53 protein-coding genes and 2 pseudogenes (2 of these 55 cut by a window edge) are annotated in these 57671 nt (G+C 46.8%); 16 read left to right on the forward strand and 39 right to left on the reverse strand.

The features are described from left to right. From C162_RS07540 to C162_RS07580, 9 genes are all read right to left on the reverse strand, one after another. Positions 1-833, reverse strand: the 5' portion of a protein-coding gene (locus tag C162_RS07540) for an RtcB family protein (RefSeq protein ID WP_036693102.1). Its footprint begins 394 nt before the window's first position; the window shows 833 of its 1227 coding nt (coding positions 1-833); its start codon is at positions 831-833; the stop codon falls past the left edge of the window. 222 nt (positions 834-1055) lie between these two features. Then, complete coding sequence (locus C162_RS35270) at positions 1056-1772, reverse strand: M24 family metallopeptidase (RefSeq protein WP_156949562.1); 717 nt, start codon at positions 1770-1772, stop codon at positions 1056-1058. 79 nt (positions 1773-1851) lie between these two features. Then, positions 1852-2571 (reverse strand): SDR family NAD(P)-dependent oxidoreductase, encoded by a 720-nt coding sequence (locus C162_RS07555; RefSeq protein ID WP_036693105.1) that lies wholly within the window; start codon positions 2569-2571, stop codon positions 1852-1854. 10 nt (positions 2572-2581) lie between these two features. Then, positions 2582-3571, reverse strand: a complete 990-nt coding sequence (locus C162_RS07560) for a tRNA dihydrouridine synthase (protein WP_036693107.1) — start codon at positions 3569-3571, stop codon at positions 2582-2584. A gap of 63 nt (positions 3572-3634) precedes the next feature. After that, positions 3635-3955: a hypothetical protein gene (locus C162_RS34185; RefSeq protein WP_051493296.1), complete on the reverse strand. Its 321-nt coding sequence runs from the start codon at positions 3953-3955 to the stop codon at positions 3635-3637. A 12-nt stretch (positions 3956-3967) separates the two neighbouring features. After that, positions 3968-4174, reverse strand: a complete 207-nt coding sequence (locus tag C162_RS34190) for a hypothetical protein (RefSeq protein WP_051493297.1) — start codon at positions 4172-4174, stop codon at positions 3968-3970. Between the two features lie 18 nt (positions 4175-4192). After that, a complete protein-coding gene (locus C162_RS34195) occupies positions 4193-6157 on the reverse strand; it encodes an ABC1 kinase family protein (RefSeq protein ID WP_051493298.1) in 1965 nt (654 codons plus the stop codon). 68 nt (positions 6158-6225) lie between these two features. Continuing rightward, the gene (locus C162_RS07575) at positions 6226-8550 is read right to left on the reverse strand and encodes an ABC transporter permease (RefSeq protein ID WP_036693110.1); all 2325 of its coding nucleotides are present in this window, start codon (positions 8548-8550) and stop codon (positions 6226-6228) included. Position 8551: 1 nt separating this feature from the next. Then, a complete protein-coding gene (locus tag C162_RS07580) occupies positions 8552-9256 on the reverse strand; it encodes an ABC transporter ATP-binding protein (RefSeq protein ID WP_036693342.1) in 705 nt (234 codons plus the stop codon). A gap of 245 nt (positions 9257-9501) precedes the next feature. On the opposite strand from C162_RS07580, the gene C162_RS07585 reads away from it, so the two are divergent. The 5 genes from C162_RS07585 to C162_RS07605 all read left to right on the forward strand — a co-directional run bounded on the left by C162_RS07585 (position 9502) and on the right by C162_RS07605 (position 13669). After that, positions 9502-9870 (forward strand): GntR family transcriptional regulator, encoded by a 369-nt coding sequence (locus C162_RS07585; RefSeq protein ID WP_036693112.1) that lies wholly within the window; start codon positions 9502-9504, stop codon positions 9868-9870. A gap of 5 nt (positions 9871-9875) precedes the next feature. Next, entirely contained in the window at positions 9876-10745 is an 870-nt protein-coding gene (locus tag C162_RS07590) for an ATP-binding cassette domain-containing protein (protein ID WP_036693114.1), read from the forward strand. Between the two features lies 1 nt (position 10746). Then, on the forward strand, positions 10747-11430 hold the full coding sequence (locus C162_RS07595) for a hypothetical protein (protein ID WP_036693116.1): 684 nt from the start codon (positions 10747-10749) through the stop codon (positions 11428-11430). A gap of 298 nt (positions 11431-11728) precedes the next feature. After that, positions 11729-12949 carry an MFS transporter gene (locus tag C162_RS07600; RefSeq protein ID WP_036693119.1) on the forward strand — a complete coding sequence of 407 codons (1221 nt, stop codon included), beginning with the start codon at positions 11729-11731 and terminating at the stop codon, positions 12947-12949. 132 nt (positions 12950-13081) lie between these two features. Further along, positions 13082-13669, forward strand: coding sequence for an RBBP9/YdeN family alpha/beta hydrolase (locus C162_RS07605; RefSeq protein ID WP_036693122.1), 588 nt, complete (start codon positions 13082-13084; stop codon positions 13667-13669). A gap of 28 nt (positions 13670-13697) precedes the next feature. Here C162_RS07605 and C162_RS07610 read toward each other — a convergent pair whose 3' ends face one another. Together C162_RS07610 and C162_RS07615 are read right to left on the reverse strand one after the other, a co-directional pair. Continuing rightward, positions 13698-14516 carry a CPBP family glutamic-type intramembrane protease gene (locus C162_RS07610; RefSeq protein WP_036693125.1) on the reverse strand — a complete coding sequence of 273 codons (819 nt, stop codon included), beginning with the start codon at positions 14514-14516 and terminating at the stop codon, positions 13698-13700. A gap of 25 nt (positions 14517-14541) precedes the next feature. After that, entirely contained in the window at positions 14542-15108 is a 567-nt protein-coding gene (locus C162_RS07615) for a TetR/AcrR family transcriptional regulator (RefSeq protein WP_036693129.1), read from the reverse strand. A 258-nt stretch (positions 15109-15366) separates the two neighbouring features. Between C162_RS07615 and C162_RS07620 the strand changes: the two genes are divergently transcribed. The 5 genes and pseudogenes from C162_RS07620 to C162_RS37570 form a co-directional block, all read left to right on the forward strand. Further along, complete coding sequence (locus C162_RS07620) at positions 15367-17244, forward strand: leucine-rich repeat domain-containing protein (RefSeq protein WP_036693131.1); 1878 nt, start codon at positions 15367-15369, stop codon at positions 17242-17244. Between the two features lie 173 nt (positions 17245-17417). Continuing rightward, entirely contained in the window at positions 17418-18194 is a 777-nt protein-coding gene (locus C162_RS07625; protein WP_036693134.1) for a class I SAM-dependent methyltransferase, read from the forward strand. Between the two features lie 213 nt (positions 18195-18407). Next, the gene (locus C162_RS07630) at positions 18408-20246 is read left to right on the forward strand and encodes an HSP90 family protein (RefSeq protein WP_036693136.1); all 1839 of its coding nucleotides are present in this window, start codon (positions 18408-18410) and stop codon (positions 20244-20246) included. Beyond that, positions 20247-21305 (forward strand): hypothetical protein, encoded by a 1059-nt coding sequence (locus tag C162_RS07635; RefSeq protein WP_036693139.1) that lies wholly within the window; start codon positions 20247-20249, stop codon positions 21303-21305. Between the two features lie 92 nt (positions 21306-21397). Then, positions 21398-21475: pseudogene (locus C162_RS37570) on the forward strand (putative holin-like toxin); the annotation flags it as partial. A gap of 137 nt (positions 21476-21612) precedes the next feature. On the opposite strand, the gene C162_RS07640 reads toward C162_RS37570, so the two are convergent. Beyond that, on the reverse strand, positions 21613-23235 hold the full coding sequence (locus C162_RS07640) for an amidohydrolase family protein (RefSeq protein ID WP_036693141.1): 1623 nt from the start codon (positions 23233-23235) through the stop codon (positions 21613-21615). A gap of 111 nt (positions 23236-23346) precedes the next feature. On the opposite strand from C162_RS07640, the gene C162_RS07645 reads away from it, so the two are divergent. Then, complete coding sequence (locus C162_RS07645) at positions 23347-23928, forward strand: TetR/AcrR family transcriptional regulator (RefSeq protein WP_036693143.1); 582 nt, start codon at positions 23347-23349, stop codon at positions 23926-23928. 35 nt (positions 23929-23963) lie between these two features. On the opposite strand, the gene C162_RS07650 is transcribed toward C162_RS07645, so the two are convergent. Continuing rightward, positions 23964-24851: an AraC family transcriptional regulator gene (locus tag C162_RS07650; RefSeq protein ID WP_036693145.1), complete on the reverse strand. Its 888-nt coding sequence runs from the start codon at positions 24849-24851 to the stop codon at positions 23964-23966. Between the two features lie 121 nt (positions 24852-24972). Between C162_RS07650 and C162_RS07655 the strand changes: the two genes are divergently transcribed. After that, positions 24973-25728: an SDR family NAD(P)-dependent oxidoreductase gene (locus C162_RS07655; protein ID WP_036693147.1), complete on the forward strand. Its 756-nt coding sequence runs from the start codon at positions 24973-24975 to the stop codon at positions 25726-25728. 75 nt (positions 25729-25803) lie between these two features. On the opposite strand, the gene C162_RS34200 is transcribed toward C162_RS07655, so the two are convergent. The 16 genes from C162_RS34200 to C162_RS07735 form a co-directional block, all read right to left on the reverse strand. Next, a complete protein-coding gene (locus tag C162_RS34200; protein WP_051493299.1) occupies positions 25804-29844 on the reverse strand; it encodes an S-layer homology domain-containing protein in 4041 nt (1346 codons plus the stop codon). 373 nt (positions 29845-30217) lie between these two features. After that, on the reverse strand, positions 30218-31255 hold the full coding sequence (locus C162_RS07665) for a hypothetical protein (RefSeq protein WP_036693150.1): 1038 nt from the start codon (positions 31253-31255) through the stop codon (positions 30218-30220). A gap of 46 nt (positions 31256-31301) precedes the next feature. Further along, the gene (locus C162_RS34205; RefSeq protein ID WP_051493300.1) at positions 31302-32255 is read right to left on the reverse strand and encodes a class I SAM-dependent methyltransferase; all 954 of its coding nucleotides are present in this window, start codon (positions 32253-32255) and stop codon (positions 31302-31304) included. Positions 32256-32260: 5 nt separating this feature from the next. Beyond that, positions 32261-33109, reverse strand: a complete 849-nt coding sequence (locus tag C162_RS07675) for an FkbM family methyltransferase (RefSeq protein ID WP_036693153.1) — start codon at positions 33107-33109, stop codon at positions 32261-32263. 42 nt (positions 33110-33151) lie between these two features. Further along, positions 33152-33964: an ABC transporter permease gene (locus C162_RS07680; RefSeq protein WP_036693155.1), complete on the reverse strand. Its 813-nt coding sequence runs from the start codon at positions 33962-33964 to the stop codon at positions 33152-33154. A 4-nt stretch (positions 33965-33968) separates the two neighbouring features. Further along, a complete protein-coding gene (locus tag C162_RS07685) occupies positions 33969-34778 on the reverse strand; it encodes an ABC transporter permease (RefSeq protein ID WP_051493301.1) in 810 nt (269 codons plus the stop codon). Further along, positions 34756-35760: an ABC transporter ATP-binding protein gene (locus C162_RS07690; protein ID WP_036693160.1), complete on the reverse strand. Its 1005-nt coding sequence runs from the start codon at positions 35758-35760 to the stop codon at positions 34756-34758. Before C162_RS07690 ends, C162_RS07685 begins: the two co-directional genes overlap by 23 nt. 30 nt (positions 35761-35790) lie before the next feature. Further along, complete coding sequence (locus C162_RS07695; protein WP_036693162.1) at positions 35791-36969, reverse strand: radical SAM/SPASM domain-containing protein; 1179 nt, start codon at positions 36967-36969, stop codon at positions 35791-35793. Between the two features lie 36 nt (positions 36970-37005). Next, positions 37006-38094 (reverse strand): radical SAM protein, encoded by a 1089-nt coding sequence (locus tag C162_RS07700; RefSeq protein ID WP_036693165.1) that lies wholly within the window; start codon positions 38092-38094, stop codon positions 37006-37008. Between the two features lie 27 nt (positions 38095-38121). Continuing rightward, positions 38122-39237: a hypothetical protein gene (locus tag C162_RS07705; protein ID WP_036693168.1), complete on the reverse strand. Its 1116-nt coding sequence runs from the start codon at positions 39235-39237 to the stop codon at positions 38122-38124. 43 nt (positions 39238-39280) lie between these two features. Continuing rightward, the gene (locus C162_RS07710; RefSeq protein WP_036693170.1) at positions 39281-40639 is read right to left on the reverse strand and encodes a hypothetical protein; all 1359 of its coding nucleotides are present in this window, start codon (positions 40637-40639) and stop codon (positions 39281-39283) included. Then, entirely contained in the window at positions 40636-40887 is a 252-nt protein-coding gene (locus C162_RS07715) for an acyl carrier protein (protein WP_036693173.1), read from the reverse strand. The genes C162_RS07710 and C162_RS07715 overlap by 4 nt, the downstream gene beginning before the upstream one ends. 13 nt (positions 40888-40900) lie before the next feature. Next, positions 40901-41851, reverse strand: a complete 951-nt coding sequence (locus C162_RS07720; RefSeq protein ID WP_200869191.1) for an NAD-dependent epimerase/dehydratase family protein — start codon at positions 41849-41851, stop codon at positions 40901-40903. Positions 41852-41947: 96 nt separating this feature from the next. Next, complete coding sequence (locus tag C162_RS07725) at positions 41948-43003, reverse strand: hypothetical protein (RefSeq protein ID WP_036693175.1); 1056 nt, start codon at positions 43001-43003, stop codon at positions 41948-41950. Positions 43004-43016: 13 nt separating this feature from the next. Beyond that, positions 43017-44507 (reverse strand): class I adenylate-forming enzyme family protein, encoded by a 1491-nt coding sequence (locus tag C162_RS07730; RefSeq protein WP_084648849.1) that lies wholly within the window; start codon positions 44505-44507, stop codon positions 43017-43019. Further along, positions 44504-44743 carry an acyl carrier protein gene (locus C162_RS07735; RefSeq protein WP_036693181.1) on the reverse strand — a complete coding sequence of 80 codons (240 nt, stop codon included), beginning with the start codon at positions 44741-44743 and terminating at the stop codon, positions 44504-44506. The genes C162_RS07730 and C162_RS07735 overlap by 4 nt, the downstream gene beginning before the upstream one ends. A gap of 227 nt (positions 44744-44970) precedes the next feature. Here C162_RS07735 and C162_RS37575 point away from each other — a divergent pair. After that, positions 44971-45115 (forward strand): annotated as a pseudogene (locus C162_RS37575) (IS256 family transposase); the annotation flags it as partial. A 426-nt stretch (positions 45116-45541) separates the two neighbouring features. On the opposite strand, the gene C162_RS07750 reads toward C162_RS37575, so the two are convergent. Next, positions 45542-46537 (reverse strand): phosphotransferase enzyme family protein, encoded by a 996-nt coding sequence (locus C162_RS07750; RefSeq protein WP_036693187.1) that lies wholly within the window; start codon positions 46535-46537, stop codon positions 45542-45544. 177 nt (positions 46538-46714) lie between these two features. On the opposite strand from C162_RS07750, the gene C162_RS07755 reads away from it, so the two are divergent. After that, positions 46715-47092 carry a hypothetical protein gene (locus C162_RS07755; RefSeq protein WP_036693190.1) on the forward strand — a complete coding sequence of 126 codons (378 nt, stop codon included), beginning with the start codon at positions 46715-46717 and terminating at the stop codon, positions 47090-47092. Positions 47093-47221: 129 nt separating this feature from the next. On the opposite strand, the gene C162_RS07760 is transcribed toward C162_RS07755, so the two are convergent. Then, a complete protein-coding gene (locus C162_RS07760; RefSeq protein ID WP_036693193.1) occupies positions 47222-48247 on the reverse strand; it encodes a serine hydrolase domain-containing protein in 1026 nt (341 codons plus the stop codon). Positions 48248-48323: 76 nt separating this feature from the next. Beyond that, positions 48324-49211: an AraC family transcriptional regulator gene (locus C162_RS07765; protein ID WP_036693195.1), complete on the reverse strand. Its 888-nt coding sequence runs from the start codon at positions 49209-49211 to the stop codon at positions 48324-48326. A 140-nt stretch (positions 49212-49351) separates the two neighbouring features. On the opposite strand from C162_RS07765, the gene C162_RS07770 reads away from it, so the two are divergent. After that, positions 49352-50113, forward strand: a complete 762-nt coding sequence (locus C162_RS07770; RefSeq protein WP_084648850.1) for a GNAT family N-acetyltransferase — start codon at positions 49352-49354, stop codon at positions 50111-50113. Between the two features lie 117 nt (positions 50114-50230). Here the strand turns inward: C162_RS07770 and C162_RS07775 are convergent, their stop codons facing one another. Beyond that, positions 50231-50779 (reverse strand): histidine phosphatase family protein, encoded by a 549-nt coding sequence (locus tag C162_RS07775; RefSeq protein ID WP_036693199.1) that lies wholly within the window; start codon positions 50777-50779, stop codon positions 50231-50233. Positions 50780-50932: 153 nt separating this feature from the next. Here C162_RS07775 and C162_RS07780 point away from each other — a divergent pair, with 153 nt between their 5' ends. Continuing rightward, the gene (locus C162_RS07780) at positions 50933-51220 is read left to right on the forward strand and encodes a hypothetical protein (RefSeq protein WP_162174446.1); all 288 of its coding nucleotides are present in this window, start codon (positions 50933-50935) and stop codon (positions 51218-51220) included. 299 nt (positions 51221-51519) lie between these two features. Here the strand turns inward: C162_RS07780 and C162_RS07785 are convergent, their stop codons facing one another. From C162_RS07785 to C162_RS07805, 6 genes are all read right to left on the reverse strand, one after another. After that, complete coding sequence (locus C162_RS07785) at positions 51520-53403, reverse strand: ATP-dependent helicase (RefSeq protein WP_051493302.1); 1884 nt, start codon at positions 53401-53403, stop codon at positions 51520-51522. Next, positions 53403-54656, reverse strand: coding sequence for an ATP-dependent nuclease (locus C162_RS07790; RefSeq protein WP_162174447.1), 1254 nt, complete (start codon positions 54654-54656; stop codon positions 53403-53405). The genes C162_RS07785 and C162_RS07790 overlap by 1 nt, the downstream gene beginning before the upstream one ends. After that, complete coding sequence (locus C162_RS35275) at positions 54628-54855, reverse strand: AAA family ATPase (protein ID WP_084648851.1); 228 nt, start codon at positions 54853-54855, stop codon at positions 54628-54630. Before C162_RS35275 ends, C162_RS07790 begins: the two co-directional genes overlap by 29 nt. 183 nt (positions 54856-55038) lie before the next feature. Beyond that, the gene (locus C162_RS07795) at positions 55039-56763 is read right to left on the reverse strand and encodes a DUF2326 domain-containing protein (RefSeq protein WP_036693207.1); all 1725 of its coding nucleotides are present in this window, start codon (positions 56761-56763) and stop codon (positions 55039-55041) included. After that, positions 56754-56981 carry an ABC-three component system middle component 6 gene (locus tag C162_RS07800; protein ID WP_036693209.1) on the reverse strand — a complete coding sequence of 76 codons (228 nt, stop codon included), beginning with the start codon at positions 56979-56981 and terminating at the stop codon, positions 56754-56756. The genes C162_RS07795 and C162_RS07800 overlap by 10 nt, the downstream gene beginning before the upstream one ends. After that, on the reverse strand, positions 56968-57671 hold the 3' portion of the coding sequence (locus C162_RS07805; protein ID WP_036693211.1) for an ABC-three component system protein. The gene runs 280 nt beyond the window's last position; only the last 704 of its 984 coding nucleotides appear in the window; its start codon lies off the right edge, out of view; the stop codon is at positions 56968-56970. Before C162_RS07805 ends, C162_RS07800 begins: the two co-directional genes overlap by 14 nt.

Raw genomic sequence — 57671 nt, forward strand, 5'->3', positions numbered from 1 at the left:
GGAGTGGCCCCTTTGCGGACAACGATGACTTCCTTGCCGTCATGCGTCTCTTTCCAGGCATAGTTATGATGGTTATGCACCACCATGTCCGCTTCTGTTCCCAGAATGGCCAAGACCTGCTGGATGACATAGTCTCTGCCCGCATAAGCATAGCGACCAGCCAGCTTCATCGCTCTGTAATACATATCGCCCAGCTCACTGTTCAGGTCGAGCAGTACGGGCGGCTGATCCATCTTTTCCCCGGGGGCATTCGCCAGGAAGTCTCTGCCTGCTGCCAGGTTAAGGAACCCGCTCGCTGTCTTATGCCCGAACCCTCTGCTGCCGAAATGATTGGCAATCCATACCCGGCCGGTTGCGTCTTCTTCTAGTACGTCTACGAAGTGGTTGCCGCTGCCGACGGTACCGAGCTGATTCTGCGCCAGGTCCTTCAGCTTATCATGTACTCCGCTGCCCAACGTCTTGAACACCGCCCAATCCGGGTCGTCGAACAGTTCGTGTTCCACCCGCTCGTTATTAACCCGGCCTATGCCGAAGGAGATTCTGCGGGCAATCTCGTCCATGATCCCTGAGAGTCGCGGCCGCAGCTCCTCTATCTTCAAGCCGGTCCGCACCGCCTTATTCCCGCACCCGATATCGTAACCCACGCCAGACGGAGAGATCTGTCCATCGTACACCACCACGCCGCCAATCGGCTGGCTGTAGCCTTTATGATGATCTGCCATAAGCAGGGTCTGCACCACATTCCCGTTCTCCGCACACATCCGGGCCTGCACCAGGGCTCCTTCATCCGGCTTCCCCCACACCCGCACTCCGTCTATATTCTGATAAGCCATTTCGTTCTACCTCCTATGATCGGGATCACCGCGATGGTGCCGCAGCGTCCTCATGCCCTCTTAAGCTTCTGTGTCTATATTCGCTTATCCGGGCACCCAAGTACATGGCGGAAGTATTACGAACTGGGGATATCTAACAATGTAGCATACGTTGCCGGAATTCGAGAACATAAATAGGCCGCCCCGGTAACGGAAGCGGCCTATCTACTATTAAACAAGAAATCATAAGATAAGTAATTCTCCATCACGGAAATAATAAATATTCTCCCGTTTAAAACCGTACAATCCATTTGTGTGCTTAATATGCGGCTCAAATGTAAATAGTGATCCTTCACTAAGCTTCATCTTATTCCCGGACTCAAAGTATTTTCTGTGATCTTTATCGAATTCAATGGTATGTCCCAAATTTCCGGAAAAATCAAGATTAATGTAACCAAGTTGTTGGATAACCTCATTCATATATAAGTAGACTTCTTCAAAAGTCATACCCGGTCTTACAAAATCAATAAATTTGTTATGGAGCTCCTTTTCGGCGTTAATTCCATGTGAAAATTCTAGTGCAGATTCATTATTGGTATGTGCAAGTGCGTCTTCGGCAATTACTTTTCCATCAATCACTATTAGTGTTCGTGCATAGTCTCCCCAATAGGCGTTAATCTCTGGACTAAGATCTATGGTCACGATATCATTTCTGCGGACAAATGTATCCGAAGGCTTATACTCCTTACCCGATTCGGACCTAATTGTTCTCTTCCCAACGTGAACAAATGCCCCTACACCGTGATACCAAAAACTATGAATCCCCTTATCTCTCATAATCTCTTCGGCTCTATAGACGATTTCCTTTTCTGTGATACCTTCTTTAATTATCCCCTGTAATTGACTTATAGTATCTTTTGCGATCGATTGAACATAAGTATACTGTGACAGATGCTCCACTCTAAAACCGCTCTCCCCTTGACCGCGTGGATCGCGGCTACTGGCATTCTATTAAGTCTGATTCTCCACTGCTTCATCCCTACGCATTCGAATCCAGCATCGCCGGAATATTGATCTCCTTCACACAGGAAGCCTTGGACAGATTCATGACGCATTGTACCAGGGACACGATATCCTGAAGCGGAATCTGTGTGCCGTTGTAGGCAGACAAGACGGGCTCCACACCGGCCTCCAATGGAATCTGCGTAGCTATCTCGCCAGGATTTATGACCGTCACACCAATGCCATACGGCTTCACATGCTCCCTGACCGCATTGGCGATCCCGCGCAGACCGAACTTGGACGCGGTGAACGAGACCTGGGTGTAATCATTATGATCGAGGCCTGCCGTAGAACCGATGAAGAAGATGTTCGCATGCGCAGACTGCTTGAGATTCGGCAAAAGCTTCTGAATGCACGTAATCGCCGCAGTCACATTAATGTTAATGATGCTGGCAATCTCAGCCGGATCGTCCTGCTCAAAATCATAGTCATCGCTGAACCCCTTGCTCTCCCATACGCCAACATTATAGATGAATACGTCCAGGGTAACGCCGTTCAATGATTCTGCAATCCGGCCCGCAGCATCCGGCTTCGCCAAGTCAGCCTCCATCCAGGTCCGCTGAACCCCATCCTCCAGCTTCAGGCTGTCCGGATACGTTCTTGAGACCACCCAGACCTGATCGCCCGGCACCGGCAGCGCTTTGACGAAGGCCTCTCCCAAGCCCTTGCTTGCTCCGAAAATAATAAAGTTTCGCATATGCCCTCCCTTAACCCCCAAGCTCCTCCGCACCGTCCTGCTCTTTGCTGGCGAATTCATCCAGCAGCGCACGCACCTCGCGGGTGGACTTGGTGTTCATTAGATGATTTCTGAGTTCACTGGCGCCGCGGAAGCCGCGGACGTAGATTTTGAAGAAGCGGGGCAGCGGCTTGTAGGAACGTGATTCCAGCGCCGAATAGTGGTCATGGAGATCCAGGTGCAGCCGTAGCAGATCCATGAGCTCCTTGCTGCTATGCTCCCTCGGTTCCTGCTCGAACGCAAACGGATTATGAAAAATCCCGCGCCCGATCATAATCCCGTCCACTCCGTACTCTGCGGCAAGCCTCAGGCCCGTCTCCCGGTCCGGTATGTCCCCGTTGATCGTCAGCAGGGTGTGCGGCGCGATCTCATCCCGCAGCTTTTTGATCTCAGGAATCAGCTCCCAGTGGGCATCCACCTTGCTCATTTCCTCCCGCGTACGCAGATGGATGGACAGATTCACAATGTCCTGCTGCAGAATATGAGTCAACCAGCCCCGCCATTCATCCACGCTGCTGAACCCGAGCCGGGTCTTGACGCTGACAGGCAGCCCTCCAGCCTTGGCGGCTTGGATGATCTCCGCAGCGGTGTCCGGGCGGCAGATCAGTCCGCTGCCCTTGCCATTCTCGGCTACATTCGCTACCGGACACCCCATGTTCAGATCGATGCCCTTGAAGCCTTCTTCGGCCATACTAATGCTCATCTTCCGGAAGTACTCCGGCTTGTCCCCCCAGATATGGGCGACCATCGGCTGTTCATCCTCCGTGAAGGTTAACCGCCCCCGCACCGCCTGCTTCCCCTCCGGGTGAGCATAGCTCTCTGTATTCACGAACTCCGTAAAAAACACATCCGGCCGGCCCGCCGCGCTCACCACATGACGAAACACCACATCCGTCACATCCTCCATCGGGGCCAGTATAAAGAAAGGGCGTGGCAATTCACGCCAGAAATTATTTATCATATGAAGTACCTCTCTATGCATGCCGGGATCATCCTTATCCGGCCGTAATAAAGCTAAATTATATCATAACTCCGGGGGAATGGTAGCGGCCCTGCCTAACCATACCTGTGCGGCTTGAGACCTCGGCTGTCCGGGCAGACAGTAAGGCTCAGATTCAGCGGCAGGCTCCCAGATGAAGTCCTCAAAACCGGGCACTGTCCCGTACAGATGTGAGGGGAACGCCTGGCGCTCGCCTCTAGCCTCGAAGGTATTGTCGTAGAAATGCAGCGCATCACGGAAGGCGACCACAATCTGGGATTGGATGAAGTTCGGATGATAGAACCAGATTCTCAGATAAAAAGGTTCATTGAAACCTGCCATCTGCCGGGACCAGGAATGATACACCTCGATCATCGCCTACAGCAGCAGACGGGAGTACCACACCGGCGGATTGCGCCTGTTCAACCTGTAGAAGGGGTCGATCCATAGCTTCACATAATCCCGCCGGGTGGTTTGCAGCTCCTCCAGATCGAGGTGCATACACCATTTTTTCCACTGGTCAATCTGCTTCACCCTGCGCTTCCAGCCGCGTATTCTCTTCTTGTTCGAGAGTGGATTCGCCATAATCTTGTATGTCCTCCGTTAACTCTTAGGTTTCAATTGCTTAATCACGGACATCATCAGGATGATCATCCCTGTGCCGAAGCCTGACATCGATAGGGGCGCCAGCACAAACCGCATGATCTCCCCCTGCACCCAGAAGCTTGCCAGCATAATCACCATACAGATCACCGTGAATATCCCTACCGTCAGCGTCCCTACGAAATCCGTCAGATTATGATTGTCCTCACGCGCCAGCGTAATCCGGTTCTCCTTCAGCAGCGGCAGCTCCAGCAGCTTCGGGATATAGTCCTCCAGCCGCCCCTTCACCTTGTTGAACTGTTCCTTGACGATCTCTCCCGTATCCATCTGTTCTGCGAAGGACTGGCTCGCTGCGGATAAAGAGTACGACTCATCTACTGAGGACAAGGTTCCGTCCAAGGTAATAATTGCCCGTAAGGCCCCGGCCACCGTCGGCTTCAAGGACATACCCAGGTCAGTAATCATCGACATCAGCCGCCTCATCATGACACTGGTAGGATCAGGGGAGAAGGAGGCTTCGGATAAAAGTCTGCCGAGGCGCCGCTCGATCATTTTCACATCTAATTGCTCCCCTTCTTCACAGACCCCAGCCAGGCCCTGGGCCATCTGCTTCGTCTCCTTCCGGCTGTAGCCCATCAGGAAGTTGAGCATCCCTGCCCGCTCTTCCTCTGTCAAATAACCCACGGAGCCGAAGTCAATCAGTGCGACTTCCCCGTCCCGGGTCAGCATCAGGTTACCGGGATGCGGGTCGGCGTGGAAGATGCCGATCATCAGAATCTGCTGCAGGAATGCGTGCATGATCATTTCCGATACATCATTGGTCACCTTCCGGGTGAACCGCTGTCCTTCAATATATTCCATGGTCAGAATCTGCTTGGTCGAGTACTCGGCGTAGATCTTCGGCACTTGTATCGGAATATCGTGTTCCTGGAACGCTTGGCGCAGCAGGTTGGTATTCAGCGCTTCAATATCAAAATCTGTCTCTTCGATCAGATTCGTTTTAAAGCCTTGGGCGAGCTGAATTAAGCCAAGTCTTTTAATTTTGGAGGAGCGCTCGGAGAGCCGGGTCACGAATTGGATTAACAGGTCCAGATCTACGCTCATCTTCTGCTTCACATCCGGACGCAGGATTTTGACAACCACCTTCTCGCCTGTGGACTTCAGCCGCGCCAGATGCACCTGACCGATCGAAGCCGCAGCAATGGGTTCCATCCCGAAGTCTTCATACGTCTCCTCCAGATCACCAATTCTGCTGTCGATGATCTCCTTCAGCTCCTTCCGGCTGAGTGGCTTAACCTGGTCATGCAGGCTGGAGAACGCCTCGATGTATTGTGCCGGGAGCATGTCCTTTTTGGTCGATAAGACTTGTCCGAACTTCACGAAGACCCCGCCCATGTTATCCAGAACGGCAGCAATCACGTGCGGCAGCTTCGCATGATCCTGCTGGAGCAGATGGTTCAGCCCTTTGCGAGAAGCGATCCACAGCAGACGGACCATACGCCTGAAGCCGCGCACCTTGCCCATCATATACCCGAGCGGGTTCCCGGACTGCAGCAGTTTGAAATTGAACACGCTAAGCAGCATGTAGACATAGCAGGAGATAAATAGAATCAGCAGCGGGTAATAGATGAACATCACCCTGACCATCTCCGCTTCGGAGGGAGCCACAGGCTGCTTGAAGTAGGTTGAGGTTATGATGAGAGTGACGACGGATGTGCTGAAAAGAATCGCCACCATTAACTGGAACTGTTCATGCTTGAAGGTCCTGATGCTGCTTATGATGAAATACAGAATGAACGCCACAATAATAATGCTGCTCATGTAGAATTGCTCCAGCACCTGCACCAGCATACTGACCGCCAACGCGCTGACAAGCGGCATTATGATCTTATGCTTCGCGTTGAATATATAGGCAAGCGCTGTGAACACACCGAAACCTACAAGCATTACAATGAAAAAGAACATCCTCCAGCCCCCTGTATCCGCTTCATTATCCTCACTATAGCATATCCGGTTTGGGGTTCGGAACTCCGCTATTCCAGGCCCTTCAGCGATTCGATCATATTGATCCGGGTCACCTTGCGTCTGAGCAGAAGGTTGGCCATAAGGGTAAGCGCGAACGCAACTGCAACCGACATCAGGAGGCTGGCAAGTCCTAATTGATCCGGAATTTGCTGGTGAGTACTGGACAACGCTTTTACGACCAGTTCATACACATAGCCGGAAATGGAGAGGGCGACTATGACTGCCACCGTAGTGATGAATATATTTTCCATGAAAATAAGCCGGTTGATCTGATTTCTGAAATAGCCTAATACCTTGAGCGTCGCCAGCTCGCGGTTCCGCTCATACATATTGATCGACGAGATCGTGTAGATCGCGCCAAAGGATAGGATCACCGCGCAAACAATAAACATAATAAAGACAAAGCTGTTCTGCTGCAAAATATAACGGCCTTCCTTCTCCAGCTCATCCTTGCCTGATATTGCTTCCACCCTGGGATCTTTCCCGAACCCGCTCCGAATACCGGTTAGAGCTCCCGGAGAATCCGCTTCCACCAGCAGGGCGTACGGTTTGTACACGATCCCGAAGCTTGCCAAATAGTCTGGCGTGATATAAAAGGCCGGGCTTGAGTATTGTGTAGAAATACCGAGCACCTTCATCTCTACCGTCTTGTTATCCAGCTCAGGCGCAGTAAATGCAATATTTATGGTATCCCCTTTCGCAATACTATAATGGTCAGCATACGATTGGGGCACCAGTACACCGTGGTCCTCCAGTTGCAGGCGATGGTCTTTGTCATCATAGAAATGAATGAGTCTGTTATCCGGTTCCGTGACCCTCAGCTCCGCTTTTTCGGACTGCTGGTTCTTGCTCAGCTCAATGGGGAAGGCGGACAACGCATAATGGCTTTTGATGCCTGAAGGAAGAGACTGTCCCGCCATGGCCTCCCCCGCTTTATAATCGACACGAAGGTCATAGCTGTACACTTGCCTGAACTGGCCGGCTACCTTTTGCAGGGAAGCTTGGGTGCCAAAGGCCGTTATTAACAGCACTGTACTGACCATCACCCCGACCGAGCTTGCCAGAACCTTAACCTTGTTCAGAAAAATATTCCGCAAAATCAGCTTGTACCTGTACGGCAACCATCCCCAGAGCCCCGGAATTCTCTCGATGAGTATAGGTTGTATGGATCTGGGCGGCTTGGGGCGCATGGCCCGTGACGCACTTTCCTTCAACAGGCTTCTTCCGCTGAAATAACAAGCGAACATGCCGAACAGGCTGGAGACGAGCATGGGCGGAAAGATCAATCCAACCGACAGGTCAAATTGAATACCCGGCAGTGTGAAGGACCTGGCATTCGATGCCGCGATAAGGGGCACAAATACAGCCGCAGACAGGATATATCCCAGAATCGAACCAGCTACTCCAACCAGCACGGGATAGCCCATATAATGAAGCATGATGCTGCTTCGGCTCACACCGAGTGCCTTCATGATGCCGACCTGATTCCGCTGGGAATCAATTATTCTGGACATGGCCAGGAATAGGATAATCGCTTCGATCAGGAAGAGCACCAGAGGAATGACCTTGCTCATTAACCCGTTATTATGGAGCGTAGCCTTCAGGCGCGAGTAGCTGAACGAGCGTTCCTTGCTCTCTTGGCCCAGATACTGCAGCCCTTTGGATTTCTCCTCTATGGACTTGCCGATTTGATCCACATCGTAGCCTTCCTTGGCATCCACCAGCAGTTCATTATAGAAGAAGGCGCCTGCGACCTCAGGGATAGCCGCCTCGCTGACGTAAGCAACGCCGTCATGCTTATGATCCTGTGTCTCATTCTTTTTGGCGTGCTCCACATTCTCCCCTAAGCCGCTGATCCTGAAGGTCAGCTCTTGGTCTTGAACGCGGATCGTCACTTGATCTCCAACTCCGTAGCCATGCTCTGCGGCATAACGGGAATCCAGCACAATCTCGTTTGCCCCCGATGGAGGTCCCCCCTCCAGCATCTCCAGCGTGTTAATTTCATTACTCTCCGGGATGGAGTGAATTCGAAGTGTCGAACGGTAACCGTCAAATGACTCTGTGGCATTGAAGGTATAACGCCCCTCCAGCTTATGGATGCCCTCTACTTGACTCAAGGTCGTAATACTCTCCGGCGGGAGTTGACTGTAATAGAGGTTAAGATCGCTTAATGCGTGTTCAGCAAAATAAGCCTTCGTATAATCATTCAAATGATTGCTTAAGGACGCCAGCCCTGTATAGAAAAAAGCACCTACTGCGACAATCAGCACAAAGGAGAAAAACTGCCCGGGCGACTGTCTGATATCCCGCAACAGCTTGAACAGAAGCTTCATCTCACCACTCAATCCCTTCAGCACTTTGTCTGTTTTCATTCATCGTTATACTTTCAATTCTGCCGCTTTTGACCTTAATGACCTTGTCCGCCATCTGGGCAATCGCCGAATTATGCGTGACCAGCACAACGCATTTGTGAGTCCCCCTGTTCAAGTCCTCCAGAAGCTTCAATACCGCCTTGCCCGTCACATAATCGAGTGCCCCGGTGGGTTCATCACAGAGCAGAAGCAGCGGATTCTTGGCAACGGCTCTGGCAATCGCCACCCGCTGCTGCTCGCCCCCGGATAGCTGGGACGGGAAGTTCCGGTTCCGGCTGCTTAACCCCACCTTGTGCAGCACCTCCTTGGCATCTAAATGATCCTTGCACACCTCAGCAGCAAATTCGACATTCTCCAGTGCATTCAGGTTGGGAATGAGGTTGTAGAACTGGAACACAAAGCCAACCTTCTCCCCCCGGTAGCGGGTCAACTTCTTCTCGCTGTATTTCGTGATGTCCTGCCCGCCGACAAGAACCCGGCCTGACGTAGCCGTATCCATACCTCCCAGAATGTTAAGAATCGTGCTTTTGCCGGCTCCGCTTGCTCCTAGTACAACGACGAACTCCCCTTCCGATATGGAGAAGTCTACGCCGTCAAGCGCCCGGATGGTCACCTCCCCTACTTGATACTCCTTGGCTACATTCTTGAACTCAATCAGCTTGTTCACTACTGCTTTCATCTCCTCTGCTTCTCTGAAAGGTCAAACAACCGCATCACTGGACTGTTATTTCCGCCTTTAGTATGTTAGTATGTTACTAATGTAGCATACTGTAATACATGAAAGTTCAAGCTGTCAATATGAGCCTTCCCGGTTCATCTGGAGCTATCATTCTGTGGATTGACAATTGGATGTCCATCCTTTATGGTGGTATGTTATATGAGTAACATACTAAGAGGACGAATGGTGAAGCCATGACCATCACTTTTGACGATAATCTACCGATATTCCAGCAGGTCGCCCATATCATTGAGGATGATATTCTGAACGGCACGTTTCAGGTGGACGAGCAGATTCTTTCGGTTGCCCAGTTCTCCCAGCTGTTTCAGATCAATCCGGCCACTGTGGTTAAGGGGATTGGCTTGCTGGTCAACGAAGAGATCCTGTACAAAAAAAGAGGGCTGGGCATGTTTGTCGCGGCCGATGCCAAAGAGAAAATTCACTTGAAACGAAGAGAGCGGTTCACCAAAGAACTCTTGTCCAATCTGCTGAACGAAGCCGACAAGCTTGGGCTGACCACCGGCGATATCATTGACATGATCACACAACTGAGAAAGGACTGAAATCCGTGAGTATAGCATTAGCTTGCGGCCGTCTGACCAAATCCTTCGGCTCTGCTCCGGCTCTGCGGGCGCTCGATTTACAGCTGGAAGAAGGCGTCATTTACGCGTTACTTGGACGCAACGGGGCCGGCAAAACCACATTACTGAATACGATTGCGGGTGGAATTGCGGCAGATTCCGGCACGATTGAGGTTGGCGGACAGCGGCTGCACAGGGGAGAATTACCGAAGGACTTGTGCTATGTACGCGATCACTACCAGCATTTCGGGGGAGCGAAAGTCATCGAAGCTTTGGAGACCGCAGCAGCCTTTTATCCCAGGTGGGATGGTTCTTATGCCCGCGAACTGCTTGACCTCTTCCTAATCGATAAGGACCAGAAGATCAGGCAGCTCTCCAGCGGGAACCGGTCGCTGCTCCAGAATGTAATCGGACTGGCCAGCCGGGCGCAGTTAACCTTATACGATGAGCCTGTGCTAAGCCTGGATGTGTTGATGAGGGAACGGTTCTACAAGGCACTTATGGAGGATTACGCCAATTATCCGCGCACGATTCTGCTGTCCACGCACTTGATCGATGAGATCGCACCGGTCGCAGAGAGGATCATTATCCTTGAGTCAGGCTCCCTTCTGCTGCAGGAGGATATGGAGCAATGCCTCCAGTCGGCTTATCTGATCCGGGGACATTCGGAGGCTGTAGCTTCTTATACATCCGGCAAACGGGTGATCTACCGCGAGGATTATGGAAGAGGAACACTTGCCGCACTTTACGAGAAGCTGAGTGACAAGGACAAACGGTTGGCCCGTGAGCGGGACATATCGCTCGAAGCGCTGAGTCTGCAAAAGCTATTCCTGTATTTGATCGAGGGAGGTCTATAGATTGAGTGCTTTGACCGTTCATCTTAAAGCAACCTACAGACTGCTTAAACTATATATCTGGCTGGTTCCGATGATTATTGTGCTTGGCCGGACGACAGAGCTTATGATTACTTTCCTGACAAACACAATGAGTGCCTCACGTTTATCCGAGAGCAACATGCTTATTCTTCTATTGCCATTGTTCGCCGTCACGCTGCCGCTGAGCTATTACCAACGGATTGTTCATTTGGGCGCCAGCAGGATGCAATATTACAAGGGAATACATACCGTTTTTGCCGTCTGGGCGGCAGGCGTTGCCTTCATGAACTCCCTATGGCTCGCCTTGCAGGTCCATGTCTTTCACAATTATGATAATGCCACGGATCTGGTCGCCGCCTTTCATTGGAATGATTACGGCTTTGCCGGTTCATTTCTGTATCAAACCGCCTTTTACCTGATGGCCATGGCTTTGCTGAGTATGCTGGTCTCGGGATTCTTTACCCCCGCAGGCTGGCTGTTGACTGTGCTGATTGCTGCAGCTATTCCGGTCGGAACAGCCATCCCGGAGCTCAGGGTTCACGTGGCCTCCTTCTTCCGTACCCTGCTGCTGAACGATTCTCTCTTGCTGGGCACCGGCTTCAACCTGCTGCTGTATCTTGTTTTCGCGGCTGGCGGGTGGCTGTTTACGAGAAGACGGGTACATTGATGCAGGGTTCAATACTATTGACAGCTTCAAGAGTTCAATGTTAAGCTCCAGCTATAAAATTCGAGGAGGATGGCAGCCGATGATTCCACGTATATGGTAAGCACGCCCAACAAAAGCTGATTTCTCACCAAGTGTGGGCTTTTTTGAGTTGCTGCTATTTACGTTAAGGACATCGGCTGCGATCCGCTACGGCTTATTTCACTATGCCCGGTTTCGCACTGTCCCGTTATGTAATTGTTGCAGACCCAAGCCCCTATGCGGACTTGGGTCTGCTTTTATTTAGGGAGGGTACAAACTTATGAATATTCAATGGAAAAAGACGTTCGCCTTCATCTTCAGCGGACAAATCTTCTCGATATTAACCTCTGCGATGGTTCAGTTCTCCATCATCTGGCATCTGACTGAGACGACAGGATCAGCTGTCGTGCTGATGCTGGCCGGTCTGGCCGGGTTCCTGCCGCAAGCGGTCTTAGGTCCGTTCATCGGCGTCTGGCTCGACCGGTGGAACCGTAAGCTCACCATGATCGCCGCGGACAGCGCCATTGCACTAACCAGTCTGATTCTGGGTGCTTATTATCTATGGGGGGAGCCGAGCTTATGGGTTGTGTATGCCATCCTGCTCATTCGTTCGGCAGCATCTTCCTTCCATGCACCATCGTTTCAGGCTGCGATTCCGCTGATAGCACCGGAAGACCAGCTCACCCGGGTGGCAGGCTGGAACCAGCTCATCTTCTCTGCTTCCAGCGTACTTGGACCGGCGCTTGGAATTGCGGTATACTCGGCTACTTCACTAGGAACCGTATTGCTCTTAGATGTGGCTGGCGCTTTAATCGCTAATCTTATGCTTTTGTTCGTCCAGATTCGTCAACCGAAGCCGGAAATCGTAGAGACCCCCTCGTTCCGTAGGGAGTTTATGCTCGGCTGGCGGGCCTTTCTGTCGCAAAAGTCCATTGTCACAGTAACGGTTGCCATGGCGGTCTTCAGCGTGGTATTCATGCCGCTGGCGATGCTGTTCCCCTTGATGACGCTGTCGCATTTCGGACGCGGCGGCTACAGCGCCAGCCTGATTGAGGCCGTATTCGGAATTGGGATGATCCTTGGAGGTGCCCTGCTGTCCGTGCTTGCTTCCAGATGGAAGGACACCACCTACATGAGTCTGAGTCTGGTTGTGATCGGGCTCACCTGTGTCCTGAGCGGGGTGACCGGGCGCGAGGCCTTCCTTGCTTTTACCGTCCTCTCGTTCCTGATGGGTGCCGCAGCCCCCTTGTTCAACGGCCCGTACATGGCGATGATCCAGAAGTCTTACGAGCCTGAGCTTCTGGGACGTGTCCTCTCCTTCGTGACGAGTATCGGACTCTTGTCGTCTCCGCTCGGGCTTGCGCTGGCGGGACCTGTGGCTGACCGGTTCGGCGTTCCGTTCTGGTTCTTCTGGTCGGGGATAGTCGTGATTCTGATTGGAGTATTCCTATTTGTCAGGTTTGCAGGAACAGATACAGACAAGGAACCTGCTAGTGAATAAGTGAAGGTAAATAGACCGTCCTCCCTTTAATGGGATGGCGGTCTTTTTTAGGGGTTGTGCATGCAGAATGGAAGAATCTATAATATACGCGACTGGGAATATTCACTTTTACTTAATGGGAGGAGTTACGATATGGCTGATCCTACAAACAGCAAGCATGTTTATATTATTCATGGTTACGGAGCCACCCCGGCCAATCATTGGTTTGGATGGTTACAGAAGCGGCTCGCGGCAGACGGGATTACGGCAGATATTTTGGAAATGCCAACGCCCTTATCGCCTAATCTCCAGCAATGGCTGGAGCATCTGTCCAGTAAGGCCAAGCTGCTGAACCAGGACACCTATTTCGTTGCTCACAGCTTAGGCTGCGTCTCTCTGCTCAAGTATCTGCTCAGCGCGAGGCCGCAGGAACCGCTCGGCGGTCTGGTTCTCGTGTCCGGCTTCATCAAGCCGTTACCCGGCCTGCCAATGCTTGATGAGTTCACGCAGGATCAGATCAACTACAGCGAGGCTGCAGCACTGGCCCCCAAACGTGCAGTGATTGCCTCCAAGGATGATGCCATTGTGCCAGTCGCGCTCAGCAAGGAGTTAGCACAAGTCATTCATGCCGATTTTCACGAGGTAGAGCACGGCGGACATTTTCTGGACAGCGACGGCTTTACCACTTTACCTATTGCCTATGATGTCCTGCGCGATATGATGGGGCATGAAGCAAAATAACCGTGTATCTCTCGCCCAGGTTCTATCCTCATACGCGCTTCAATCGTCTCGACCTGAGCCATAATCCGAATCCAATGAACAGAATCGTCGTTACCACGCCGGTGGTCGGGCTGAACCATAGTTCGCCTGCCGGCGTGAATGTAATGATCCCGGCAACCGATACCAGCAAGGTAGGTACTCCATCCTCCACTGCGTGCATGAGTACACACGGCCACACCGATTGCGTAAGACGATAGATTTCAACGTACATGATGGACCAAGCAACCATGAGCACACAGCCGATGAAGACATAGCCCCATCTCGTCGTAGTCCCGAAATAAGTATCTGGCAGGAAGACCAGATAATATGCCGTATGCCACAGCGCCCAGACCAGACCGGACACAAGATAGATTATCCAGTCATTCAGCTTCAGCTCGATCAGCTTCGGGGTCAGATAGCCGCGCCAAGCGAATTCCTCGAAGATGTTCTTGATCAAGTTGCCGGCGAGCGATACTCCAACCAGCGACAGAATCGTAAGTAGTTCGGCCTCTGAAGTGCTGGCGCTATTGAACAGCAGAGCAAGCCCTACCGCAATTACCATGATTACCGGATAGACAGCAATGGCTGCGCCGTACCACTTCCTATTTCCTCTTAAATTAAACCTTACGCCAATATCCTTCCAATCGCGGTTCAATAGCCGCAGTACAAGCATGGCAATCACCGGCAAAATCAGCCATAAGCCCATGCCCGGCGAATTCCCTTCCGGCTGATCCGGCAGCTTCGTATCCACCCATACCCCAATCCAGCCGCTGGTCAGCACAATTACGATGAACAATATAAGACTAAGCTTTGTTCTGCCTGCTGTCATATGATCATCCCCTCCAGGTTCAGGATTACTCCATGCCACGCTTCGCTGTGCTGATGACATCCTCCGCCGCGCTGTTCAATAGCTGAATCATCTGCTCCTCCGTATAATGGTCCGGCAGCAGCTCATTGGCAACCATCACACTCATCCCAACCTGGAACATCTTCATTTTGAGCAAAATCATCCCCAGTTCATCATCCGATAATCCATTCAGATCTGGGTCCGTTCTCATCATCTGTATGAACCCTTGTGTCTCTGCCTCATCATGCTTCGCCTGATCGTTCTTCTTCATCACCAGATCCCGGAACAATATCGGATACTCCCGGGCAAAGCGGATGCTGGCCGCCCCGATATCGTAGAACGGATGCCCGGAGTTCTGCTCCAGCAGAATCTGTCTGCTCACCGTAAGGGTTCTCTGGTGCACCTCCTCCACCAGCTCGCCAGCCTCTTTGAAATTGACATAGATGGGGGCGATGGAGCCCCCCAGCTTCTCGGCCACCTTACGGATGGTCACGGCATCCACTCCTTCGGTCCTCGCAATTTCGAACGCCGCATCGATGATTTGTTCTTTGGTGAACTTTTTTTTGGGTGCCATAGGTTTCCTCCTGAAATAAAACAATCGATACAAATCATATGATATATATCAAATGATATACAAAATTCATCCCAGGTGTCAACCTAATCTTAACGGCTTGATTCTCCTTTTTAAGAACTGTTGTGTTCTGAGCATCTGTTCATATAGAATCAAATTATCAGCTTCACTCCAAAGAATAATGGAACAAATCAGCGGAGCCCACGTAAATTCCGATAAGATCACTGGAATATCATTACATCATGAAGGAGGCGGCTGCCCATGGCATTTATTCCGTTGAACTGTCCCAATTGCAGCGGACGAATTGAATACAAGGAAGGCACGATTCTCAAGTGCCCTTATTGCCAGACCGAGCTTCTGCTCAAGCAAAATAATGTCTACTATGTAGATCAGACCATTAACCATTATCACGGGACACCCCCTCCCAAGGCCGCACCGAAGCCAACCGTCTCCGTCTCCATCCCCATCAGGCTGGTGCTGGTCCTGCTGCTGATGCTGGGCGGCGCTATCGGTACATATTTCTATTACAGCCTAAGCTCTCCGCAGCAGGCAACCAAGGCTAATCTGTCTGTGCGGACGATGCCTGAAAGCGAGGTCCTGCTCACCTTCCTGCGGGAGACCCTGGGTAAAGGCTCTGCCATGCCGACCGAGGAGGAAATTGCCCGCCTGCGGTATTTATCTGTGAAGCATTCGGATGGGGACCAGTGGCAGTTCACCTACAGCTTCTCCGATCCCTTCAGCGATGCACAGGCCGAGAAGCTCACTTATGTGATCCAGGATAAGCGGCTCAATACCCAGCGGATCGACCAGCGGGACTTCGAAGCCTTCACGGGGCTGACGGCACTGGACTTGAACGGGACCTACGAAATTGACCAGACGGATCAAATCAGTTTTGCCCATATTCCCGGATTAAAAAGCTACGGCGGCGCCTTCAACGAATCCTTCAGCAGATTCTCCGGCTATTTCGGCGACAAGTCCAAAATTACGGAGCTGTCCACTCAGCTGCGCAGTAATCAGGAAGTGGCGCTGCTGCTGGAATTCCCCAATCTAAGCTCACTGTCTATTACCTATGTGGATGAGTCTATAACGGATTTGCATCTGCTGAGTAAGCTGGCGCTGAAGTCCCTGTCCCTTACCTTCGTCAATGACCTGGGGTGGTTATCATCCATGACGGGGTTGTCTTCTCTGGCTATCTATCACAGTGAAACCACAGATCTGCAGCCTTTGTATGCCTTAACCGGACTCCAGGAGCTTAAGCTTTCCTATTTGTCCAATGTGAAGTCGATTGACTTCGTGCAGAACATGCCTGCTCTGCAGACGCTGGATATCGAGAATCTGAATTTCTCCAGCCTGGAGCGTCTGGCCGGGAAAACCTCCATTACCAGCCTCCGGCTGGCGTCCTTAAGCAAGCTTGGCTCGGTAAAGGCTGTGAACAGCCTGCCCTCGCTGCGGGAATTCACCTTGTACGGTTATTACGACGAGCCAGACGCACTTACCTTACCAGGAGTCAAACGGATGGAGATTCCAGCCTCCTTCCTCTCCGGGCTGAAGGCGCCAGCGGTAACAAGCCTGACGCTCCGGGGAGGCAGCGGGGAGCTGAGCATGGCTGAGCTAAAGAAATTCCCGGAACTTGCGGAGCTGTCCCTCTGGGGGAGCGACGACATCATCCAGCTTCGTGCGCTGGACAGCTTGTCCCGTCTGAAGACACTACGCATCTATGATTCGTCACTGTATTCAGAGAGCGATGCCTTATTCGGCCTGAAGCAGGTGAACACGCTAGTGTGCTCGGAATGCCGCCTGAATTTCAAGCAGGCAGCAGCAACGAATAGTGTGCTTGAACATTTGACCTTGGACCGGCCATACTTCTCCTTGAACAACAACTCCGTTAGTGAGGTTGACCAGGTGATGCCTTACTTCGCGGGCCTGACTGCCCTGCGTTCCTTCACCCTGCAGGACAACAACCTGGCTTCTCTTGCGTTCATGAGCAAATGGCAGGCCATCGAGGAGCTTCATCTGGAGAACAATGCAATTTCCAATATAGAGCTTCTGAGCAAGCTGCCCAAGCTGCAACAGGTATTCCTGGCCGGCAATTCCGTGGCGAACAAGTCCGTGCTGGATGCAGGCGTACGGGTATATTAATTTCCGCTACTATGATATGAGAGAATAGACCGCCCTCCTTAAAGAGCAGAGGCTTGCGGTCTATTTTTGTTGAGAGCGCAGTTATAGGCAATGCTTATTAAACGTATAGAAACTATATATTTCATTTATAAGCTATGCAGCACTATACTGAACTTCATAAGGAGGGGAAGTACATGAATCAACCGGCTTCCAATAACCAATGGCAGGCAGATACGTATGATCATAAACTGGATTTCGTCTCCAAGCTGGGCAGCGATGTCCTCTCGCTGCTGCAGCCTCAGCCCGGTGAGCGCGTGCTTGATATCGGCTGCGGAACAGCCGATCTTACAGCTAAGATCGCGGCCGCTGGAGCGGATACAGTGGGCATCGATCTGTCACCCGAGATGATTGCCCGTGGCCGCAGCAAGTATCCGCACCTGAATCTGAGCGCCCAGAATGCATACACTTACCGGACCGCTCAGCCTTTCGATGCAGTGTTCTCCAACGCTGCGCTGCACTGGATGAAGGACGCGCACGCCGTCGCGGTAACGGTAGCAGGTGCACTTCGGACCGGCGGGCGGTTCGTCGCCGAATTCGGCGGCTACCGCAACGTTGCCGCGCTGGTGAATGCAACCGAGGCTGCACTGGAAGCGCATGGCTATGACCCGCAGGGACGCAATCCTTGGTATTTCCCCACCATCGGAGAATATGCGGCAGTGCTGGAGGCACATGGCTTCCTCGTCACGCTGGCCCAGCATTTCGAACGGCCGACTCCCTTGCAGGGGGAGAGCGGAATCCGGGATTGGCTCGACATGATGGCCGATGACTTCTTCTACGATGTCAGTGCAGAAGACAAGACTGTAATCTATCGCGAAGTGGAAGAGCAGCTGCGTCCGGAGCATTACCTGCAGGGACAATGGATTGCCGACTACCGGCGGCTGCGGGTCTGTGCAGTGAAGATGGCGGAGTGAGTATTAGATAAGCGGAGAGCCTTCAGATTGTCTGGAAACCCGGGTCCTTTCAAGACCTTGGGTTTCTTTTATAATGCAATGATAGAGACGCTTGGGAATATATGTTTCTCATCATGCAGATTCTGGGTAATACATAGAGTTGTATCTGTCTACATAGAAACTGATTGTCGGCATGAAGCACAAGCAAAATGATTACAGAACAGGAGAATCAAGATGGAGAACCAAAACCGGGATACGTACCGCTTTCAGGTGAACTTAAGCGGGATGATCAACATTTTGTCTAACCATTTGTATAGCAGCCCGAAGGTATTCTTAAGAGAGCTGCTGCAGAACGGCATAGACGCGATTACTGCACGTCAGGCATATTCCCCAGTAGGCTACGAAGGTAAGATCCATGTCGAGGTAAGCGGAACCTCCACGGGGGCAACCTTATTAGTAGAGGATAACGGGATCGGGTTAGATGAGGCAGAAATTCATGAGTTTCTGGCCATGATTGGACAATCCTCCAAGCGGGGCGAAGATTTCCTGTCGACCAATACCTCCTTTATCGGTCGGTTTGGCATCGGACTGTTGTCCTGCTTCATGGTGAGTAACGATATCGTAATGGTTACCCAATCGGCCAAGGGCGGACCTGCCCTGGAATGGCGCGGGAAGCCGGACGGCACTTATACGATCCGTAAGCTCGATGGGGCACATGCCCCCGGCACCAAGGTTTTTTTGCGTTGCAAGGAAGGGTCGGAAGCTTACTTCGAAGAAGAGAACCTGCGGGAAGGTCTATTCCATTACGGCGCTCTGCTGCCTTACCCGATCCAACTGGTGTCAGACCGCAACACCCGCCTGATTAATCCGCTGACCCCGCCGTGGATCAAAGATCCGCAGCTGGCCCGGAAGCATCGTGACGAGGTACTGGCCTTCGGCAAGCAGGTGCTGGGAGAGACATTCCGTGATTTCATTCCCCTGCACACCGCTTCGGGCCGGACAGGAGGCATCGCCTTCATTCTGCCACATGCGGTGAATCTGAACGCCAAGCGCAATCACCGGGTATACCTGAAGCACATGCTGGTCTCCGAAGCTGCCAGCAATATCCTGCCGGACTGGGCGTTCTTCGTGAAATGTCTGATCTGGACCGATGAGCTGCAGCCCACCGCTTCCAGGGAGCATTTCTATGAGAATGCTCAGCTGGAGCAAGTGCGGGAAGAGCTGGGAAATGCCATTCGTCAGGAATTGATGCGGATGGCCGAGTATGACCCGGACCGCCTGCAATCGATCATTTCACTGCACGCCTTATCGATGAAGGCGCTCGCGGTGGAAGATTCGTCATTCTATTCTATCATTCATGAGTGGCTGCCGTTTGAGAGCACGTATGGCAGAAAGACGCTTGGCGAGCTGAAGCAGCAGCCTCCCCTGTACTTCACGGCGACGCTGGACGAATACCGCCAGATTACCCACGTGGCTTCGGCCCAATCCATGCTGGTGGTGAATGGCGGGTATATCTATGATGCCGAGCTGCTGTCCCGGCTTCCGCTTATTGACCCGGAGGTGCAGACGGAACGGCTGCTGCCGGAAGAGGTGTCCTTATCCTTCACCGATATTACGCCTCAAGAGCGGCTGGATTACTATGAATCTGTAAGACTCGCAGACAGTGTCCTGCAGAAGTTCCGCTGCCAGGTGCAGCTGCGCCGCTTCAAGCCAGAAGAGATTCCGGTGCTCTATACTCTATCCGAGGAATCCGCCCAGTGGCGTGTACTTGAGGCAACGAAGGAAGTCAGCACCGACGCTCTTTCCTCCGTGCTAGGCAGCCTGGGCGCTTCGCTTAAGGATACGGCATACGCTACACTTTACTTTAACCTGAACAATCCCGTCATTGAGAAGGTATTCCATCAGGGGAATCAGGCTACGCTGCCTTCTATTGTCGAGATGCTGTACTGCAATGCGCTATTGATGGGACATTATCCAATGAACCGCCAGGAGATCGCGCTCCTGAACCAAGGCATTATTCAATTTATTGATTGGGGATTGACGGCCAGTCGATCCGCAGAAGGAGAGAAATAAATGAACGTTACCGAGATGGATTTCGACGATTTAATGGAAGAAGCCTACGGCCTGCCCGGAGGCAAGGCTAAGCTGGAGCTGCTGGAGCAGGCCGTACGGGTGGCCGATGCCGCAGGAGATATCGATCAGGGCTATGAGGCCCGCAGCGAAATCGTAGAGCTGGGCAGCTTCCATGGGTATCCGATGAAGGCGCTGGTCGCCTTTTCCTGGCAGCTGGGGCAGTATGACAAGAACCCTGGCCGGTTCGATGATTACAGTCTGATGTGGTCGTACAAGTGGGTGCTGGACCGCATTACCGCTTTTGCAGATATTAGCCGCACTCAGATTGAGAACCTGCTGGAGGATATGAAGACCCGCTACGAAGCCGAAGGCTATAGCAGCCGGACCTATCACTATTACCGGGCGAATATTCTCGAAGATTTCGGGGAGCTGGAAGCTTCACAGGCCGAATGGGCGATTGTCCAGACCATGGACCGGGACGAGATGAGCGATTGTGAGGCTTGTGAGCAGCATGGCCTGGTTGAGTTCCTGGCGAAGCAGGGAGACGATGAAGCAACCGTTAAGGCGGCTGAACCGATTCTCAAAGGTAGAATGACCTGCGGTGAGGTCCCTCATGTGACCATCACCAAGGTACTGTTCCCTCTCCTACGGCTGGACCGCCAGAAGGAAGCCGATAAGCTTCAGAAGAAGGGCTACAAGCTGGTAAAAGGAAACCGCGACTTCCTGTATCACCAGGCAGAGCATATTGGTTACCTGACCCTGACCGACCCGGTCAAGGCGCTGGAGGTCTTCGAAGAGTATATCGCCTCCTCTCTGGATCACGAGAACCCGGCCGATCAGATGATTTTCAACGCTTATTCGGCCAAGCTGTTCCGCCGTCTGTCTGAGGAATCCATCCGCTTCCAGGTCAAGCTTCCGGCTGGGCACCCGTGTGAACGCCAATCCGAAGACGTAGCTTCGCTTGCGAAATACTTCCAGAAGTTAGCTCTCGCTACAGCGGAGAAGCTGGATAAGCGGAATGGCAACGGCTATTATACTGAGCTGATAGAGAAGCTGTAGGATGCGTTCCTACGGCATTGAGTAAGAACAAGCGCAAATAAGAGCAGCTCCCGTAATGGGGGCTGCTCTTTACATATTGTAACTAAGCATTTACAGTGTTTGAAGCAATCATGCTGATGCTAACCTTTGGTTTGCTTATCGTAGCGCTGCAGTCCAATACACGCAAATAGACCGCCCCCCAGCAAGGTGTGCGGTCTATTTGTCGTATCCTGTTTGCCTGAGGCCTACCGCCCGGATGTTAACAGTAGTTAACAAACTTGTGAGCACAAGTCCGAAGACGCAGCTGCACTTGCGAGGCATTTGCTGCTCATTTCGTTCCCAGCCTTTGCTTAATCGAACTAAGCATTTGATTATCGTGATAAGCACCGGCCCGTATCACAGCATTGATTTTATGAAGATTTTGTACACTTTCAATGGGATTGGCATCCAAAAGGACCATGTCGGCGATTTTTCCAATTTCTACGGTGCCCAGATCGTCCATCCGGTCCAGAAATTCAGCCCCGTTCAGCGTGGCCATCTGAAGAACATGCAGCGGCGGGATGCCGGCTCTCTCCAACTCGTCGAATTCCTCATGAAGGGAATAGCCCGCAACCTGCCAGCTGTCTCCGCTGCCCCCGTCTGTACCCGCCAGCAGCTTGACGCCCTCCGTATCATAAGTCTTGACGAGCTTCAGGTACAGATCGTAAAGACCCTGGGCGGTTGCTTCACTACTATTGGAGAACAGGCCAGACCGCATACGTATCATAGTCGGACTCTGCCAGGTATTGTATTGTACATACACATCGGCTAGCTCCTTAGCCTTTTCCCCGCTATACGTATTGATGATATGCATCAGCTCCGCCTCATCCTCTTTGCCGCCTGAGGTTTTGATGGCCGTCTCCAGAACCTTAGCATTCACGAAATCCCGCAGTCCCTTGATCTTCATAAGCTGTACAAAAACCGGATTTCCCGTGATTGCCGGTACGCTCTTTTCCTGCGCCCGCAGCCTCTCTTCATCCGTGGAGCTTGAGATCAGGCTCCCGTTGTTGATGCCGAAATGCTCCACACTCTTGAACCCCTGCCTGGCGGCCTCCTTTAAATCCATATCGGACAACACATGTCCCGCAACCGGCAGATTCAATCTGTCTGCTTCCGCCTGAATGGCCTGGAGCACCTCAGGTGTAACGCCGCCCACTTTGATGAAATCAGCCCCTGCCTGCTTTTGCAGCCGGACAAACTCAGCGGCAACCGCAGGCGTCGGCGCATTGATCGGTGTCAGCACATCGCCAGGCATGGTGAGGAGTGCAGCCCGGTCTACGGAACGGGTAAAAGCGCCGGAATGCCATTCCTTCAATAGCTCGTACGAGCCGCTCATCTGCCTGAACCCTGTGATCCCGTTAGCCAAAAGACTCTCCATCGTCTCGTCTGTATGCTTGTCCCCGATGACATGCATATGCATATTCAGATAGCCGGGAACGGCGTATTTCCCCGCAGCATCTACAACCTTGGTATTCTCACCCGCCTCAAGCGTGCCCATTGGCGCAATGGCCCTGATTACCCCGCCGGCGCACAGAATGCTCATGCCCGAAGTTAAGCCGCCGGTGCGCGTATCCACAATAGTGACGTTATTCAGCAAAAGCTCATAGGACGCGCTTGGCTGTTCCAGCTGGAGTCCGGTGTAGGTTCCGGTAACGGGCGAAGGCTGCCCTGCGAACAAACCTGTCCAAGCCACGGCCAGAGCGATGACCCAACAGAGCGGGACGCGCCATCCGTGCCAGAAGGCCGATCTTCTCACAAACACTAGCCCCCCGATACAGGCTGCCAGTATCAGATATGCATACCAGCGTTCGCCGCTGCTGATCATCAGCAGAAGCACAATTCCATACAGGAGCACGGACAGCAGTGTAAATCCACCGGTCTTCAGAACGCTTTTCCTGATCTGATTCTTCATGAGTTAACCTTTCTTAATCCGTTGTATGATGGGGCTAAATTATGATACAAATATATCATAAGCATGAATGTGATCAATGGAAGATCAAGAAGTGGAACAGGAGCGGGGCTAATGTATCGTATTGGCAATGATAAACGGAAGACACAATCGGCCAGACTGGTCTGTAGGGGCCTGGAGGAATTGATGCGAAAGCATGATTATAACGACATCACCGTGACCAGCCTCATCAACACCTCCGGTGTCGGCAGAGCGACCTTCTACCGCTTGTTTGACGACAAGTCAGATGTGGTTCTGTACCAGATGGAATCCGTCTTCACTGAATTATTAAGGAGTACCGGCCCTTATTCCGACCCTAACGCGATGGTCATGGATTTATTTGAGCTTTGTTTTGGCCGAAAAGAGTTCTTTTTATCGATTATCGAAGCCAATTTGTACGGAGAATTTCAAACCCGGCTTGCCAGTATTCTCAGTCAAAAACTGAGCTTCGTTCAAGAGAGAACCGGCTTGGATTACAGGAACTGGCAGTACTTTATACAAGTCCGCACGGCGATGCTGTTGTCCGCTCTGCGCGTTGCCATTACTCAGTTTAACGAGGACAATCCGGTGGAAGTGCTGGAGACACTGAACAAGCTTTTCGGCAAGCAGCCGGCGTTATTCCATGAAGCGGGGACAGCCGCGGGAGCCCAGGAGTGACTTCCTGCATTTCCCACGGCTCTTGGCATGACCTTCTAATCCCTCATGCTTTCAATTCGTCTTAGGCTCTCCGTGTCCCGGGCTGGAGATGCACCGAAGAAGCGGGAATACTCCCGATTGAACTGCGAGGGACTCTGATAGCCAACATGATATGCGGCACTTGCTACTGGATAGCCCTCGAAGGCAATGAGATTTCTGGCCTCAAGGAGCCTTAATTGCTTTTGAAATTGAATAGGACTTAACCCCGTAGCCCGTTTAAACTGCCGGTGAAAGGTATTTATAGCCATTCCCGATTTCGATGCCAGCTCACCAATGTCTATTGGCCTCATAAAATTACTCCGGAACCATTTTACAATTTGAGATATCCTGGACAAATCACTTTCCCGCTGACCAAATTGCCTCAGATTCCCTCCTTGTGGTCCCATCAGTACGCGATACAGGATTTCGCGCTCATAAGCCGGTGCAAGAGCCGGAATATCTCTTGAAGCTTTGGATAATCGCAATAAACGCAGCCAAGCCTCCATCAATTCAATATCCATGTCGCAAGCTGCGAATGGCCCGGAAGCAGCCGGTAATAGATTCTCCTGGAGATCTCTTAGCAGACTCTGAAGAACATTCTGATTCAACTTGAGACCAAGGGACATGTAAGGATGGCCATAGCGGTCTGGATGTACAACCGCCGTTGCAGGAACATGTACCGGTAACACGTAATAAGATGGTCCTGCCAGTTCTGTGCTGCGCCCCCCTATGGATAGAATCTTTCTTCCTTGAACCGTAAAACCAATCATCGGCTCGTACAGCGCTGCAAGCTGATGATTGGGGATCGCTCCTTTAATCATACTTAGCCCCGGTACTCCGGTATCCATCTGCCTGGTGCCCGCATCTTTCATCAGCTCCATTATTTCTTCAAGGACATTTTTCATGCACATAGTTTATCACACGAATGGTGCTTTTAGGCAATCAATAGGCACTTTCAGGTCTATTTGGATATGTCAGCTGCCGCTACAATTAGAACCAGGCCGAACACAAAACAAGGAGGAGCTTATGACAATTGCGATAGTAACGGGTGGAAGTAATGGCATTGGAAAAGCGACGGCGCTGGAGCTTAGCAAACGTGGAATTAACGTCATTCTCACCTACAATTCCTATAAGGACCGTGCAGAAGATGTCGTACAGGAAATCGAGAAAAATGCAGGTGTCCGGGCAGTCGCACTGAAGCTGGATCTGACGCAGATATCAACCTTTGCAGGCTTTATTCATGAAGTGAAAGAGAGTCTCCACAACATTTGGAACCGGACAACCTTTGATTACTTGGTGAATAATGGCGGTATTGGCGGACCCATGCTGTTCACTGAGATGAGTGAAGAATATTTCGACAAGATTCTGAATACAAACTTCAAAGGACCGGTTTTTCTAACACAGCAGCTTGCCGGATTCATGGAGGACGCCGGAGCTATTGTAAATACCACGAGTTCATCCAAAAATCAATCATTTCCGGGCTACTCCGTCTATGGCTCGTTAAAAGCAGCCTTCTCAACCTGGACCCGCTACATTGCCAAAGAGCTTGCACCGCGCCAAATTCGGGTCAACGCCGTGTCGCCTGGTCCTACGCACAGCAATTTCGGCGATGGAGTATTCGATAAACATCCCGAATTCATTAAGCCGCTGGCGGAGCAATCTGTATTCGGCAGAATCGGCCACCCCGAAGATATAGCGAGGGTTATTGTGAGCTTGTTGTCTGATGAGTTCGGATGGGTTACAGCCCAGGACATTGAAGTGTCTGGCGGGCATTTGCTTTAATTCAAACGCCAAAAGACCGCCCTCCCGGCAAAGGAGTGCGGTCTTTTAAGCATATCTTGGTCCTATAAGAAGCTTTTACTTATTGTACAATCTGTAGAGGAAGACCGCCGCTTCTGCTCTGGTGGTGTTGCCGGCCGGATTGATCTTGTTACCGCTGCCTTGGATAAGCCCTTCCTTCACCATGGCCGCTACGCTGTTCACTGCATAGGAAGCCACCTTGGACTTGTCGGAGAATTTCTGCAGATCCGCAGCTGTACCCTGGGTATTCAGCTTTTTCTCCAGCTTCAAGGCCCGTTCGGTCAACACCATCATGTCCTGCCGGGTGATCTTCTGACCGCTGCCGAAGCTGCCGTTATCCAGGCCATTCGCAATTCCAAGCGCTTTGGCAATGGCAAGTTCATTATAGTAGTAAGCATTCTTCTGTACATCGCTGAAATTGCCATCTGTCTTCGCAGTCAACCCAAGTGCTCTGACAAGGGAATACAGGAAATCTGCTCTGGTGATATCCGTTGACGGATGGAATACCTGACCCTCTGTCATGAGAATATCCTTCGATGCAAGGACTTCGACCGCATTTTTGGCCCATGCTGTTTTTCCGAGATCTGTGAATGTCTTGGATACATAAGCTACTGCGAAATCGCTGAAATGAGTGGTTGTGAAGGTTACCATACCGGTCTTGGAAGCATAACGTCCGCTTGGTACGGTCATAACCTTCCCGCTTCCGTCAATATACCGCACAACTATCATTTCCGGATTCTTCAATTCGTCCGCAGACGGCTGGTAGGGCACGGATACGGTTACAGGTGCCCCGGGATTACTCCAGGCTGTTTCTTTGCCATCTACCTTAAGGCTAAGCTGAATGATCGGTCTATCGCCTAGTTCCTCTTTTACTTCCGCCGGGAGCTTGGCCCTGTCACCTTTTCCAATCTCCAGCGCTACTTCCTTGCTGCTGCTTTCAGGTGTACCTGTCAACATATTACCGGGGATGACGACCTGACCGAATTCGGTGGAAACAGTCAGTTTGTTATCCTTGGTTCCGCTGGTCAGTGCTGCAGCAGGCAAGCCTACCGAGTATGAATTCACTCCTTGCACGGCAGGGATGTCAAGCGTCACATTTTTCCCGATGAATTCCTTTGCTTGTGCCAGATCCGATACCTTAACTGATGCAGTCCCATTGTTCACTGTTGCCTGCATGGTTACTTTCTGACCTTCTACAACGGGTGCTGCTGGTGTTGGAGAAACTGCTGGTGCAGACGTTGCATAGCTGCCAGGTGCAGACGTTGCAGGCGCAGGTGTTGCTGGTTCAGGTGTTGGTGATGGTGTTGGTGATGGTGTTCCAGGTTCGGGAGTGGACGGAGTCTCTGTCTTACTGTTGGTTACTTTCAGGGTATAAATCTTGACCCTGCCGTCTGCCCCTGTGACCTCAACCTTTATATCTGTTTTGGTGCCCGGTGTCAGCGTTATAGCTTCGGAAGCTGCACCGCTGACAACCACCGTATCGTTGACTTTGATGGTTGACCTGCTGTCTGCCGCCGCTGCTGTCACGGTCATGCTGCTGACATCCCTCAGGGACACATTATACTCTGTGGTGGACGCATTGAACGCTGGCTCGAGTGTTCCTGCACTCAAGGACAAGCTTCTGAGGTCAGCGTTCACGCTATTAGGTGTATAGACTCCAAGATCGCCAAGGTCGATGGCATTATTCCCGATGGCCTGATATTCGCCTGCAAAATAATCCTCCAGATACGAATGTCCCAGAAGGAACCGGTCCGGCTTCATAGCGCCATAGTACCCGGCATTCGCATTACTTTGGCCATCAAACAGAACATAGCTCCCCTGCCATCCGGAACCACTCACGCCCCAGCTGATGATGTGGTCGATATACGGGGCGAACTTATTGAACATTTTGTAGAGCAGTGCGTACTGATAACCAAGAGCGTCCGACTGTCTGACATTAAGCACTGCCGGAGCGGTTGCGCCTCCTCCAGGGGCATCGGTCGGCACCTTAAGATCAAGCTCTGAATAGGTAATACCCGACAGCAGGCCCCGGTCAACGAGAGAGGCATAGAGGGCCATCGCATACTGGTTGTCGCTTGCAAGGGTTTTACCTACCATATCATGTCCCTGGATTCCGATGTCTTCGATCAGGGGTCTTCCGTCATACAGCGGATCGGAGCGCCATGCGGTATTTAATTCGAGAACCATATTGTATACAGTTCTGGCTTTACTGCGGGTCGCAAGCCCGTAATCGTTGTACGTCAGCTTCGGAGGATTGTCAACGATGTAGCTGTCAATGCTGCCTTTATTGTCGTGTCCATCCAGCTTCATATACTCCGGAAGGTTAGCGTAATTGGCTTTGTAAGCTTCCGCCATCTTGACGTTGGGCGCCGCGATGTGCGCATTTTTGAACAGCAGGTACACGTAATGATCGGTGATGTCGCCGCCAATCTCATCATCGGACATGGCCACCAGCCAGTTGGTATGCTTCAGGCTCGTTCTCCAGCTGTTCGAATCCTTAAGGGAAATCTCGCTGTGGCGGCTTTCGTGTACCTCTTCGTTCAGCACATCCCACGAATTGAACGGAATGACGCCACGGGCTTCGCTGGACCCGTACTTCGTATCTGTAGTCAGGAAGTGCCGCATCACATACATGGTGTGGTTGAACTGCACTCTTCTCGCCATTTCTTTGTCTACCTTAACCGTAGTCGTGACGCCGTTGCCAAGTCCGTAGAACTCGGCACTGCCGTTATACCCGGAGGGCAGGCTTGCAGGGATCATCTGCGCCATCCAACCAGGGGCCTGGTTATACCAAGCCAGAACATGACCGTGAGACTTGTACTGTCCGGGAGTTCCCGAATCCCGGATCGCCTGATAAGCGTTCGTCGGGAAGCTGTATTCCTCTAAGCCAGGGGCAGTGGTTGCGCCTTTCATGGCCTCACCGTTCACGTTCTTCAGCCATTCGGGACCACGGGGATGCGTGCCGTCGGCCTTCAGATTGTTGCCGTCGACGAAGATCTCATAGTGATTGGCTCTGGTTCCGGTTACAGGCCCGGTGCCGATCGCGCCGACCATGAACAGGCCATTTTTCTTATTGTACACACTCTTTAGAGGCGCTACGGCACTCTGGTTTTCCTTGTTAACTACGTTCGAAAGGGCCTCGCCATTCGGATCTGGTGCGGTAATCTCGATGTTAGAGACCAGCAGCATACCAGTTTCTTCAGGACGGGCATTCTCGCCATGCAGCTCAAGAATGAAATTCGAGGAATTTCCAGCTGATGCGGTAATACTGTGATGCGCCTTCAGCCAGGATTCACCATTGTAGCTGCCCACCCAGTCAGGGTTCAGGTTATTGTACTGGTAATCTCTGAGGTAGCTGTCCAGGTTTTCATTGGTATTTCTGACTCTCCATCTCATGAATTTGCCTTGCGCACTCTTCGGATAGTAGACATCGAATTCAATCGTTGAACCCACTGTGACATTGACGGCCGGGGACAACGGGGATTCCAGACTTATGCCGCCGAAGGTGCTTTTTCCGTTGTGGGCGTAATTAATCTGAAGCACTTCCGCTTTACCTTGGGCATCTGCAAAAGGATACGTTATCGTCTTGAATGTGCCGCCGGCAAAGTCAGCGGGAACACGATTGTCCAGCGGAGTTCTAGCCGTCCAGGTATTAGTGGGCGCGGTAACTTTTACAGAAACCTTACCCGGACCCGGATCAAGACGGAAATACGGATCGGAGCCGTCTGACTTAATATTTTTGGTGAAATTCATTATCGCTTCTTTAAGTGCTGCAATAGCTTCGCCATCGGGAGTGTTCGCATTACGTGCGAGTTCAATCGCATCATTCAGAGCTTGGAGCTCATCAACATGCACCCAAGGAAAAGCCTGCTGCACGTCAGAACCATAGACAGCTCCATACACAGAATGGCTGACTTGGAGCGGGAACTCCGCATTGCCGGTTTTTAGAGCCTCGGCCTCAGCAATGAGGTCGCTCAGTTCAACGGACGGTTCCTCTCCAGCCGCAGCAGCCGGGACGGGAGTATACGTGAAGATGGAGAACAACATGATGATGACGAGAAGGCGGGAGATGCTGATTACATATTTTCTACTGTTCATCTAAGTTTGACTCCTTTTCTTATGGAGATTCTTACCCTTGATTACGCCAAGTCTGGCTTGACAGTCAATTCCGCACCTCCCTCTGAACCCATTGGCAGACAAAGTTTGAAAACGCATTCACAAAAGCGGATGATTAGGCTGTAACTGTTTTCATATTAACAACACGAAGCGAAAGTCTAAATACGGGTAATGCACGAATGATTTTAATATATTACGAAAATAGACACATTCCCCAGCCGATCCTTCCATGAAACAGGGAATATGGTATGGCAATGGATTATAGGCAAAAACAAAAAGACCGCCCCCTCTCGCAAAGGTATGCGGTCTATCTGATGCTCTACTCGGTTACCTGACTCACATTGCTGGTTCAGCTTTACAGTCTCGCAGCCTTTAACATTAAATAAAAATGATGATTAAAATGCACTTCATTCGTATATATTTTTGTGAATAAACCAATGCACTTGTCTTTTATTTCCCCAGTGAACTTTTGGGACATGATGGCTTTATTCGAATAGAACCTTACTGCCTTCCAGTCATTAATAATTTGGTCCAATAACGGGTCAAGCGTATCTTTTGCATTGATATGATCAAGGTTATACTTATAGAGAGTATTTAACCTGTATTTCTCAGAACATTTCCTATAAATAGTACTGCTTAGTGTTTCTATAATCGTTTCATTTGTTATAATGAGCTCGTAATTTTCTGCCAACAACAATATATTATTTAAACTTTCCGTTATTTCATTTTGATACCTGCACATATTTTCTATAAATTTATTGATGTTATTTTGTGCTAACCTCTTATTGTTCAAGCTATCATGATCAGTGGGGGACACTAGTGCATATTCCCAAAAATAGTTTGGCATTTTCACATGTTCCGAACTCAGGCATGACAATTTAAATTCTGAAAATGGTAAAGAATATTGCCTGTATTCTGTAATATCATCAACCGTATATATTTCCCCGTTAGTCCGATTGAAGCCATAGACAAAAACAGGGTGCAGTCCATGTTTTTTGTTATAGTAAAAGTCTCTCCCGCGTTGATAGAATAAATCAATAAAAATGGAAATCGGATGCCCCCTGGAAATAGAGCTTATGATCTCATCTTGTAACGTATCTAGTGCAGGGGATTTTTTACGAACAGAGATCCCCATTTCCTCAAGGATCTGATCTCCCTCCTGAAGCTCCAATACCTCTAACTTGAAATATCCTCTTGCTTGTATTTTTTGTTCATTAAATCTATAAATACTAATCACATTATTCAAAATCGGCAGTTCATCTTTTTCGAAATATCTGGCAAGCGTTAAATACAAATTGTAGTCGCAACTAAAGTATGGAAAATTATGATGAGGAAACATTTTGGTCATGCCGTCGAAGGGTTGAAAGGTGTCCAGGGAAATAATATCTTCCATACAATATTTCTCCTAACCTAAAATTATTGTCGATATTACGGCTATGTCACCTCTTAACAAGGTTCATCATACGGTATTGCTGCGTCCCAGCCTTCATCTCTTCATATTTCTTCGAGCCGGGCAATGCGATGAAATCACTGATATCTCCATTATTCATGCTCACGTTGGCATTGTTCGCAATTCCTTGTGGGCCAGTACGTTGCTTTGCATTCTCATCACATGATAGAAGGACATTCGAAGTCACATCCTGATTGCGGATTACAGACAGACCTGCTTCCTCTAAAAGCCTCACGTTCTTCGCTACCTGATCTTCCAGCATCAGCTCCGTATACAGAAATACACCGCCAACTCTCATTATCCGGTACACTTCTTCATAGAAGCGTGATCGGTTCGGATAGGCTTGCGCGGATTCCATATTCAATACAATATCGAAACTCTCGTCTGCAAACGGTATATTCTCCGCATCGCCGACGAGATAGAAAGATTCACCCCCTCTGGATTTGGCACTGCAATACGCAATATTCGCCGGGCAGATGTCGAGACCGACAATAGACAGAGGCTTGAAATATTTATACAAAGCTGCTATGTTCCCTCCCCTGCCGCATCCGATATCGATAACCTGCCGCTCCGAAATCGCCGTCCTGCCCACCGTCTCGAGCAGCAGCTTGACTGAATTTCTATTCCATACATCGTCGGGCTCGATCACCGCATGTTGCTCACTCCCTTGCGAGACGTAACCATAGTTTAAGAAGGTTGCGAATCGGCCTATGCCGGAAAGCGCAAAGGAATCCGAAATCTCGCTATAATCTCGAATTTCGCCCTCTTTACGCTTCCAATCAGACGGGTGGACAAACTGCTCACGCCGGTCGAGCATCGATACATAACGATTATCGATCGTATATGCCGCATCGCAGTTGCGGCATCGCAGCAATGCATCCGACTGGGCCAGCTCGCCCTTGCAGCTGGAGCATACCAACCTTGCATGCAGATGCTGTAGCATGACTATCACCCAGCCGATATATGCATTTGATTCAATGCGTACACATTATAGTAATTTGGGATATTCAAGTCTTCGTAGTAATCGATCGAGATATTGAAGCCGTTGGTTCGGAAGATGTTCTCAAGCCTGCTGATTTGTTCTCCGTCCAGTCCGTGTACCTCCATTACAATTTGCCTGATTTTGCCCCAATCCTCTGGATGGATGCCTTCCAGCACCTCAAATTCACTTTTTTCCACGTCGATTTTGAGCAGATCAATGGGGTTCAGATCGTAATAGCGGATCATTTCAGAGATCGTAGTTAGCTTGCAGCGATGGATTTGTTCATTCAAGAGCTTCGGCGACATAAGTTGATCGACAAACCGGTTTAGCATGCGCGGGTCGGCGAATTGATCCCGGTAATGGTTGATTAACCCGTATCGGAGATCCTGATCGTGGTTCTCCCGGTATTTGATCTGGACAGAATCCGTGGACATCGTGGGGAAATAGGCAAACTCCGCTTCCTTGATCTCATTGGAAAGCCCAACGTTAACCGTTGTTACGCGAGGCAGCGAGCTCGTATTCATCTTCAGGAGCTTAAATGTCGGAGGCAGTGGCTCAAACGCATACACCCTGCAGTTGCTCTTGCTGCTGACATATAGGGTGAACATGCCGATATTAGCACCGACGTCCATGACCGTGCCATTATCCGGGAGCGTAATCCCATGCTTGAAATACATCTCCTTTTGGAAAATCTCGTTGTAGAGGAACTCAGTCTCACCTTCGTTGTTTTGATAGATTTCAATCCCGTTGTCCAGCCGCTTCTTTGCGGTGGCCTCTGTCTCCGACGAAAGGCTCTTTTGCTCCATCCTGCTCATCCAATTCACCTTCTCAACAATTTATTTTTTTGGCATTTCTCTCTAACTGCTGGCGCTCTCATAGTGTTTGACGGCCAGCTTCCAGAACAGCCTGACCACTATAAGCGATATCACAGGAGCTACAAAAATCCATATCCCAAGGAACAGGTCCAACCGGTCGATCAAATAAACTGACGGCATGTTGGTGATAAACAAGATAGGCACGACATACAGCCCTATTCTCCGCAGCCATTTGGGGTATATGTACATCGGCATATTGTTCAAATCCCAACATTTGTCCAGTATGTCGAAGATCGCACCGGACTTCACCGTCCAGAAGGCCAGAATTTGCGGAAGCAGAAGCACCGAGTAGGTCACGATCGTGCTACTCAAGATCACCCCGATATATCCGGCCAAGTGGATCAGGCTTGGCTCGATGCCAAGACGCCGCCAGGCCAGTACGATCATCGTGATCCCGGCGATCAGGTTCGGAATTGGAAACGCGAAGTTAACGTTCCGGAATGAAATCATGAACTGCAGCGATAGCGGCTTCGTCATATACAGGTCCAGCGTCCCGTTGCGGATATGGCCGGCGAATCTATAAAAGTTATCCATAAACAATCCTGTATAGATTGCGATCATAATTGTATAGGTCCCGGTGAAGATCATCATCTGGTCAGGAGAAATTCCATTAATTTCAATTCCTAGCTGGTAAACGAAGATGATATAGATCAGCTTAGAAAACAGAAATACGGTCTCCATGATCAAACCGGAGTAGAAATTCGCTTTGTATTCCATGTAACCGACCAGGCTATTCTTTGCGAAAATAAAAAACATACGTACATGCTTCCGAATCTCACTCAAGCGGATACTCACAGATCTAACCTCCAACGGCTACATATTTCTTCATTCCGGAATCCCAAGACAACTTGGAAATGATCAACAGCACAATTACCCAAACCGCCTGCAAGAGGAGCCCGCTCACGATATCATGAATCGCCAAGCTCCCGTTGATGATCTTAACCGGGAAGAATACAACATACTGAAACGGTAAATAGCTGGAGATTCTAGCAAACGTATCTCCGAAAACATTAAGCGGAAAGATGGCGCCACTGAGCAGATAGACGCCTTGGTTGAAAGCGATAAATACGCCCCAAACCTCAGTAATGATGAACGCGAGCGCACTAATTGAATAAAAGAGCAGGAAGTTGATGAGCAGTCCGAACAGAATACTGATCAAAAACATAACGATCTGCCCCGCGCTAAGCTGAAACTCCCAAATCTGAGTAAACACGGTCATCAGTATGACGAATAAGACAAGGACAACCCCGGTCTGAACCGTTTTTCCACCCAAAAAATTGCATATCCGATAGCTAAAATAATGAATGGGCTGAGCGATAAATTTGCTCAGTCCACCCGTCTTGATATCATTCGCGATTTCCCCTTCGAAGCCGGCAGAAACCAGCTTGGAGACGACGCCGGACAACACGGAATAGATGATGATCTGTGAATAAGAATAGCCGTTAATAATCTCTTGCGGCGAGCTGCGAAACACGGCTGTCCAGAGGAAGCATTGGACGAGTATGATAAAGCCGCCGCTAATAATACTCATCAGGAAATCGGTCCGATACTCCATCGCATTCTGAAGCGCAAGGATGTACGTCCTTTTATACTTCTGCAAGACTTTCATGTCTGACCTCATCTTTCTGATATAAGCTTTCGATGCCTCGCTCGACAGGTATATCTTCAACTGTGAAATCAAGGATCGGGAACCGGTCCAGCATCATCTTGGAAAGTCGCTGAAGCTCATGCTTATCGATCTCCATGACGGCATTCAGGCCGTCATGTTGAGTAATAACGCCATAGTCGCTTAGCGCTTGCCTTGGCACTTCGTCCGTAAATTGCAGCTTAATAATCTTTTTGGCATGAAACAGCTCGTTCACACGCCGGAGATCGCCGTCGTATACGATCTTCCCTTGATTGATGATGATCGTTCGTTTGCACAGATCCTCAATATCCGCCATGTAGTGGCTTGTCAGAATGACCGTTGCCTTCGTCTGCTGGTTATAATACTTCAGGAACTCCCGAATGCGCTTCTGCGAAATCAGATCGAGTCCGATTGTAGGCTCATCCAGGAAAATCACCTTGGGCCGGTGGATGAGCGACGCAATTAGCTCCATCTTCATCCGTTCCCCCAGCGAAAGCCTCCGCACCTGAATGTTGAGCAAGTCTTTAACGTCAAGCATCTCCGTAAGCTCATCCAGGATAAGGTTGTAGGACTCATCCTCGACCTCATAGATGCATTTGTTCAGGTATAACGATTCATTCGCCGGTAAATCCCACCACAACTGCGATTTCTGTCCCATCACGATCGAGAACTGCATCTTGAATTCTTTTTTTCGCTCCCAAGGGACATAGCCTAATACCGTCGCCTGCCCGCTTGTCGGATACAAGATCCCGGACAGCATCTTAAGCGTTGTCGTTTTACCGGAACCGTTCGGGCCTAAGAATCCAACCATCTCGCCTTGCTCGATTACAAGTGATATATCGCTAACCGCTTCTTTGATCAGTGATTTACGCTTCACTAAATTTTTGAGCGATTTTTTGAGTCCCAGTTCTTTTTCGTAGTACTTGAAGCTTTTGGATAATTCTTTCACCTGGATAATACCCACTTGCGCACCTCATTTGTGAATTTAGAATAGTTAAACACCGTGCAAATGCAAGACACTGCACTTGGAACATGCCGGTGTCAGTCGTTCGTCCATCATTTCCCTTATCCTTCTGTAGTTCATGCTATGCCATAATTCTTGTACAGACGTTTCTTGTAATTTGCCGATCTCGAACTCCTTGAAAAATTTGCACGCGATAATTGTTCCGTCGGGCGTAATGTCCATGCGGTTCGAGAGCGCCAGGCACTTCTTGTTCATCGTGCCTTTGCCCTCCACCTCTTTGCCGAGCACGAAATCTTCAATCTGGTCTTGATCCAGATTCGGCTGGTAGCGCAAGCGCATTTTCCAGACCCGCTGATTCACCCGGTCCAACTCGCTCATGAGAGCAGGGATACGCTCCGGATCGAGCTTATAGTTAAAAGCATGCCAGCTTCGTTCGCCCCTGTGCCCGCTCGCCGGAAGGAAGTCGAACTTCTGGTTGAAGTAATCGTCCATCCCCTGCGAGCATTCGTCCGAGATGTACCACGGGAAGCAGACGATGACCAGATCTACGCCGACACCCTCCAGAAAGTCCAGCAGATCGTACAGCTTGTCGGTCATACCATCGTTAACGACGGTATGGATCGAAATTTTGCCTCTGAATTTGTTCTCCTTGCGCAGCTCGACCAGCATCCGGATAGCATCTATCGCCTTGCCAAATACCCCTTTGCCGCGAAGCGCATCATTCTCTTCTTCGAATCCGTCAAGCGCGATGAGCAGCTCCAGGTTATCGGAGATTCTCTGCAAGGCATCCAGCTTTCGCTCGATCAGCACCGCATTCGTACAGATTGTCGTCTCACGGGGATGGGCTTCAAGCAAATCAGCCAAACGGTCGAAATGGCTGTATACAAGCGGCTCGCCGCCCCAGATATAGAGTCTCGACTTGGCGGGTTCCGTCTCAAGGATCAGCTTCTCCAGCAGCCCGTAGTCGAGCTGTTCCCGCTGCTGCTCCGGTGTCATGAAGTGATGGTAGCCGGTGTCGTTCCATTGATAGCAATGCTTGCAGCGCAAGTTGCATTGGTTCGTCAGTTTAATCCCGACCGACTCTGGCAACGGTGTCGCGTAACCTGCTATTTTCTCTATATTCCGCTTGGTTTCCATCGTATTCCTGATGGTACGTTTTAAAATATGCAAATCCTTTGCGGAATGTTTAATCTCAGATTTCGGATTCATATCAACACACCCTTCTTAAACGTAATAGGTCATGAATCAGTAGATATAATACCTTGAACAAGCCGTACAAATCGGAAGCATATTTTTTTTCATATACGCGCGATATTCTTTGTACTTGTCACTGCGCCAGATATCCACCAAATTCTCTTCGTTCACGTTGCCGAAGGTCAAATCATAGAAGGCATGGCAGGGCGAAACATCGCCCCTTGCCGTAATCTCCGCATAAACCCATGGAAGGGAGCACTGTCTTCGTTTATCAGCCATCTGATCGAATTGCCCCGAGAAATAGTTACGCAAATTCAGTTCATCTATCGTCTTCGGATAGGTGATCACATGGATACTATTTTTTATGCAATACGCTTTAACATTATTGAGCTGTCTCGTCAATTCGGGAATATCGATCTGGCTGAACGAACTGATATCCCGCCAGACCATCCCCTTGGCATACGGAGCTTCATGCACACCGAATTCCTCTCTAAGAACATCCACATATTGGGCATACTGTTCTTCCGTGGCATAGAGCTGCACTTCCATACTGATATGGTCCAGCATCGACAAGTCGATATGCTTAAAGAAAAATTCCTCGATGTACATATAGTTCAAGGGCGTAATGATAAAGGATACGCCCATCTTCGGAAATTGCTTGCCTTTGCTTTGACGGAGCTCATAGAGCTTCTCAATCCCCTTGATCACTTTCTTGAATACGCCTTTGCCCCTCTGCCTGTCGTTGATTACCTCAGGGCCGTCGAGCGACACCCAGATCTTATTGGGCGCAGTCTCGACAAGCATCTCGGCATTCTTCTCAAGCAATGTGCCGTTCGTGGGGAAGTCCGCTCTGCTTCCATAATGATTGATCATGGCGAGAATGTCGCTCAGCCAAGGGTACATCAGCGGCTCGCCGCCGAAGAAATCGTAATACGGCTTGCCGGGACTGCACTCTACGATGATCTTTTTGATCAGATCCGGGTCCAGCTGCGCTAACGTTTTTTTGCTTTTGTAGGGTCCTTCGAGTCCCCACTCATAGCACATCTTGCATCGCAAATTGCACTCCTCGAGCAGTTGCAAGACGATCCATCTCGGATAGCTTGTCGTATCCTGGGCAACACTCAATTTGTTTACGCTCATCGCATAACCCCTTCTGCCATTGAATTCTTACCCCTTCGTTAACGCGACTCTCGCACAATAATGATCTACATAATTCGTCCGTTCTCCGGGTCTGTTCTTGATCGCTTGATGCATCTCCTTAAGGACATCTACGGAAAAGTCCATCTCCCGCCACTTCTCGTAGCGTATTCCAAACCCAAGCGACTCCCATAATTCCAAATTGCTAAGCTCGTGACTTCCGAACGGCTCCAGCAGAATAAGAGGGGTTTCGGATGCAAGCGAGTCAATCAATGTGCCCGCTCCCGGCTTGGCCACGATAGCCATCGCCTCCGAAGCGACGTCGAATAACCAATGATGATCAACCTTAGCCGCGTATGAATTCGTATCTTCTCCCGTTATTTCGATGTATGGCGGAAACTCGTGCAGGCCGTTTGCGCTTTTCACCCATGCACACCACTCCGGATCGTTCATCCAATATCGTAGCTTATGATTGGGCTTCGCTTCCTTCCAATCATAAGCTACGATATCAAGCCCGTAGTTATGGCCGACAAGCTCTGGAACTTTACTTTGATAAGTGCCCATCCCCCAGCCGCCGCCATGAACAACAAGCCGCCGCTTCCTTGATTCGAAGGGCAGTGGCATACCCAGAGGAACCGGGATTTCGCATCGAATCTCCATCTTGCCGGGTTCATAGAGAGAAGCATTGTAATAATGCTCTTCATAGCGAGGATGATACTTCTTCAGGCTCTTCCAAGACGGGGCCAGATCTGAATCGACGTAGAGCAGGTCTACATGAATTCGATTCGGCAGCATCTTCTCCCTATACAAATCCAGAATATAGACCCAGTGTCCGGATAGCGATATGAATTCGTAGCGTTCTTCCGCTTTCCACGCCTCCAGCAATAGCTCAACCTGGGCGTAATCTATGCTGCCCTGGATATCCATCGGCATTCGGGCCGAAAAATTGGCAAGTGCGAAATCATTGTGGTAAGCCTTCCTGCTGTCGGCAATATGATCTCTCTTGTCTTTCTCCAAATAGCTTTCGAACACGAGCACTTCCGTCGCGATATCCCTTTTCTCGAAATCTCTTGCAGCTAACAGGCCGGGAATATAGAACCCCAGACCGAAACCGGAGCATAGAAACGTTACTTTTCGCTTACCCATAACTCTCTTCCTCCATTCATGGTTTCAAGCTCTTCGGACTGCATCAGCGGGCGATCTTGAAGGATAACGACGACAGCACCTCATTAACCTTCGCGGACAATCGTTCGTTATCCCCTTTCCCCTCAATCAACGAATAATACAATCTGCCCTTCACCTGCTTATTCCGGATCCCCTTGCACTCGCTGACGACTTTGTTAATAAAGAGCGTATTCGCGCTTAACGGTAGCATGCCGAACCCCCGATCAGGCTTATATAGAACACCCTCGCGGTCCAGTGATTCCAGCAATTGATCGAAGGATACATCACATGCAAACTGTAAGGTCGCATGCGTCATGCTCCCGGCCGTACCGTGCTTCTCGAGATATCGGTCAACATAATGTTTGATCAGACTCATCGATCTTCTTGCATTCACCTCAACGATTGGAACGATGCGGCCTTCTCTCAACAGCATCGAATCAACGCATACGTCGCCGTGATAACCAGACCGGTAAAGCTCGCGAGCCGTCAGCTTCATTACATCAAAGTACTCCGCTTCGTCCAGCATATGAAGCAGCCTGTCGTCGGCAGTATAGGAGCCTTGGTAAGCGAAATTATGATTGACTAATTGCTGCACGGAGATATGTCGGTACGTACCGTCCGGATCGATGTGGAATTGGCAGGAGAAATCCAGCTCCTTGAGAAGGAACGGCTCAATAATAAACCGAACCGTTCTTCCCTTTCTGCACTGACCGGCGAGATAGGATGTGACTCGCTGCAGAATCGCTTCCGACTCGATGAGCAAATTCCCCTTCCCGGATACCCCAAACTCATCTTTGATCAGGAAGGGTCCTTGTTTCAGCAAAGCCAAGCCGCTTGACAGCAGCTCTTCGTGGGAATAGACCGTCTGGCTGTCACATTGAAGATCTAGGCGACGGTTCAATTCGGTTGAATACAGCTTCGAGTTGACCTTCTGAACCGTCTCGACAGCTGGACAATCCTGTTCCAGCCCGTAACGCGCTGCAGTACGATCCGCCCCCGGAATGACGGCAAAGGGCGACAACCGGGCTCCCTTCAGCCAATATGGATCCATGTCCTCCACTCGATCAGCTGAGGTGAGCAGGTCGAATATATTGGCGGTTCTGCCTGCACTACCTCTATCAGGACTCTCAAGATCGGTTGAATTGGAAAAAAATTTAAATCCGATCTCATGCAAATACGCTTTATGGCAAACGTTCATTCGATAACGGGTAATAAGCCTATCCTGGCCCTCGCAAAATGGGAAAAGCAGCTCATCCATGGCCATCACGACATTCTCCATTTCAGGATCGTGAACCGACGGCAGTTTGGCTAAATTAGGGTCACGCCAGAAGCGTTCCGCGTCAAACATCCCGATAATGAGCTCGGATTTGCGTCTATCGTTCATACAGATGTCGTCTTCTGCAGCTCCGAGATATAATTGCAGAAGGCTGTAACCGATTCCATACATTCAAAGTCGAATTGTTCGAAATCGATTTCAATATCGAAACGCTCTTCCACCTTCAATAAGAAAGTAATTAGCTGTAAAGAGTCCAATCCCCCGTCTTCCATGATGCTGGAATGCCCGTTCAAGCTGATTGCCAGCTGGGCGTCGTCCTTGACTTCGCTTATCATCGCTATGATCTGTTTTTGCATAGGAACCTCCCGTTTAATGGATATATTGACCTTGGTAATAATGGATCGTTCTAGCGAGTGCATCATGCAAACTGATCGCCGGTTCCCAGTCTATGATCTTCCTTGAAATGGTAGTATCCGGATTCCTCCTCTTGGGATCATCTTCCGGTAGCGGGAGAAACTCGATCTGCGCGTTGGACTTCATGAGCTCCTTCAATAATTGGGCGACTTCAAGTATGGTGACTTCTTGCGGATTCCCCAAATTGACCGGCTGTTCATACGTGGTGCCCAGCAGTCTCATAATCCCTTCCAGCAAATCGTCGATATACTGAAAGCTTCTCGTCTGTCTGCCGTCGCCATAAATCGTAAGGTTTTGCTTGGACATGATTTGATTAATGAAATTGGTAATGACACGTCCGTCATATAAATCCATCTTCGGGCCGAATGTATTGAAGATCCGAATGACCCTTACCGGTATGCTGTATTTCCTGTTCATCCAGTAGGTAATCGCCTCTGCATAACGCTTCGCTTCGTTGTAGCAGCTTCTTGCTCCAATCGAATTCACGTTGCCATAATAGCTCTCCGGCTGAGGATGAACGGTTGGGTTACCGTAGATCTCGCTTGTTGAAGCCAAGAAGAAAGCGGCCTGCTTCTCTTTGGCCAGATGCAGCAGATGCATCGTTCCTTCGCTGTTGACCCTCATCGTTTCGATCGGATAGGACAAATATTTGGGCGGGCTGGCAGGACTTGCGAAATGCATCACCCAATCGACAGGTCCTTCAACTGCGAGCGGATAAATAACGTCATGCTCGATAAACTTGAAATTCGGCGACCGTAGGAGATTGTCAATATTGACAGTGGACCCGGTCAGAAAATTATCGGCACCGATAACGGTATGGCCTTCCCGCAGCAGCCTCTCGGCAAGGTTGGAACCGATGAAGCCTGCGACTCCCGTTAATACAATGAATATAAAGATCCCCCCCATTGCTTATGATTGGTGATAGCAAAGCCTATAATCCCAGCATCACTCCCTTCAATAGCTAGATCACCACCGGCTTCGGGTGGGGCTACTCCCTCGACATTACTGAATGGCTACCTGCTTCAGCCATCGTTCAAGGAATATTGATTCTTCATTTTCTATATTTGTTATCAGCGTAAGTAAGCTTTCTAAAATACTTATATCCCTTGTCAAATTGTATTTGAGCGCTACATTCACAAGTATCCTCGCCTTCACTTCAATTGATATGCATTCGTCTATATGCTCTTGATTTAATCTAATTAGATGACGATTATGGTACAAATACTTGAGTCTTAACGTCATTAACTTCTTATGATCATAAAGTAAATGAAAGGGTCTTATATCAAGTTCAGACTTTTTTTTCGATGTCTCTTTCACATAATTTAATAGAGTTGTGTATATTTGGATGCCGAAGTCAAGATTATCCCTGTCGCCGCCATAGTTGGACATCTCCCAATATTCCGGCGTTTTTTTAGTGAAATAGTTTCTTATAGAATTCACTAGAGTATCTGCACTGAATTTATCCTGATATTGATCATTGAATGTATATAGATAAACCATTTCTCTTAGATAATCATGATTGGTTGTTAGATGATTAGTATTGAACGCAAGATTGAAATCTGTAAATGATATCTCAGCTTGACTATAAACACCGTTCTTAAAGAAATCGGAAACATACAATATCTCTCTATTTAAATCATAACCGTATACAAATATGTCATGATGCAAATGGAGTCTATTATATCGATCACTTAATGGCACGTAGAAATAATTCACCATGGTGTGGATATAATTATTAGCATTAATGTTTTCTATAATAAATTGAATAACAGAGTCCCATTTAGTTGTTACAGTATCTCTATGTATCTTTTGAGTCGTAATCCATTTGCACGCATCTGAAGGCCGCAGCTCATAAGTCAGAGGGAAATAAAAATCTCCCCAATGATGCTTATAATCTTTGTTAATATATAATTGAATATAATTACTAAATATCCATGGGTGTGCGCACTCGTAATGGGTAAGAATGGACAAGAGATGGGCATGTTGCGTATATGTTGTAATCATCGGATAACTTATTGGTAATATTCCCTTGTCCAATGGTTGGGTTGTATTCTTCAATTTCTTCTTCCCCCTACTCATTTAGCAATAAGCGCTTTGTACTTGCCCTGTCCAGTTTTCCTGTTTTTGTTTTTGGAATGTCATCTATAATCCTCCATTGTCTAGGCACTTTATACGATGACAAATGCAAGTTGCAATGTTGTGTCAGCGCATCAATATTAACCAGACATTCTTCAAAAACTTTCAGAAATGCTATGGGTACTTCGCCTAATAGATCATCGTGCACACCAACAACCATGACCTCCTCCACTTCTTTCAAGCCATATAAAAATTCCTCGATTTCTTCCGGATAGATATTGATACCGCCTGATATAATGATATTTTTCTTTCGGCCTGTGAGTATGAGACACCCTGATTCATTCCAATATCCCAAATCTCCTGTCTTTAACCAACCATCAACAATGGTAACGTTCGTTAACTCCGGATTTTTGTAATAACCAAGCATCACATTCGGGCCCTTGACCCAAATTTCTCCTGTAGCAGCAGTTCCTTTAACCTCATTCTCTTCTTCGTCAACAAGCCGAATAGAAACGCCACTGACGGGTGACCCACAGGAAAGGCTGCGGTCTCCCCGTTCCATCATGCTCACCCGCGGAGAAGCTTCAGTTAATCCATAGGTTTGAATAATATCCGCTTTGGGAAACACAGTCTGAAGATGGTCTACTAATTTCGCGGGAATCGCCGCACCGCTAATCACAATAAATTCAATAGAATCAAAGGCACTCCAGTTTGTTGTCTGATGAAAATCGGAAACAAACTGCATCAATTGCGTAGGCACCGCTGAGAATGCCGTGACCGCCTTATTCTGAAACAGTCTAAAAGCTGTGCGCGGCAGCAAGGGCAAGCTGATAAGTATAATTCGGGTTCCATGAAGCATGCAAGAAATCAATTGCGTGACAATTGTAGAGCTGAAATGAACGGGCATCGTGACAAGAAACGAATCTTGATCCGTATAACCGACCTTTTCGCCATGTGCCAGCGCATTCGTTAATACATTCCTATGGGATAACATAACGATTTTAGATTTTCCGGTTGTGCCCGATGTAGGAAGGAGAATCGCACATGGATTGGAATCGGACGGATTCGTTAACGGGATCGATTCGAACGAAGGCATCGGCTCTTGTGATAAATCCTGAGCGGTAACCCAATGAATATCACAATTTAAATGCGCAGGTTGTGCATATTTGCTGATAACCAGCCTGACGTCACTGGCATTAAGAATATTTTCAATTTCAGTTTTGGAAGCCGAGTAAGGAACCGGCACTAGTACATGACCGCAGAACTGAATGCCAAGCGCTGCAGTAATGAACAAGGGCTCATTATTTGTGTATACTGCAAGATGACTTCCGGCCTCAAGATCAAAGTTCTTCTTTATATATAAAGCAATCAAGTATGCTTCAGTCATCACCTCTGCATAAGTCCAGTGCTGCTTTATATCTTGAAGGATAATATGTTCTTTGCGGTCACATGCCTCCATAAATACACGCTGAATGATAGTCATCATATCGTTTTCCCGGTCAAATAATTAAGGATTAATCCAGCCGTGGAGAACTTCTCAAACAACAGATCCTCATCAGGGATCGAGATGTTAAACTTCGATTCCATTGAAACAATAAGCTTGATGAAGCCAGCCGAATCGATCCCTTGATCCAACAAATTGGTATCGTGATCATCTGGATAATCGATTTCAAGCTCAGCAAAAATTTCATCTCTCAAGATATATTCAATTGATCTAGACATCATGTTTCCTCCGTTCCATAATCTTTAGAAAGGCTGGTTAGAGAGGATGGCATACATGGTGATATTCAGTGATGAGTAAGTGAAAGTGCTTGTGAAGGAGAGTAATCTCAAAACGATGGACAATGTCCATTCGCACTGAAAGAGTTGTTTGCAGAGACCCTGCAATTTATGCTGGAGGCGGAATATCACACGGTGCAGGACATGAAAAGCTTGACGCGAAGAGTACAACGACGGAAATGTCCGAGGGTTACCATCGTCAACATCGCTAAGCAACTAAAGAAAAAAAGCATTTTCCCAAGCGATGAAGCGCTGCTGAAAATGCTCTACTTAACTACGATGAATGCCACTTGTAAATGGATGGTTTTAGTATAAATTGCAAATATACCAATTGTCAACAATTTTAAATAAGCCCGTTGATGCCCTTTAGAATTCCATTCGTCATCTGAATGTTTCTCTCATTTTCGATCTGCGTTTTCCGCTTATCTTCCCGATATAACCTTACCAAGCACTCCACATGTGTGGAGTGCTTAATTTTGAATGTATCTTCATCAATCGTTTGGCGAGTTAGATGGCGGACGAGTTCTAACTGCTCATGTTGAAGTTCTTTAAGTTTCTTCTGGACTTTCTGAAGTTCATTTCTGCACCAACTGTGATCCAATAGAATAACCGCTCACGTTGATTGAGCGGTTATTCTACTATCGTCACCCGTTAGGTCAATAGCATTTGGTCACAGGTCCGTGGTAATTTGTGGGCAACAGAAAGAGGATGCCAATCGGCTATGTTACTTAGATTTCTTCTCTAGATTGCTAGGCCTACTTGATTGATGTTATAAAAAACTGCCTTGCCTTTCAACAAAGACTTACAAAGTTCAATCAGACTTGGTATATGTTCACGTATCCACACATGCATTTCTTTTGTACTTAGCCTAAACGCGTAGAGTTCACATATATTCAAGAACATCAATTCTTCTAACTGTGCGATGTCCATTTCTCCTGACGCAACACTAGTGTAGCCGGAAAGTAGCTCATCCCTTAATTCATTTTTAGTAAATAGGGCACCCATAGCGACGTCACTTGCGTAATATCCGAACCCCGATAATCCGAAGTCGATGAATGAAATTCCCATTGATGAACGGATTAAATTGCTGTAGTGAATGTCACCATGAATTAATCCCCATGTCTCAAAACATTTGGCCCAATTTTTCATACGGTCGGTTACCAGCAAAATGGCACTTTCAAGAATTTGAAACTCTTCAGTGGCGATAACACCCATTTTTTCGCCTGATCGCAGTTTATTCAACATGATATTTACCGACTCTATCCCATATTCGGGTCTTATGAAACTTGAATCATGTTTAAAACCCTGCGAAAACTGATGTAATTCTGCAATAGACTTTCCGAAGGTTCCAACCATTTCCTTACTAGTGAAATCTCCCTTGGACATGGTTTCTCCAAAAATCCATTTCAATACGGAACAATGCACTTCTTCGCTTTCAACGACATCGCTTGTTACAAGCTCACCCTCTAGATTCGAAACAGGGATTTGAACAGGGATTTGCGAATGAGACGACAAAGCTAACAGATATATTAGTTCTGATTGAATCGCCTCACGTGTGTTTTGTAAACCCTGCATGTTTTTTGTGATTGGTTTATGCATACGCAACAAGTAGGTATCTTCCGATCCCTTTTCTGTTACTTTGTAGGTAATATTTTCATTATGACGAATAAATTCCACGATAGGGTCGATTAAAGGATATTTCTGTATAACCTCTTTAAAGCACTTCGAATAATCCATGGATAAAATTTCACTCCTTACCATAGTAAACTACTACACGTTTGTAGATCCCCCCATTTGCAGACATAGAGCTTCAGAGCGGTGAGCCCTACTATACCTATGTACAAAAGCATATCTTTGAAGTGCTTGGTATGGACCATACCTCTATTCACTGGGCGCAGCAGGATAATCCAGCAGTTGCCGATGGGAGAAGCAGAATTCAAGGATACACGCGGCCTAATCGGATGGGTCGTTCACAGGTTCAAAAAAACGGCGAAACTGCCTGCCCCGTTGAACAAACACTATCTTTCGATAAATGCTGCAGGACTTGTCTTTATTGCGAACACCGCAATTCTGGGCTATAGAACCTTGAATAACTCGACCTATCCAGCCCTTCGCATCCACCTAATATTGAACATCGTTTATGTTGTGCTGACAGCCGGTTATATCGTACTGCTTGGACTTAAGTTGTGGAAGCAAAAGAACGGCAAACGAAGAACAATCCTATATGCGCTGTCCGGCTGTTCAGCATTGCTGTTCAGCGCACTTATCATCGGCTGGGATCTGTACTTTTAGTTTGCTTATGAAATGAGAAATTCTGAGATGCTAAAAAGCCTTTCTAATAACAAACTCCTACGCGGCACTAAATTTTCAAAATGTATTGATTCTCCGTGGCTAGAGGTTGTTATAGCTTGACGTTAAAACTTATTCATCATGATTGAACTTGTAATATAAGTCATTCACAAGCTTATAGATGCTGGTCCAATTAAGATTGCTGCAATTGCAAAATAAAATGACACTGAACCGTTTTTCATAAAATCTAACATAAATACTTCTGAATCCGGCATCTCCGCCCGTATGCCAAAGTGTCCTTTGTCCACACTTATTCTGGATCATCCAGCCATAGCTGTAACCGCCGCAGGAATCGGACAGCACTTCCCCGTCCGAACGGATACCCTCTTCGTAAATCCGTTTTTTAATATCCTGACCCAATAATTTACTGCCATACAGAATATCGTCATATAGCTTCATATCTGAAATTGAGGTAAATACATTTGCACAGCCTGTTGCAAGTGTATCGACATAATAGCATTTCAAGTCACTCTCATGTTGCTCATATCCGTAGGCTCTATTGGGAACAACAGGTTGTTTTTCATCAAAAACCAAAGTATGCTTCATGCCTGCTGCATCAAAAATATTTCTTTTCATATAATCAGCAAGGCTCATATTCATAATTCTCTCAATAATGATCGCCAACAGTACGTAATTGGAATTACAATATTCCATTTTACTGCCCGGTTTAAAGCATAATTGCTGCTGGGCCTCAAGCAGACTCAAAACCTCGGCATTTGTTGAGTACAGGGCGTTGTTTCTTGCCTTTTTCCAAAGCAAATCATTATAGTCTGCCAAGCCGGAAGCATGATGCGCCAAGTGATAAATCGTGATTTCATCTGCGTAATGCTTCAACTCGGGTATATATTTTACCAGCAGATCCTGTTCACAAAGCTTTTTGCTTTCAATAAGCTGCAATATGGCGATACCTGTAAACTGCTTGGATACAGATCCAACGTTAAATACAGTACTGGACGTAATAGGAATGCCATGTTCGCAGTTGGCAAGACCACGATAATCTTCGAATACCACATTCGAATTTTTGATTGCAATTAATGCGATTCCAGCTGAGTTATTTGTATAAGCTCCTTCATAATATCCTTCCAGTGTTATTTCCATATTCCCCCTCCTTTCTCCATTCAATAAAGGCGTGTGATGACTTTGTCATTTGCATGTATTCGTTTTTTTCCTATACCTATACGACCGGCACATAGTAGTCCAGCTCACAATAATCTTGGGTACACAGACTCCTATCTACATACTCAAAATGAAAGTGGTTCTCCCAATCAATCGGCTTGTTCTTTGTCAAAAAATCATCCTTGAAATCCCAAAATTCAAGCAGATGTTCCCATGTCAACTCCTCCGGAGGAAAAAAACCTATAAACCGGAAAACCGTATAGCTGCCGGCGGGAACGACAAGCCGCTTCATATCGATGGGCAAAGCGCTGTCTTTTCCAATCTCCATACTGGATAAGTAGTAGGTATACTGGCCCCTTTCTTCTCCCCAAAAGGTAAACCCGTAATAAACGTTTGGATTGACAGGCTGCATGATCCTTGAACGATGCCCGTGGAAAAATTCAACAGCCAGGCTAGTGGCTTTAAACTCCTGCAGATTTTCCTGGATACTCACCTGATGCAGCAGACCGCCAAGCTCAAAGGCAGGCCGAAAAACATGAAATGGCCTTACGAGCAGGGCATGATCCAATTCAATAAGGAGCGAAGGATCTGCCTTGGGCGTAATTGGAACATGGCGCGGGCTTCTTCGATATTCGGAAGGAGACAAGCCGAACTCGCCTTTAAAGGCCCTTGTAAAAGATTGCTCATACTCGAATCCATATTTTTCGGCAATACTCACAATTCGGTCATCGGTATGGATCAACTCGTACAAGCTTTCCGTCAGCTTCCGGGAACGAGCATACTCCATAATGCCGCGCCCGGTCAAAGACTTAAAAATCCGTTGAAGGTGGTACCTGGACAAGTACACCTGTCCGGATATATCCTCCATGGATAGATGTTGATACATATTCGCTTCAATACAATCAACGGTATTCTGGATATGCCCTATCCGATCATTCTCGCTCACATGTTCCCCCCAAGTCTGTGATCCCGGCTAACGAATTCATTTCTGGCACAAAGAGCACAATTTGTTAAGGTTGATTCTGCCCCTCTTTAGTATAATCAGGCTGATCAGAAAACGCATTCACAAAAATCCAGCAGAGGAGAATGAAGATGAACCCGCAAATCATAAGAAGCCATATTGATGAGGGCGGCACGTTTTATTTGGATATTCTGGGGAAATCCGAACACATGGAGAACGAACAACGTCCTCATTATACAATGATCCATCCCAAAAAGGGATACCATGGGGGAACGTCGATCTATAACATTCAAATTGAACATTTGCCCGAGCCCGAAGCATTACGCCTTGTACAGGAGATCAAAAGCTACAAGGAGCATATATTCTGGGGAATGTATCCCTCCGTGCGATTGATGCAGTATGTTGGGGAGGGTAAACCCAGACCGGAGCCATTGCCAGAGCCGAACGAGGAGGAGGCCGGTATGGCTCTGCTGGCCGCAGAGAAGCCCGAATATCCCAGGAATCCCAACCATATAACGGTACATAAGGTTAACAATGCTGAAGATTTCAAGCTCTGGGCGCTGCTTTGCAACTTCGTTATTCACCAAGGGTATCCCATTATTCATCCCGAGCTTCATTACCCGGTATGCCAGGAAGGTATTCTAACGTGCTTTAATGTGTATGATCAAGGAACACTGGCAGGGGTGTCATCTCTTTTAAATCACAATGGGGTTTTCTCCCTGGAATTTGTTGCTGTATCAGACGCCTTCCGCCGAAGAGGAGTCGCTACGGCAGGGGTCATCGCTGCTGTTGAAGATGCCTTTGCTCAAGGAGCCGAGCTGATTACGGTAAGGTCGATTGGAAAAAGCAAATATCTGCTCCCTAAGCTTGGATTCCGAATTTACTGAAAGACGAAAAGCCCTCTCCCAAAGGAGTGGGCTTTTGATAAAACGTCTCGGTTTTCTTCATAACGATTGGTTAATCAATTACTGTTTTTTTTTATTTTCGCCAATACATCTCAACTATTAGTCGTTCCTTACTAGCACCGAATTAAAAATATATTCTTTGTAGTGTCCGTTGTCAGATGAAAATCTTAAAATATTCCCGTCTTCGGGAATACCTTCAAAATAAGCTCCAATACAACCAGTAGTACATCTGTGACCTGATATTAAAATATTCACATTTCTTAAACTGTATTTAGCTTCAAGTTCATTCATAAAGTTGAAGACTCTTGATATGTAGGTCTTAATTTCTTCAACGCCTTTATAAACCCTCGTATCAGGTACTACTCCGACCATTTTTACATCGCCTTTTTTTAATCCATCGGCTTCACCTAAATCGAATACATCCAGTCTCTTATCAATTATCGCTTTAGCACCTGTTGCAATCTCAGCAGTTTGGATAGCTCTTTCTTGTGGGGAAGAAAAGACATAGTCAAATTTTGTATTCTTAAGTTTATCCCTTAAAAGTTCCGCTTGATTGATACCTACTTCATTTAATGGCAACCCTAGTCTACCTTGGAGTCTTCTCTCTTTGTTCAAATCTGTTTGTCCGTGTCGAACTACATAAATCATACTGTAACCTCCCCAACGTAATATTCGTATTTCCCCTTGTCCCTTGAACATTTTAATGCAGTCATAGTCATACTACCATATACTGGTACACAAGGAGAATGCACGAATTCTTTGTTCGTTTTGGATGTACGTACCATAGCATTGAGGAAAATTTTGTACGGAACAGACAACGGTAAACTATGCCGCGACAACAAAAAGCAATTCGCTAGGCAGAATGACCTTGCCCTCTTCTCAAATCAGGCATTAACCCTTGATGCTTTTACCGTCCAAAATGAACGCATCCAATCCGAACAGCAAGGAATTATGAAACGAAAAGTTGAATTGGAATCCATTCTCGAAATGCAAAAAGACACGGAAGAGAGATTCCGTGCCTACTTCATCAAGATTCACTACAACATTGCCCAACCTCAAGGAAAAGGCGAATTACTACAAGGGGCTTAGTCATTAGCCCCTTTCAATTTTAGTAACACTGTACACTCCACATGTACCGTATGCGGGATAATATCCCGCTCCGGTGCTTTATGCTGAAGTCCGAAAAAGCCTGCTGTTACAGCATTTAATGAAGTGCATATATGTTTGCTGCGGCAGATATATGCAACTTCATGCTGAGTTTCGTCCCCAATTTGTCCCCAAGAAGAACTTGCAGCTATAAGTTTATTTGTTAAGTTTGATTAATCTCTTTCTCTAAAATCCCTATGCTATGTTCACATAGGTTAAAAATATCTTTAAAATCTCTTCTTTTATCTCTCTAGTTCTAAAACAAATCTTGAAGGTGTCTGTCGCTTTTTCCCCCAAGGTGTCTCTTTGACCAATGGATATGTTAAATAACAGAGCCTTTTTGAACGTGTTATTGCAACAAACATGTTATGTCGTTCCTCAGTAATCTGTTTATTATCTTTTGAACTATTATACGCGTTAATTGCTCTATAGTCAGGAAAAACCCCATCATTTAATCCCATAATAAATACAACGTCATACTCTAATCCCTTAGACATATGCACTGTGCTTAATACTATACCTTTATCATTAGTGCTCTGTGCACTACCTAAAGAAACAGTCCTCACAAAATTGCCTAATGATCTTTCTCCAGAAGTGGAATTTTTGATGTAACTTTTCCAATTTATTTCCCATGCCTTTATGTCTTCATTAATGAGTATTTTTTCATGTTCATCTATTTTAGTTTCTGCATCTTCAATAAAAGTTTTTAGAAGTTTTATTGCTGTATGAAATTTTACCTCTCTGTCATTTTTTAACAAAAGATCCCACGCATTATTTAAAGCAAGCATTAAAGCCTTCCAATGATCCGAAATGTTATTATCCCATCTTAGTTCTTCAAATGTTCCATTTTTTATTTTAGAATTAATGAGTTTTTCCAGTTCAATAAAATGCAATCTATCCCGATTGTTTACTAATAATCTTATACCCAATTCAAACGCTTTAATAAAATCCGATTCGCTTGTAAAAGAGCCTTTTGCAGATACTTTTAAAGTATATTCCAAATCATTTGCTTTTAGTAATTCCTCTACTCGACTAAATACATATCTGTTTCTTGCAATAATAGCAATTTGTCCTAGTGAGATAGAACAATTTTCAACATCTGGATGCCCATTTTTCAACAGGAATAAAATTTTAGACATAATATATTCTGCTTCTTTAAATTCATCTTGAAACTCATGTATTTCAAATTCGCCTTGATACTTACATGTTCCATAAACCTCAAAAGATGGTTCGATAATATGGGCTGCTTCTATAACTAACTGTGATGAGCGGTAATTCTCATGGAGTTGCATTTTATGAGCATTAAACTCAGCCAAGAATATCTTGTCAAGATATTCATTTGAAGCTCCACTAAAACCATAAATTGATTGGTTAGGATCTCCTACCATTGTAATTCCTATCTGCTCACCAGCAAGCGCCTTAATTACCTCATACTGGGCTTTATTTAAATCTTGTGCCTCATCGACACAAATATACTTGTACACTTTTCTATACAATCGAGATACACTCTCTCTCTCAGTGAGTATTTGATATGTGTACCTAAGAATATCATCAAAATCAATGACTCCTTGTTGCAATAGAAGATTGTTATATTCTTCAAATAACGTCTGGATTAGTGGATCATCAGAGTAATCATCTGCAAACTTCAGATTCCTTTTTGCATTACTTAAATCATCAAGGAAAGCCTTTATTACTTTTTGATTCTCTTTCGAATCCCCACTTAAATACTCTGTCTTAAAAGAAGGGACATTCTCAATTGCTTCTTTAAAAATATGAAGTCTGTCGTTATAAGACTCACAAATGTGCAACTCATCTGGCAATCCAATTGCACTTCCTCTTGAACTAATAATATCAAAACAAAAGCTGTGTATCGTTCCAACATATGTGTAATCGTAGAATTTCTTTTCCCCCAATGAGGCTATAAGCCTTTCTTTTAATACTTCTGTAGCTTTATTACTAAAAGTAATTGCCAGTATTTTCTCGCCTCTTTTTAAATTCAAGATTAGTTTTGTTATCCGTTCAGTAAGAACTCTTGTTTTCCCACTCCCAGCCCCAGCTATCACTAATAAGTTTTTACCTGAATAATTAACAACTGCTTCTTGATCTCTTGATAAAGAAATACTCATCACATCCCACCCTCTTTCATGTCATTTTCAACTTTAATAAATAAATCTTTTAGTTTTTTTGGGATTCTCTTCGATTTCAACTTTGATTTACAGATCTCTTCTGCAATTGCTGTAGGGTATTTGGTTTTATCGGACATAATGCAATCTCTTATAGCTCGACAATATCCTCCATCAGCATCAGCTTTATAGTTTCTAATAACTCCACCTTTAGCCTTTTGCTCGTTATAATGTTCGATATAATATTTCATATAGTTAGGATCACTTTCAATTTGACAAATTGCCTTCGTTATTTCTTTAACATAGCCTTGAGATAGACAATAGGTCTCAAAACATTCACCATTATCAATTACAAAAACATTATCAAATTCATCAAGGTTAGGTTGTACTTGTGTATCTTTTAATTTTTTCAAACAAGTCTTCAAATCATTTAGTGGTTGAGGTTCACCGTCACTAAATACATACCATTTTATATGTAATCGATCTAAAATCCTCATAAAAGGAGTGTAGTTATTCCCTCCTACTCCAATAACGTTAATACCCAACTCAAACGGTTCTTTTTTGAAATACTCTCTTAAAAAAACGCTCAATGCTTGCTCCTCAGTTTCTCCTTCTGCCAAGATAACTGCATTAGCATATAATATTTCACCTCTTGTATTCATAACAGTTCTTTTTATTTTACGTACATCATCTTCACTTAACCCATCAATTAATAAAGGCAGTACTTCAGAAGTTGCGCCAGTTTTTCTAACATACCTTATTTTATCTAAATCTATTTGTGATAGAATATAAGGCGAATGTGTTGTAATGATTTTTTGTCCGTTCATTTCATTAATATTCGAAAAGAGTTGACGTTGTGCCTGAGGATGAACATGAACTTCTGGCTCTTCTACTAATATTAGTGGTAAATAGGCATAATCATCGATTTGCCTCTTTTTCATCTTACTGTTGATTTCTGCTTTAACAGTTGAAAATACTGCCCAACTACGAACGCCTAATCCTAAATTTTCAATAGAAGTAGGCATAGAGCTTTTATTGCTATAGTAGATATTCATTCCCCTATAAAGAGATTCTATGTCCTTTGTAATAGGGCTAATATCTACAACACTTTCCTTATCGGAAGTAGTGACTTTTAGTTCTTGACTTATTGATTTCAATATTTCACTTTCACGAATTATTTTTTTGTTTAGCCGCTGCAATTGAAGTTCAATATTTCCCCGTACGTTCTCAGAAACCTGTATTTTTTCTACTTGCATCAAATGGTTCTTCAGCAGAAACATAAATATCTTCTCTGAAGACTGAAGAAAATTCAAATGCTAAGTTCATAGCTTGTATAATATTAGACTTGCCTGAATTATTTTTACCGACAATTACTGTATAATCATCAAGAATTATCGATACGTCCTTTAAGGATCGGAAATTATTTATGTAAATATCTCTTACAAGTATACCCACATTAAGTCACCTCATGATTTCAAGATATTTGAATAACGATGTTTGTATAAACTTCGACGTTCTCTTCTGCCTACCTCTATATATTTGCATAAAATTATCCGAGACGATTGTCCCGGATAATTTTAAAAAAGAAATAGTTAATTACAACGGCAATGAATCTGTCAACTTAATAATTCTATAATTTCAACCTCTATTTTCAATCCTAAACAACTTATCTTGATCAGAAAGACGAAGAACAATATGTTCACTACTATCAAGTTCACTTGGTAATTTATCTTTTAAAATTGAAAATACTAGTTGTATTTTATTATCCTTTGCAAATTTACTGACTTTTTTTAGTTGGTTCCCATGCATTAGCTCCTTCTTATCGTTAAGAATAAAGTTTAAGAATGGCAGGCCTTCTTTTCTAGCAAACAAAATGTAAGCAATATCAAAGCATATTATTTCTCCCTGCTTCTTTCCGGAACTTGTATTTGCATTAAAACTTTCAAAATGATAATAATTCTGTTTAGTTTTATTATCTTCTTTTATGGTAAACGTGATACCATATTGCTCACCATATAGTTCGCTGGAAACATCAGCAAAAACACTATTAAATTCTTTTAACTTAATCTTCAATTTTTCTTGGAATTCTTCAGAAAATCTATCCCCATCTAATAATTCTATTTCTTCACTTAAATTTTTGATGTTTTTTTCTACAGATTCTAGTTGTTCAATCCCGTTATCTAACTCACCTACACGCTGGTATGATTTTGTGAGGTCACCAATGATGTCCTCTAAATCTTGAAAGGTATCGCTTCCCGCAATTTTTTTGGACAAATTATTTTCTTCATTTAATAAGCCTGTAAGAATTTGCTTATATTCTTCTATTGAAGAACGTATTCTAGGAATATCCTGCGTAACAAACCTAATCTTCTCCAAAATCATTTTATTATGATATTCAACAAGCTGTTCAAAGGTACTCTGGATATTAGAAATATCTTTTTTTGCTGTTCTATATATTTCTCGTAATTCAGGTAGATTGATATCAGACATATCTGACTGCAGTTCTTCTTCTGTCTCAATTAATAGTTGTTCCCGCAATTTCAACTCACCGATTCTTGAGCTGACACTACTCACTCTATATTTTAAATCATTCAATTCTTCAAGCTCTTGCTTATAGTTTTCATTAATATTCAGGTTATTTTTTCTTTTTTCTAAAGCAACAATGTTGTTTTTAACAATATCTAATTGTAGTTCTAATTCGTTTTTCGAGTGCTTTTTTTCCAGGCGCTTTTTATATTCTTGTTCTCCTTTCAATTTAGTATTTAATTGTGATCGATCTGAAACAGGTAAGCCAAACATAAATAGATTTAATGTTTCATATTCAAAGTTCGTAGTAAAAGTGTTCAAAACTCGAAGTGTATTATTTATTCTATTATTTTGATATCTAACATAATGCGCTAATAACTGGCGAAGCGTAGGCTTAAGCACTTCTCTTTCGCCAATTAATAAAAGATCGATCTTTTTTTCAAAATCTTTTCCGTTATTCTTCGGATAATTCACTCCGTTAACAGACATGATTTTTTTGTTTCTTTGCAAAAAATTACGCTTAATTACGACTTCTTGTGATGACTCATCCATAAGATCCGCTTTAAGAATTAAAGTAATTAGAACTTGTTGGTCCACCAAGTGATTCTTAACATAGTCTATTTCCTTTTTCGTTTCAGGATCAATATAAATCAGTTCTGCATCTCCGCCCAAACAGTAGTCAATCAGTGCAAGAACAGTTGTTTTCCCAATATTATTACCAGTTTCTAAATCACTTTTCCCTGTAGTTTCATCAACTATTAAGTTTGCACCAAGATGAAAATTGATTTTTCGAACTATTTCCGAAACAGAGGATATTATCATTTCTTTTAAGTACATATAGAAATTTGTCCTTCCTCATTTACTTTAACTGCTTCGATAAGATATAACCAATCTAAGCAGTATGAGAATACTTTTAAAGAAATATCATATTGTTGCTTCAATAATTGATAAATAGCAACTATTTCTTTTTCTTCAGTTCCATGAATTTCTTTTAAAACTAATGATGCATAATAGAAAATACTTAACTCAGGTTTTATATCGTTAGGAAGCAACATGATTATACCCCTTAGGATTCTTAAAAATTTTGCATCTAATAAAAGCATCCACTGTAATGATTCTTACACACATTTCGACAACATCTTCTTCAATATCATTTAGATTATTACTATTAGTTATATACTCTTCAACATTACTTACAACATTGAAAAACTTTTCCACATTACTTATGTCATTTCTGCATAATTCTTTTTCATAGAAAGAGGTTAGTTTCCTCAGTACGGATACTCTTTTATTCTTCCCTTCATGCTCGAACTCCTTATAAATTCTATCCAGTTTTGAATAGTATGGAATATATTCGTTAATAGTGGTTTCTTTAATAATATCCAGTTCATTATAAATAATTTTTTCATCAATGTTATAATGGTTAAGTTTTGTAGGTAAACCACCTTCATCTAAGTCTTCTTCTGACAATAAATTTACGATTGTAGCTAAATTGGAAGTGATTTTTAATGGACTTGGTGCTCCGCCGAATTCCTTTATAAACATGTCATATACAAGACTGTAAGCACCAATAGTTAATTGTGAGATAGAAGTTAGTAAACTTACCCTATCAATAATGTCTTCTTGCGGCGAAAAAGCGATGTTATGAGGATTAGCATACTTTTTACTTCTCAAACTTTGCACTTCATCTGCAATGAAAATAAATTTGATACTATAGTTCTCTAAGGCGTAGTCAGATGTCTTCT

Origin of the sequence: Paenibacillus sp. FSL R7-269 (assembly GCF_000517865.1) — a bacterium.
Taxonomy (GTDB): Bacteria; Bacillota; Bacilli; order Paenibacillales; family Paenibacillaceae; genus Paenibacillus_AQ.

Coding starts and splice junctions, on each gene's coding strand:
- C162_RS07555 (WP_036693105.1), bottom strand. CDS start 2,571: ATGCGAAACTTTATTATTTTCGGAGCAAGCAAGGGCTTGGGAGAGGCC.
- C162_RS07560 (WP_036693107.1), bottom strand. CDS start 3,571: ATGATAAATAATTTCTGGCGTGAATTGCCACGCCCTTTCTTTATACTG.
- C162_RS34190 (WP_051493297.1), bottom strand. CDS start 4,174: ATGGCGAATCCACTCTCGAACAAGAAGAGAATACGCGGCTGGAAGCGC.
- C162_RS34195 (WP_051493298.1), bottom strand. CDS start 6,157: ATGTTCTTTTTCATTGTAATGCTTGTAGGTTTCGGTGTGTTCACAGCG.
- C162_RS07575 (WP_036693110.1), bottom strand. CDS start 8,550: ATGAAGCTTCTGTTCAAGCTGTTGCGGGATATCAGACAGTCGCCCGGG.
- C162_RS07585 (WP_036693112.1), top strand. CDS start 9,502: ATGACCATCACTTTTGACGATAATCTACCGATATTCCAGCAGGTCGCC.
- C162_RS07600 (WP_036693119.1), top strand. CDS start 11,729: ATGAATATTCAATGGAAAAAGACGTTCGCCTTCATCTTCAGCGGACAA.
- C162_RS07605 (WP_036693122.1), top strand. CDS start 13,082: ATGGCTGATCCTACAAACAGCAAGCATGTTTATATTATTCATGGTTAC.
- C162_RS07610 (WP_036693125.1), bottom strand. CDS start 14,516: ATGACAGCAGGCAGAACAAAGCTTAGTCTTATATTGTTCATCGTAATT.
- C162_RS07615 (WP_036693129.1), bottom strand. CDS start 15,108: ATGGCACCCAAAAAAAAGTTCACCAAAGAACAAATCATCGATGCGGCG.
- C162_RS07620 (WP_036693131.1), top strand. CDS start 15,367: ATGGCATTTATTCCGTTGAACTGTCCCAATTGCAGCGGACGAATTGAA.
- C162_RS07625 (WP_036693134.1), top strand. CDS start 17,418: ATGAATCAACCGGCTTCCAATAACCAATGGCAGGCAGATACGTATGAT.
- C162_RS07630 (WP_036693136.1), top strand. CDS start 18,408: ATGGAGAACCAAAACCGGGATACGTACCGCTTTCAGGTGAACTTAAGC.
- C162_RS07635 (WP_036693139.1), top strand. CDS start 20,247: ATGAACGTTACCGAGATGGATTTCGACGATTTAATGGAAGAAGCCTAC.
- C162_RS07640 (WP_036693141.1), bottom strand. CDS start 23,235: ATGAAGAATCAGATCAGGAAAAGCGTTCTGAAGACCGGTGGATTTACA.
- C162_RS07645 (WP_036693143.1), top strand. CDS start 23,347: ATGTATCGTATTGGCAATGATAAACGGAAGACACAATCGGCCAGACTG.
- C162_RS07650 (WP_036693145.1), bottom strand. CDS start 24,851: ATGAAAAATGTCCTTGAAGAAATAATGGAGCTGATGAAAGATGCGGGC.
- C162_RS07655 (WP_036693147.1), top strand. CDS start 24,973: ATGACAATTGCGATAGTAACGGGTGGAAGTAATGGCATTGGAAAAGCG.
- C162_RS34200 (WP_051493299.1), bottom strand. CDS start 29,844: ATGAACAGTAGAAAATATGTAATCAGCATCTCCCGCCTTCTCGTCATC.
- C162_RS07665 (WP_036693150.1), bottom strand. CDS start 31,255: ATGGAAGATATTATTTCCCTGGACACCTTTCAACCCTTCGACGGCATG.
- C162_RS34205 (WP_051493300.1), bottom strand. CDS start 32,255: ATGCTACAGCATCTGCATGCAAGGTTGGTATGCTCCAGCTGCAAGGGC.
- C162_RS07675 (WP_036693153.1), bottom strand. CDS start 33,109: ATGAGCAGGATGGAGCAAAAGAGCCTTTCGTCGGAGACAGAGGCCACC.
- C162_RS07685 (WP_051493301.1), bottom strand. CDS start 34,778: ATGAAAGTCTTGCAGAAGTATAAAAGGACGTACATCCTTGCGCTTCAG.
- C162_RS07695 (WP_036693162.1), bottom strand. CDS start 36,969: ATGAATCCGAAATCTGAGATTAAACATTCCGCAAAGGATTTGCATATT.
- C162_RS07700 (WP_036693165.1), bottom strand. CDS start 38,094: ATGAGCGTAAACAAATTGAGTGTTGCCCAGGATACGACAAGCTATCCG.
- C162_RS07705 (WP_036693168.1), bottom strand. CDS start 39,237: ATGGGTAAGCGAAAAGTAACGTTTCTATGCTCCGGTTTCGGTCTGGGG.
- C162_RS07710 (WP_036693170.1), bottom strand. CDS start 40,639: ATGAACGATAGACGCAAATCCGAGCTCATTATCGGGATGTTTGACGCG.
- C162_RS07715 (WP_036693173.1), bottom strand. CDS start 40,887: ATGCAAAAACAGATCATAGCGATGATAAGCGAAGTCAAGGACGACGCC.
- C162_RS07720 (WP_200869191.1), bottom strand. CDS start 41,851: ATGGGGGGGATCTTTATATTCATTGTATTAACGGGAGTCGCAGGCTTC.
- C162_RS07730 (WP_084648849.1), bottom strand. CDS start 44,507: ATGATGACTATCATTCAGCGTGTATTTATGGAGGCATGTGACCGCAAA.
- C162_RS07735 (WP_036693181.1), bottom strand. CDS start 44,743: ATGTCTAGATCAATTGAATATATCTTGAGAGATGAAATTTTTGCTGAG.
- C162_RS07750 (WP_036693187.1), bottom strand. CDS start 46,537: ATGGATTATTCGAAGTGCTTTAAAGAGGTTATACAGAAATATCCTTTA.
- C162_RS07760 (WP_036693193.1), bottom strand. CDS start 48,247: ATGGAAATAACACTGGAAGGATATTATGAAGGAGCTTATACAAATAAC.
- C162_RS07770 (WP_084648850.1), top strand. CDS start 49,352: ATGAAGATGAACCCGCAAATCATAAGAAGCCATATTGATGAGGGCGGC.
- C162_RS07775 (WP_036693199.1), bottom strand. CDS start 50,779: ATGATTTATGTAGTTCGACACGGACAAACAGATTTGAACAAAGAGAGA.
- C162_RS07785 (WP_051493302.1), bottom strand. CDS start 53,403: ATGAGTATTTCTTTATCAAGAGATCAAGAAGCAGTTGTTAATTATTCA.
- C162_RS07790 (WP_162174447.1), bottom strand. CDS start 54,656: ATGCAAGTAGAAAAAATACAGGTTTCTGAGAACGTACGGGGAAATATT.
- C162_RS07795 (WP_036693207.1), bottom strand. CDS start 56,763: ATGTACTTAAAAGAAATGATAATATCCTCTGTTTCGGAAATAGTTCGA.
- C162_RS07800 (WP_036693209.1), bottom strand. CDS start 56,981: ATGTTGCTTCCTAACGATATAAAACCTGAGTTAAGTATTTTCTATTAT.